The following is a 53,101-nucleotide window of genomic DNA, read 5'->3' as shown; positions in this document are numbered from 1 at the left end:
CCTACTTCTACCTACCCTATAAACTCTCGAAAGTGGGGGGAGAGTGAAAAACTACATCCCAGTGATGATTGGTTTCTTAAAAATGCAGATATAGAAACTTTAAAAAAAGTGTTTTATTTTCTCCCTAATAAAGAGCTAAAAAGCAAAGCTATAGAAGAATTAATCAACGATTTAGAATCATGATAAATCTGTATTTGTGTTTGAAAATAAATTAATCACAAGCTAACTTCATAAAAGTCCTTTAATCCTGATAGCGAAGTGTGGCGAAAGCCATAAATCCTGATTCAGACAGTTAACAAATAGCTGCATTCACAAACTGAATCACATCTCCTAAACCAACTTGAGTTTTCAGATTTGTAAAAATAAAAGGTTTATCACCGCGCATTTTTTTCGCGTCTCTTTCCATGACATTCAAATCAGCACCGACATAGGGAGCAAGATCGGTTTTATTAATCACTAATAAATCAGATTTAGTAATGCCTGGTCCACCTTTACGGGGAATTTTATCACCAGCAGCCACATCAATGACATAAATTGTTAAATCTACTAATTCAGGACTAAAAGTAGCAGCTAAATTATCTCCACCACTTTCTAAAAAGACTAAATCTAAATTGGTAAATTTTTCTTCTAATTGTTCAATTGCGGCTAAATTCATGGAAGCATCTTCACGGATAGCAGTATGGGGACAACCTCCTGTTTCTACGCCTAAAATGCGATCGCTTGACAAAGCCTGAGAACGCACTAAAAACTGAGCATCCTCTTGAGTATATATATCATTTGTCACCACCGCTAACTGATATTTTTCCCGTAAACCCTTACACAAAGCATCTACCAAAGCCGTTTTCCCCGAACCCACAGGACCAGCAACTCCTACCCGTAAAGCCGTCATAATTCTTAACTCCTAAACAACCTAGTATATTGGGTTTCGTGCTGCATACTCGCTAAAGATAAACCCCAATTACAACATCCTAAATCATCATCTGCCATTATCAAAATTTCCCCCACAGTAGTAATTAATAAAGGTTGTAAACTCAGTAATAACTCCTGTCCCGCAGTTTGTCCCAGGGGAATAATTTTGATACCAGCAGTAATTAAATTATTCGCCCAACTGTGTAAATAGGCTAATAAAGCAGCTTGAATATTTATATCCCAATGAGCGCAAGCTATAGCAAAAGCGATCGCATAATTGCCAGGATAACCCACAGCATTGACAACAGGCAAAATATCCGGTTCTAGCTTCCCCAATAATTGCATCAGAGAACGTCCCATTTGCCAACTAGCAGCCCGTAATTCCTCTGTATCCCTCGCCGCTGACAACCATAAATTCCACCGCTTTAAAGCCTGGATATCATCGCTTTTAGCCGCATAAAAACCCCTCACCATTATCGCCCCATCTAGACGAATTGAGCCATAAATCAACTCAGATTTTAGCCAATCTTGGAGATTTTCAATATTAGAAATAGTCCCATTTTCCACCAACATTTCCAACCCTTCCGAATAGCCATAAGCACCAACAGGTAAAGCTGGACTTGCTAATTGTAAAATCGCCAAAAAATGGCTATGCGTGAGAGTGATTTCCATAAGCCCCTAATTCTGGTTGAAAAGGTACAACTTCCTCTTTAATTTCTAACCCCAATTGTGTCAACATAGCAGCTAAAACCGGATCTGGAGATAAACGTAAATAAGTAGAAGTAATTTCCACAGGAATATGACGATTTCCTAAATGATACGCAGCCCTCAATAATAAAGGAATTTCTGCTAATATAGTTAAAACAGCTTCAGGTTTAGCAATAATTCTCATATAAATACTTTCAGTTTCATCTGTGAGAATATCGCCATCTTTTAACACCGTACCTCTAACTAAACGCAAAAAAACCTCCTGACCATCTGCTAATATAAATTTATGGCGGCTACGAGTTCGTTCTTCCGCAGTTAGTGGAAGAGTGAAAGTAACTATAGTATCATCATTAGGTGGGTGACGTTGAGTAAAAGTCAGCATAATTCCCGAAATTAACTTTAATAGAGGTTACGTAAGTGTCACACTAAAAATCTGTTGTAGGGTGCGTCAGACTGCATAAATCTTGCAAATAAACACATCGTTGATATCTGACGCACCCTACCAATGTGCCAGTTGCGTAAGTTTTGTTTAATTTTGATGATTTCTTACCTATAATAATTCATTTTCAATGTTTAGTAAACAAAAAAAATACCCGACTTCTTAGAGAAATCGAGTATTTTTAAATATTCCCCTTGCAAATATCTTTTAACTAAGCAAGTGAGATAGTAAATAATTCCTCATAATCATGAGAGAAATAGTTATAAAATTTGCGAAAATTTTCTGGAGAAACCGCAAGTTGGACAACAGCAAAAACAGCCCGCACGTGAATAGCAGCTATCGTGGGTTCTACCTGTTCTTTATCACTGATACATTCAATAAATTCTTGTAAATTCAAAGATTGAATAGGTTCTGTTTCACCTCCATGTAAATATTCTCTCAATTCCTGGGGTATTTGTGCTGCTAATTCTTTTCTTTCATCACTAGGAATAATTTTTTTAATAATTTCCAAGGTAGCACGAGTAGCAACTTCTGCTTCTTCACGAAATTCCGATTGAGCTAAACTTTGTACATGGGTTATAAACTCGGTATATTCCATTTTTTTATCTCCAGTATTCAAAACAATAACAGAATAATTATGCGTAAATAGTTTAAAACCTGAGTATCCTAATTCAGAAAATGGTAAATTTACTCTAGTCTAGACTTTAACCACTAACTTAACTTCATGCTAAAGAAATAGATAGAGATATATCTAAAGTGAGATTTCAGATCCCCGACTTCTCAAAGAAGTCGGGGATCTATTTTTTTTGATGTTTTCTATTACTAACGTATCGCTTGATATCGTCCTAAAGCCATTAAAGGAAAATACTGTTGATAAAGGTGATACTTCAAATAAAAATGGCAAGGAAAACCCGTCCCAGTAAAGTAAATCTCATCCCAAGTACCATCATATTTTTGTGTTTCTAATAGGTAATTAATTCCCTTTTCAATAGTATCAAGAGCTAATTTACCCGTTGCTTCACCTGCTGCTATTAACCCAATTAAAGCCCATGCTGTTTGGGATGCTGTACTGTCACCTTTTCCTTTTAAATTAGGGTCATTGTAACTAAAACAAGTTTCCCCCCAACCACCATCAGAATTTTGGACTTTCACTAACCAATTGACACCTTGATTAATATTTACAGCATATTTTACAGGATTAATTAAAGCCAAAGCTGATAAAACGCCGCTAGTTCCATAAATGTAATTTACACCCCACCGTCCAAACCAACAACCTGCTGTTTCTTGTTCTTTCACAAGATAATCTAAAGACCTTTGTAAATTATTTGGTTGAATTGATAAATTACAAGCCCCCAACATTTCTAATACTCTAGCTGAGACATCAGCCGTATTGGGATCAATCATGGCTTTCAAATCACCATAGGGGACAGCATTAAGCCATTCTTGATCATTATCAATATCAAAAGCCGCCCAACCTCCTGGTTTACATTGCATCGTCGCAATCCAATTTAAAGCCCTATCAATAGCTTGTTTTTTCAGTTCCTCATTTGGTAATTTTGCTTGATGTAAAGCCATGACAACCACAGCAGAATCATCCACATCTGGATAAAAACGATTTTCAAATTCAAACGCCCAAGCACCGGGTTTCCCTTGCTTGTTTTTGACATTCCAATCACCATAATCGAGAATTTGCTTATCTATTAACCATTCTCCAGCTTTAACAATAGCCGGATCATTTGGGGCAAAACCTGAATCTATTAAAGCCCGAATCGCCCAAGCAGTATCCCATACAGGAGAAACACAAGGTTGGACACAGTAACTATTTTCTGTTTCAATGGCAAAATTATCAACTGCTTTTAAACCCCGTTCGATAATTGGATCGTTAGCATCATAATCTAAACACTTTAACGCTAACAGAGAATTTAACATAGCGGGAATAATTCCCCCCCAATCACCTGTAACTTCTTGACGTTCTAAAATCCATTTTTCTGCGGCTTTAATTCCTTCATTTCTAAAAGGAACAAAATTGAGACTTTCTGCTAATTTAAACCCATCATCAAGGATGTTAAATATATCTGACCAATCACCATTTTTTGGTAATTGCCAAACTACATTTTCTACACCTTCAGCATATAATTCATCTAAATTAATTGGCTGATCAATTTTAAAGACTGGTTTCTGATCAAAGACAATTAATAATGGGACAGTGCTAGAACGCGCCCAACTCGAAAGTTCATAAATATTGAAGAAAAAATTATCGGGTAGTAACATTACCCAAGGTGGCAAAGAAGGAAGCCCGCGCCAATTATAACAGCCAATTAAAGCTAGATGTAACTTGGTAAAAATCCGAGTTTTGCTAATACCACCTTTAGCTAAAATCAGGGATTTCGCTTTTACCATTGCGGGATCTGTAGCGGGTACACCTAACAACCTCAAAGCCATATAAGCCTCTACAGTTGTACTTAAATCTCCACCATCACCATAAAATAATTCCCAACCTCCATGTTCTCGCTGTTGAGAACGGAGATAATTTTCAGCTTTATGTAAAGGTCTGATTTTGTCAGTTCCCCAAATCTTATGCAGTAAAACAGCTTCCGAAGTGATGGTAACATTAGATTCTAACTCCGCCCACCAATAACCATCGGGATTTTGAATAGAAAGGAGATGTTTTTGACTGGCGGCGATCGCATCAATAACTTGCTTGACTTTTGTTCTATCTTGTGTTTGCATCAAATACCTACCTCAGCACCAAAATAATATTTAAATAACATAACCGAATTACGAGAAAATTCTTCCCCAAAATCAGCAGACATTGTATTCTATCCAAGTCAGTGATAATTAAATTTGTTTTTAAGTTTTAAATGGGAGTCCAGCGACAATTATGGCAACAATTATATTGACTTTGACCCTTCTATCCTTAGTCATTTGGTTATTTTTAATCTTATTTTGGGGGCAATTTTGGCAAATTAATCACCAATTAGAAGCAATGCCAGACAAAGATATTGATAAAAACACCTTACCGACAGTGTGCGTAATCATTCCCGCCCGCAATGAAGCCGATGTCATTCCCATTAGCTTGCGATCGCTCCTCCTGCAAGACTATCCTGGTAACTTCACCATCTTCTTAGTAGACGATCAAAGTAGCGACGGTACAGCCAACTTTGCCCAAGGAGTAGCCTACGCCCTCGACAAAACCCAGCAATTGCATATTGTCTCCAGCCCCCCATTACCTCCGGGTTGGACAGGCAAATTATGGGCAATGGAACAAGGTATACAAACAGCCAGCCAATTAAAACCCGACTATTTTTTACTTACCGACGCAGATATAGAACATCATCCCAGTAACCTCCGCCGCCTAGTTGCCAAAGCCGAAGCCCAGAAATTAGACCTCGTATCCATCATGGTACGATTACGCTGTCAAAGCTTTTGGGAACAACTATTAATACCCGCCTTCGTCTTCTTCTTCCAAAAACTCTATCCATTTTCCTGGGTAAATAATCCCAAAAAAGCGATCGCCGCCGCAGCCGGAGGTTGTATTCTCATTCAACAAGAAGCCCTAAATAGAATTGGTGGACTGCAAATAATTCGTCAAGCCCTAATTGATGACTGTTCCCTAGCCAAAGCAGTCAAATCAACCAACGGAAAAATCTGGTTAGGACTCAGCACCTTAACCTATAGCTTACGCCCCTACGATTCCCTCAAAACAATCTGGGATATGGTCGCCAGAAGTGCTTACACACAACTAAATTACTCCCCTTTTCTCCTCATCGGTAGCCTCTTAGGAATGACCTTAGTTTACATAATCCCACCCATAGGAATTATTTTAGGACTGGTATTCGGGAATTGGACCATTACCCTCACCTCTTTCATCGGATACCTGCTAATGACTTTTGCCTACTTCCCAATTACTCGCTTTTACAAATGTCCCCCCGCTTTCGCTTTTACTTTACCTATTATTGCCTTTATGTATACTTGTATGACGCTAGATTCAGCATTGCAACATTGGCAAGGTCGTGGAGGTGCATGGAAAGGTAGAGTATATGCCAAATAACAAAGCATGAGAAGCAAAAGCAGCAGAGAAAGAAATTTTCCTCTTCTTCCTTCTCCTTCTCCTTCTCCTTCTCCTTCTCCTTCTCCTTCTCCTTCTCCTTCTCCTTCTCCTTCTCCTTCTCCTTCTCCTTCTTCCTTCTCCTGACTCCTGACTCCTGACTCCTGACTCCTTCTCCTGACTCCTGACTCCTGACTCCTGACTCCTTCTCCCAGAGTTTACCCCCTTGACAACCAGTAGCAGACATTTTTTCCTAAAATTCCCATTTTTACCCATTAAACACCAGCCCCAGCATTAACCACACATTAGGATTACTGGTAAAGACAGTAGATCAAAAGTAGTCAGAATATTTAAAAGAAGTCCGGATTGGACATTAACAATTAGGGATTAAGTTATAGGAAGCGGGACTTGAGAACAGGGAAGAGAAATTTTTCCCATTGACATCAAGTATCATACCGCAGACTAAATCTGATTATGATGTTTACAGCCAATGATAAAAGCCAAACTCAGAAATGTGCGTGTTATTGACCTCAAGTTCACAAAAACTTCACAACTAATAGCACAATATCCAGGCTATACTGTTTTCGGGCAATCAAAGTAAACTTTCTCGTTAGTGAAAAGCTAAAAGTCCTTAAATCAAATCAGGCATAAACTTCAGCATCTTTCTTCCTTTGGGTGTCGTCGGCAAAAACCCAAGTCTTAAATAGACCTGGATTTGATCATAAGAGGTGAAAACTTTTGTATATGAGTATGGATATAGTGAAGGTTTAATCTCGCATAGAACTTAACCTCATCTGACCATCTCGAAAAAATTATCTATACCAACTCTGGCCACTCAACTACAGTCCAGAGAAGATTCAACATACCAGGGCATTAACTACTATTCCCCTATTTCCATCCTCAGTTACTCTAACTACTCAAATTTAGAGACAAACACGCATATTTCCCCCTGGGGTATGAAATTCTATCCATTATTATCATGAACAGCAACTCTAGCAACTCAACTACAGCCTAGAGCTATTTCTTAACGCAGATTTATAGCAAATATTTGTGTAACTAACGCAAGAACGACCTATTACACCGACTTTGCTGTAACCGAAATTTATCAAACATTGAAAAAAACCAATAACACTAAACCATCATGGAACCAGATATTAACGTCACTACACTCGAAGATACCACTCTCATTGAAGACACCACTCCCATTGAAGATATCAGTTCCACTGTAGACACTACTTCCACAGAAGATACCGCTCCCCTTGAAAATACCACTTCCACTGTAGACACCACCGACACACAAGATATTAGTTCTAATGTAACCACCACCTCCACTGGAACTCCCACACCTATTGAAACCTCATTTCTCACCATTATAGATCCTGTAACTGGCGAAACTAGCCTTGTAGATCCTCTAACTGGCCAAATTACACCCACACCCAACAATGATGGTTTTGTCATCAGCGGTGCAAGTGATGATCAATTAGGCTACTCAGTTAGCAATGCCGGTGATATTAACGGTGATGGAATTGGGGATGTAGTCATTGGCTCACCTTTTAGTGATGCTAATGATAGATTTAGCTCTGGAAAAACCTATGTGGTCTTTGGCAGCAAAGAGAACTTTAAACAAGTTATAGACCCTACCACTCTCAATGGGACTACAGGCTTTGTGATTAATGGGGCAGGAGAAGGTGATGACTCAGGCCATTCCGTTAGCAATATTGGGGATATTAACGGTGATGGAGTTGATGATCTAGCCATTGGCGCACCCTTTTCGGACATCAATGGAAATAATTCCGGGGCTGGTTATGTCATCTTTGGTAGCAAAGAGTCCAACTATTTTAGTAATCCCATCGAACTCTCCAACCTTGAATCTAGCCAGGGTTTTAGCATCCAAGGTATTCAATCTGATTATCTTGCAGGTTGGGCTGTTAGCAGTGCCGGCGACTTTAATGATGATGGCATCAAAGACCTATTAATTGGTGCCACAAATCTTCATGATGACGGAACTCCTGGTAAAGGAGAAGCCTATGTTATCTTTGGCAAAAAAGATGGTTTTGATTCCAGCTTAAACCTTGCCAATATTGGCGGCTTAGGTTTAAAAATCATCAGTGATGAAACTGACCTAAATAACCTGGGATATTCCCTGAGTGACGCTGGCGATATCAACGGTGATGGAATTGATGACATCATTTTTGGTGCGCCTTCTGCTAACACCAATGGCGATAATTCTGGAAGAAGTTTTGTTATTTATGGACGGAAGACTGACCCCCAAAATCCCCCTACTTCCAATATTATCAACGTCTCCAACCTCAGTATTAGCAGTGGTTTGATCATCAACGGACAAGCAGGTGAGCAATCAGGCTTCTCTGTTAGCAAAGCTGGAGATATCAACGGTGACGGCATCGGTGACCTAATTATAGGTGCAAGAAATGGCAATCCCAATAACAAAGAACTGGCTGGCAGAAGCTATGTAGTCTTTGGTAACAAAAACGGTTTTAGTTCTAGCATCAATCTTGCTAACCTTAATGGCAGCAATGGCTTTACCATCAACGGTATTGCCCCCTTTGACAACTCCGGCTGGTCTGTCAGTGGTTTAGGAGATTTTAACGATGATGGTATTGATGACATCATCATTGGGGCAAAGAAAGCTACTAATAATGCTGGACAAGCCTATGTCATTTATGGTAGCAAGCAAGGCTTTGGCTCTACCTTTGAACTCTCAATTTTCGATACACCTGAGTACGATGGTGAAAAAGGCTTTATCATTGACGGTCTTGAAAATAGTAACTTAGGTCAGTCAGTCAGTGGTGCTGGAGATGTCAATGGTGATGGTGTTAATGATTTGATTATTGGCGCTCCCTTGGCTAATTCTCAAGCAGGTGAAGCCTATGTGATCTTCGGAACTCCTGCTGCCACATCTGCTGGTACACCTGATGTTAATCCAACTTCCACTGGCACCGGCACTGTTAGCGATTTCCTAACGCTAGTTAGTGATAATGTCTTCAATATCAAAGGCAACAACGGCAAAGCAACACTGGAAGTAAAATTAACAGGACCAAATTCCGGTCGCAATGAAATTGGAGTATTTACTGTTGATGATGCGTCTGGTAAAGTTGATGGTATTGCCCCCGATGAAGCGGGTTATGCAGAAAAAGCATTAGCAAAAGGTCAGGTAGTTTTCTCTACCCTTACTAATCTTCCTGCTGGATTTGATCCTACTAGCCTGGACAGGTTATTAAGATTTAACTCCAATGACAATTTGAGATTCTACTTGGTTAAAGACGGTTCAACCGATTCTGTACTGAGTAATAACACCTCTATTGGCAATGTCCTGTTTGCCAACCCTGCTAATCTCAAGATTACAGATTTGGGATCTGATCAGTATTCCCTAGATTGGGAAGATGGTTCTGGTAATCCTAGCGGCTTTGAGGATTTTCCGTTAACAATTCAGGCAAGTGATCGCGCTACAGCTTTGGGGACATCTCTGCAAAATAAACCACAAGGTGAATCTCTAGATTTACGGGGTATTACTGGTGCAGTAACCGCTAGTTTTACGGTTAACCGAGAAGCAAGTTACAACAATTTCATTGGTTTTTATCGCGTAGTTGATGAGAACGGCGGTATTGATACCAATGGAGATGGTACGGCTGATATTCTCCCAGGACAAAATGGCTATGTTCAAGCAGCTATTAATGGTCGTGTTTCTGACATTAATTTAGCTGTGAACAACGGTGGAACGGCAAATTTCAATAATACGCTTCAAGGTGGCTCTATATATGTACCATTTCTTGTTGTGAATGGTACACCTGATGCCCTACTTGATAGTAATCCTAATAATAATCCAGATATTTACTTTACCTTCTTGGGTGCGAACTCAGATGGTGTAGATCATGTGCGGATGTTAGGTGATAATACCTTTGGTTTTGAGGATTTACGTGGTGGTGGTGATAAAGATTTTAATGATGTGATTGTTAAAGTCAATTTGGCTCAAGCGTAAAAGATATTTCTCAGGTTTGAGAATATTCATCAGAATCAGATCCCCGACTTCTTAGAGAAGTCGGGGATCTTGTTAGGAGTAAATAATAATTGTGTGACTGCTGTTAAAGTTTTGAGTCCTTTTAGTGAACCTGTAATTAATCGAGTCGCTGCTAGGGGTTGACGGATGAATTCCCAAGCTAAGGGTAAAGGTTGTAATGAACCGTCTGCACCAATGGCTGATGTGATATTGGGGATGTCATGATGAGCATCATCGCTAACTACTCGCAGGATGGCTATTTGTACCTGTGGAGAAACTGGTTGCTGGAAAAATTCTAGAAAAGCGTATCCTTCCATATCTACAACGTCAGCACCGGATTGTTCATATAACTGGCGTTTTTCTGTGGCTTTATATAAGAGGCGATCGCTCGTTAACCCTTTGACTAAAGATACACGATCACCAAGTTGATTATGTATATCTGCGGTGAAGGAATTATTGCCCTCTTGCAGATTTCCTTGATAAAGACAATTTTGATATAAAACAATATCTCCAATTTGATATTTTTGGCTCAAGCTACCGCACAAACCCATCATCAGCATCCGATTTGCTTGACCATGGGTGAATTGTTGTAAATATTTCCGCACTGGTTCGATTCCCATTGGTATCGCTAATACCTTGGCTTGGGAACTGGGGACGCGACTTAATCCGCGACAGACGGCTTGATATTCTGCTCCCTGGGGGACTAAGATCAAAGTTGACATGAGAATGAGAAATTTAGAAACTATTTTCCTTTGACTACAAATAGTATAGAATACTAAGATCCAAGAATTTAATGTTATCCGTGTCTGCCAAAGATATTTTTCATGAATCAGTAAAAAAAGCTTTAGAAAAAGAACAGTGGGTGATTACAGATGATCCACTAAAATTTAAATTTGGTGATGTTAATTTTCAGATTGATTTAGCTGCCCAGAAATTACTTGCTGCCGAAAAAGCAGGTGAGAAAATAGCTGTAGAAATCAAAAGTTTTCTCAATCCTTCGGCAATTACAGACTTTTACGCTGCGTTAGGTCAGTTCCTTAGTTATCGTCTAGCATTGGAAACTATTGAACCAAATCGTATACTGTACTTAGCGATTCCCTTAGATGCTTATGAAATATTTTTCCAACTTGAATTTACTCAAATTGCGCTACAAAGATATCAAGTACCATTAGTAGTCTATGAACCCAGGAAAGAGGTAATTTTTAAATGGATAAAATAGCTAAATATCGAGAATATATTCAAACTTTGTTAACTAGTTACGCCAAAGATGATGATGATGATGAACTACAACTGATTTTTGATACCCAAAGGGATCATTACCAATGGATGAATGTCGGTTGGCAAGAACTACATCGAGTTTATCGTAGTGTCATGCACTTTGATATTAAAGATGGCAAAATTTGGTTACAACAGAATTTGACAGACCAAAATCCTGCTGAGGAGTTAGTAAAAATGGGTGTTCCTAAAGAAGATATTGTGTTGGGGTTGCATCCACCATATAAGCGTCCATATACAGATTATGGTGTTGCTTAGAATCCTTTGAACAAGGAACGAGAAGATTAAGGATTTACAATGACTAAAGCTCTACAACCATTTTCACCCTAGAAGTTCTATACTAACCTGTCAGTTGTCAGTGATCAAAAGACCGATGACTAATGACTAATGACTAAGATAATAATTTTATCAGATGGTAAAGACTAATAACTCAGAATCTGCCCGCGAAAGCTTCAATATTTCCAAATTAGCGATTAAGTTTTCTTGGTTGACGGTGTGTTTTTGGATAGGTATAGCGGTAGCTGGTGTCCTGGCCTTGAGTTCCCTCAAATATGCTTTATTTCCAGATATCACCTTTCCGGTAGTGGTGGTAAATGTCCAAGCACCTTTAACATCAGCCCTAGATACGGAAGAAAAACTCACTAAACCACTGGAGGAAAGTCTCAAATCACTGGTGGGACTTGAGGATATTCGTTCATCAACTTATCCTGGTCAAACTGCTGTAGTTTCCTCTTTTGTGGTGGGTACAAATTTAGAAACTGCGACTAATAAAATTTCTCAGATCGTTAATCAATTAAATCTACCTAAGAATGCCACTAAAAAAATCATCCCTTTGAATCTGAACGAATCAGCGGCTGTTAGCTATGCCATTGAAAGTTCTTCTGGGAAGATTGATAATTTACAGCAACTGGTAAAAGATAAAATTGTCCCTAGTATAGCTAAATTACCAGGAGTTCTGAAAGTCTCTCTGTTAGGGGAAGTGAGTACGAATGCACCACCACCAACAGCAACCAATGGATTACCCCCAGCCGGTACTTTAATCAGGTTCAATGGTAAACAGGCTTTAGCCTTTCAGGTCATTAAAAAAGGTGATGCTAATACCTTAGAAGTAGTTAATCGGGTAGAAAAAGAAGTACAACAGCTAAGGTCTGGCTTAAAAGATGTTACTCTCACTTTAGCTGCTACCCAAGCTGAATATATCCGCAACGCCACCCATTCCACCATAGATGCCCTGATCGAAGCGATAATTTTATCAATTGTCGTCATCTTTCCCTTTTTATGGAATTGGCAAGCTACCCTAATTTCTGCCTTAGCTATTCCCATATCTTTGCTAGGGACATTTATCGTTATGGCGATATATGGCTTTAACCTAGAAACCATCACCCTGTTAGCCTTAGCTTTAGTCATTGGCTCGATAGTAGATGATGCCATAGTTGATGTAGAAAATATCATGCGGCATATCGAAGAAGGCAAAACCCCCCGCGAAGCCGCTTTGATAGCCACTAATGAAATTGGTTTAACTGTCACCGCAGCCACTTTGACAGCGGTAGCAGTATTTTTGCCTATTGGTTTAATGGGTGGTGTCATTGGTCAGTTTTTTAAACCCTTTGGGATTACCGTTTCTGCTGCCATGCTGACATCTTTGTTAGTAGCCCGAACCTTATCACCAGTCTTAGCTATTTATTGGCTTAAAGCTAAACCATCCAGTTCTCCTCAGAAGCAAAGTAAAATTTGGCTAGAATTTGATCAAGCTTATCGGAACTTGTTAGCCTGGTCTTTGCAGCACCGCTTGATAGTTGTTGGGTTAGCTATAAGTAGTTTAATTGCTGGTCTTGCCCTGATTCCCCTAATTCCCAAAGGATTTATTCCTAAACTTGACCGAGGAGAATTTAATATTGTCTATACTGCGACCTTACCTAGTCTTCCTGGGGATCTTGCACAAGGGGTGCAAGGAGGACTAGGACAACCAGGAGGACAAGCAGGACAACTGGGACAAATGGGACAAAAAGATAAATTAGGAAATTCGTCTTTATCTGCTGCGGCTTTGGCTGCTTCATCATCTTCTATTCCTTTTGCTATTCCTTTAAACGATTCTTTGGATATTGCTAAGAAACTGGAAGAAGTAGTGAGAAGGTTCCCCGCAGTGGCAACGGTATTTACTACTGTGGGTTCTCGTGAAGGTGAACCAAACAAGGGGACGCTATACGTTAAGCTCAAAGCAGAGCGAGAAGTGAAAACGGCAGAAGTACAAGACCAACTCCGTGCCGCTTTGCCAAAGTTGGCTGGTGTAACCACAAGTGTAGAGGATATTCAATTTGTAGACACCGGTGGACAAAAACCTCTGCAAATAGCTTTGCAAGGTAATGATATCAAAGCTTTGACGACAGCAGCTAAAGCGGTAAAAGCTCGAATTGAGAAAATATCTGGTTTTGCTGATGTGACTATTACAGGTGCGTCTCATCAACAAGATGGGATTTTGCAAATTGAAAGGTTGAATAATCAGCGAGTAGTTTATATCGGTGCTAACCTGGGTCAAAATTTAACTTTAGGTAATGCAACTGATCAAGTCGTAGCTGAAGCTAAAGCTGTGATGCCGGCTGGTGTGTCTTTGAATTTAGGGGGAGATTCTGCCCGTCAAAATGAGGTTTTTGGGAGTTTTGGCACAACTTTGGGATTATCGGCACTTTGTATTATTGTGGTGCTAATTTGGTTGTTTAAAAGTTGGGTAGATCCCATAGTTATTGGTCTTTCTTTACCTTTAGCAGTGGTTGGGGCGTTGCTGGCACTGCTATTTACAAAAAGTGATTTTGGGATGATATCTCTGATTGGTTTTGTGTTTCTGCTGGGGATTACTAACAAAAATGCGATTTTAATCGTAGATTACATTAATCAGTTACGGGATTCTGGACTAGAACGGACTGAGGCAATTCTTAAAGCTGGACCTGTACGTTTACGTCCCATTATGATGACAACCGCGGCAACAATTTTGGGGATGGTTCCTATTGCTTTGGGTTTAGGTGCGGGTTCGGAATTGCGATCGCCTATGGCTGTATCTATAGCCGGTGGTCTGGTCAGTTCGACTATTCTCAGCCTAGTTGTTGTCCCAGTATTCTACGCCATTTTAGATGATTGGTTTCCTAGAAAGAAGATAAAACAATAACAACTCGTAGGGTGCGTCAAAAGTTAATCTAATAATTAGATCGATGAATTAACAAGTTTGACGCACCATTTCAGTAGAAAACAATAGGTTTGGATGAGTAAAAAATATCAAAATATTGCGTTAGTTTGAAGCAAGTATCCATGATGTAGAAATATGTGTACAGTCGTGCGGGGTATTTTACTCAAAGGAGTTGGTTTAGATGTGTTGTGGATTCATGTTTTAGCATTACTTAGTTTTGCTGTGGTGTTGTTGAGTATTAGTGTGAGTAAGTTTCGTAATCAGTTGAGTTAAGTAGAGGGATTTGATATTTGAGATGGTGTATTACATTATAAATTATGCTATAATATGGTAAATATGTACTAAACAGCTACTCCTACCAAAAAATGTTTCCAGAAGTGCAGCAAGAATGTCATTATATAAATGCTGTGTCGAATTAAGGTCTGGAGTCAGTTGATAGTCAGCGGAGGGATTGTATGAGTCAAACACTGGAAATGCCAACGCTATATGCTCGTTTGTTAAAAATGGGTTTTCCACCAACATTCATCCAAGAGAAGGCTTTACCTGAGTGGTGGAATAGTGATATGGAAAAAAATCCTGTTGCTGTAATGGAAGCAGCCGGTTATATTTCCAAGCGTCTAGGGTTAGATATAGCATCAGTGTTTAATCCCAATGTTCCCATAGAATTTAAAAAAGTTAATAGTTCTAAGTTTAAAAAAAGGCAAAATACTGATGAGCAGAGCCTATTAGTTGCTCAAAGGTTAGCAACACGAATAGCTGAAATGGCTGGATATGCTTCTAAATCGCCTTTTAAAGGAGTTGTCGCGGATGCTTCTGAAATTCGGAGAATTATTCTCCAAAATAATCCTTGGGTAGACCTTGATGGTCTTGTTAACTTTTGTTGGTCTTGTGGCATTCCAGTTATACATTTTTCGGATTTCCCTCCAAAAACCCCTAAAATGGATGGAATGGCCGCACATTTAAATGGTCGCCCAATAATTGTAATTAGTTCAGGCTGGAAATTTTCTGCTCGTTTAGTTTTTGTTATTGCTCATGAACTGGGACATATTGTTTTTGGTCATGTTCAAGATGGAGTGTTAATTGATGAAAATATACTAGAGGAGATTACAGACCAAGAAGAGAAAGAAGCTAATGATTTTGCTGTGAAACTGCTTTTTGGAGACAATCAGTATAGTTGGGGGCAAATGTCAAGTGCTGTAGACCTAGCACGCACCGCACGCAAACTTGGTAATCAAGATCAAGTAGACCCCGGCGTAGTAGCTTTAAACTATGCTTGGCAAAAATCAAATTGGCCTATTGGAATGGGTGCATTAAAAATTATTGAACCTAAAGCCAATGCTTCTGCAAAAATCAATAAATTTCTTTCTGATAATTTAGACTGGGACGAATTGGACTCAGATAGCGAAGAATATCTTAGACTGGTAACAGGGTGTAATTTTGTCTAAGATAGGAGTGTATTCTTGTTAGTCTATTTAGTTGATAATGATGTCATTTTAGAACTGGCATCATACAATCTCTTTTGGGATATGATTACCAGTTTAAATACATCTCAGAAAGATATCAGAGTTCTACCTACAGCTTCAGATTTTTTTGGTGGCTCGTCTAGGTTAAGAAGAAAATATAAAGAGCAAAGTATTCAAAGTGCTAAATCCATAGCTGATAAATGCCAAAAAATTGATCAGGGATCAATTGATATTTCAGAATTACCATGCTTATCTGTAGAAGGAATTGACTCTGGAGAAGCCTTGCTTGTTGCTGCAACAAAAGAGGAAGCTAATTTTTACATATTAACTAGTGACAAAAGATTTTTAAAAGCTCTATCAAATTCTAATTTAGCTAATATTAATCAACGGCTCTGTCAAAGGATAATTTGTTTAGAGCAATTGTTGATAAACTTGATTAGTAATGATAATGATTTTGATAAAATACGGCGCAGAATTATTTCATCTGATTTATGTAATCAAAATATTGCTGAAGTTTTTGCAGATGGTAAGCTGACAAAAAAAGAAAGAGCCTTAGTAATTCTTGAAGATCGTGTAAAAGAGCTACGCTCTCTAACGGGAGATTTACTAATTGAAAGTTTACCTCCACCACCTATTTAGATCAAAAACCTAGATCCTTAATCGAAAAATCCTATTCACATAATACAGTCACTTGTTTGTTTTCAGATAATATTCGAGGAGAAATAGTTGCTTGAATTTCTTCACCCTTTTTTTGTTCTGCGATTCCTACAGAGCGCTTACGCTATTAGACTTTACTTTTAGTCAATTCGATACTAATTTTGCCGCTAAAATCAGGAATAGGTGCAGCGGGTTTACTGAGAATAACTTGTACTTGATTAATCCCCTCCTGATCCTCTAAAATACCATCAGCGATCGCTCCAGCTAGTCTTTCCACCAATGCAAACTTTGAGGTTTTCAGCAAATTTTGCACTAAGCTAATTATCTGCCGATAATCTATAGTATCCTCAATATTATCTGTTTTAGCAGGTTTGGAAAGATCCACCCATAATTTCACATCTACCTCAAACCATTGTCCTAATGTTTGTTCTTCTGGTAAAAATCCAGTATAACCATAGCCACGAATTCCTGTTAAATGAATACAGTCCATAATCTCTAATCAATGCAACTTACTTTTAATAATCTTAATCTCCTTTGGTCTTATGTATTAACAGAAACCCTCAAACGCTTGGGTTTAAAATGCGCTGTTATCTGTCCTGGTTCTCGTTCTACACCATTAACGGTGGCTTTTGTTCAACAAATACCAGATATTGAAGCTATTCCCATTTTAGATGAACGTTCAGCGGCTTTTTTTGCGTTGGGACAAGCTAAGGCAACGGAAAAACCTGTAGTATTAGTTTGTACTTCGGGAACTGCGGGGGCAAATTTTTATCCAGCGGTCATTGAAGCTAGGGAAAGTCGCGTCCCTTTGTTAATATTAACCACTGATAGACCGGCAGAATTGCGAAATTGTCATTCTGGACAAACTATTGATCAGGTGAAATTATACGGTAATTATCCCAATTGGCAAGGGGAATTAACTATACCTTCTCCAGATATGGGAATGTTAGATTATCTCCGACAAACGGTAATTCACGCTTGGGAACGTTGTCAATTTCCCAATTCTGGCGCAGTACATTTAAATATACCTTTTCGTGACCCTCTCGCGCCCATTCCCGACGGTACAGAGTTTACCTTAGATGTGGAAGATTTTTTTGGGGGAATAGTTTCCACCCCATTACCAATTACCAATTACCAATTACCAGTTACCAATTGTCAAAAAGGCATTATCATCGCTGGTGTAGCCCAACCACAAGCCCCGGAGGAGTATTGTAGAGCGATCGCCCACCTTTGTCAAACTCTCCAATGGCCTGTTTTAGCTGAAGGACTTTCCCCCGTTAGAAATTACGCAGACTTAAATCCCTATTTAATTTCTACCTATGATATTATTCTCAGAAATCAACAACTTGCCCAAGAATTAACACCAGAAATAGTTATTCAAATTGGCGAAATGCCCACAAGTAAAGAATTACGTAATTTCTTAACTAGTGCTAAACCACAACGTTTTGTCATTGATAATTGTGATCAAAACTTAGACCCTTTACATGGAAAAACCACCCATTTAAGAATTTCAGTCACAGAAATTAGTAAATTAGAAATTGAAAATTTGGGAGAAAGTGAGTATTTACAAAAATGGTGTACAGCAGAAAAGCAAGTCAGAAAAAATATTGATGATGATTTGGAAAATGTAGATGAATTAATCGAGAGTAAAGTTGCTTGGTTAATTTCCCAAATCCTGCCACCAGAAACACCCATATTTATTGCTAATAGTATGCCAGTACGAGATGTGGAATTTTTCTGGAAACCCAATAATTTGAGAATTAAACCCTATTTTAATCGAGGCGCAAATGGCATTGATGGCACACTTTCCACTGCTTTAGGAATAGCACATCATCAGCAAAGTAGTGTGATGTTAACAGGAGATTTATCCTTATTGCATGACACCAATGGTTTTTTGATTAACAATAAATTTATTGGACATTTAACAATTATCTTAATTAATAACAACGGTGGAGGAATTTTTGAAATGTTACCTATTGCCAAATTTAATCCACCTTTTGAGGAATTTTTTGCCACACCCCAAAACATTGATTTCTCTCAGTTATGCGCGACTTACAATGTGCAACATGAATTAATTACTTCTTGGGAAGAATTAGAAAATAGATTAAAGTATTTACCAAAGACAGGAATTAGAGTTTTAGAAGTCAAGACAAACAGGAAAAGAGACGTGATGTGGAGAAAAGAAAATTTAGTGAAATTCGGTAATTGGTAATTGGTAATTGGTAATTGCTAAATAAGGAGAATATTTTTGCTTCTTTCTTCTTTCTTCTTTCTTTCTTCTCCTGACTGCTGACTCCTGACTCCTGACTTCTCAAAAAATAGATAATTTTTCCCCAAGTGCCACAGATAAAGATTAAACTAAAAAGTCTTGTACAGCAAACCCTGTCAACCAAAATCAAGTAATTATGTCCAAGGTTCTTGTCTCAGATCCAATAGATCAAGTTGGTATTGATATTCTTTCCCAAGTAGCTACAGTTGATGTCAAAACCAGCCTCAAACCAGATGAACTAAAAGCCATCATTGGCGAGTATGACGCGCTGATGATCCGGTCTGGAACTCGCGTTACTCAAGAAATTATAGAAGCCGGTACAAAATTAAAAATTATTGGCCGTGCTGGTGTGGGTGTGGACAACGTTGATGTTCCCGCAGCTACCCGCAAAGGGATTGTCGTCGTCAATTCCCCAGAAGGTAATACCATTGCCGCAGCCGAACACGCTTTAGCCATGATGTTGTCCTTATCTCGTCATATTCCTGATGCTAATGCTTCAGTAAAACGTGGTGAATGGGACCGTAAAAGTTATGTTGGTTCGGAAGTATACAAAAAAACCCTCGGCGTTGTCGGGTTAGGAAAAATTGGTTCTCATGTTGCTAGTGTCGCTAAGGCTATGGGGATGAAACTCCTAGCCTATGATCCATTTATCTCCACAGAACGAGCCGAACAACTGGGATGTCAACTGGTAGACTTAAATTTGTTATTCCAGCAAGCCGACTATATCACCTTACACATTCCCAAAACCACAGAAACCGCTAACTTAATCAACGCTAAAACTTTGGCGTTAATGAAACCCACTACCCGGATTATTAACTGCGCTCGTGGTGGCATTATTGATGAAGCGGCTTTAGCAGTGGCAATCAGAGATGGTGTAATTGCTGGGGCGGCGTTAGATGTGTTCGATTCCGAACCATTAGGTGAATCAGAATTGCGATCGCTCGGTAAAGATGTTATTCTTACACCTCACCTCGGTGCTTCCACTGCTGAAGCCCAAGTTAACGTCGCCATAGATGTGGCTGAACAAATTCGGGATGTGTTATTAGGACTACCCGCCCGTTCCGCTGTGAATATTCCTGGACTTGGCCCTGATATTCTGGAAGAACTCAAGCCTTACATGGAATTAGCAGAAACCTTGGGGAACTTAGTTGGTCAACTCACCGGCGGCAGAGTTGAGACACTTAATGTTACACTGCAAGGAGAACTGGCAACTAATAAAAGTCAACCTTTGGTCATAGCTGCCCTCAAAGGACTTCTTTACCAAGCCCTGCGGGAACGGGTAAATTATGTCAACGCCACCATAGAAGCCAAAGAACGAGGAATTAGGGTTATTGAAACCAGGGACGCTTCGGCACGGGATTATGCTGGTTCGTTGCATCTTCAAGCCACAGGGACTCTAGGTACACATTCTGTTACAGGTGCTTTGTTGGGTGATAAGGAAATCCACTTAACGGATGTTGACGGTTTCCCCATTAACGTTCCTCCCAGCAAATATATGCTGTTTACCCGACACCGTGATATGCCCGGTATTATTGGTAAACTGGGTTCTCTACTAGGTAGCTTTAATGTCAATATTGCCAGTATGCAGGTAGGTCGGAAAATCGTTCGTGGCGATGCTGTGATGGCTCTGAGTATTGATGATCCTTTACCCGATGGCATTTTAGCGGAAATTAAAAAAGTGGAAGGTATTCGAGACGCTTATACAGTCACACTTTAATTCTGGACTACGATTTTTGTGATTGATTTGATGGGGATGATGTCTGAACTGTGATTTTTGTGATTGATTTGATGAAGATGATTCAATCATTGGATTGTCTTTGATAATCATCACAATCATAGTTTAGTTTGATATTTATACAAATCATCTTAATCACAAAAATCATCGTTTATTTTACACCATTACCAATCACCAATCACCAATCACCAATTACCCATTACCAATAATCTAAAATTCTATGGCAAATACCTGGTGGGAATTAAATATTTTATCTGAACCAGATTTAGAAGAAACTATATTTTGGCGGTTAGAAAATTTTGGCTGTCGTGGTACAGCAGTAGAAATTAAGGGTAATATCTCTTTTGTTAAGGCTTATTTACCCACCTTTAAAGTACAACTGCTAGATTTGGCTGCTTTATCGCTCTGGCTGCGTCAAGATGCCCTGTGTGTAGGACTCACCGCACCTTTGTTGAATTGGGGCTTAATTGATGAGGAAGACTGGTCTAGTAGCTGGAAACAACACTGGCAACCGGAAGAAATAGGCGATCGCTTTCTCATTAATCCCGCTTGGCTACCGTTACCTGAATCCCTAGACAGATTGGTAATTCGTCTTGATCCAGGCGTAGCCTTTGGTACAGGTAATCATGCCACCACTCAACTCTGTTTAGAATCCCTAGAAATGCGCTTCGGTGAAATTCCCCCATCTTTCCTAGACACAGAAGAACCAAAAAAACCTTTAATCATTGCCGATATCGGTTGTGGTTCAGGTATTCTAGGGGTTGGGGCAATATTATTAGGTGCTGGTAAAGTCTATGCTGTTGATAACGATCCTTTAGCCGTAAAATCTACTTTTAGTAATCGCACTCTTAATGAAATTCGTCCAGATTCTTTAATCCCCCTTGAGGGTAGTGTAGACACGGTACGGAAAGTAATTGATCAACCTGTAGACGGGATTGTTTGCAATATTTTAGCAGATGTAATTATCGAATTACTCCCAGAAATGACCGCCATTACCAAACCTAGCACTTGGGGTATATTCAGTGGTATTTTATTAGAACAATCCAAAGCCGTTGCTGATGCTTTAGAACAAAATGGTTGGATTGTAGCTACTCTCTGGAAAAGAAAAGAATGGTGTTGTTTAAATACCCGTCGTTCTTAATCATATTCACAAAAAAGCCTATATCAAGTTTTAACAATCATTTCACAATCCTCAATCTTATGGTATTAGATTATCAACATACATTGAACCCTCAAGAAATCTATGATGTAGTTATAGTTGGTGCTGGGCCAATTGGTTTAGCCACAGCTATTGGTTTATACAAACGCGGTATCGAAAATATATTAGTCATTGATCAAACTCGTGCCTTTCGGCAAATTGGCAGAGGATTGGATCTTCTCCCTAATGGCTTAAAAGCACTCAAATCTTTAGATATTAATGCCTATACAGCCGTAACCCAACCCACATTATCTAATCAGCAAAATTCCCCCACAACTTCTTCAGCATGGTCTGTTAAAAATCTCCAAGGACAATTAATTCGGTCAATCCCCCTCAGTTTTGATTACTGGTTTCAAAAATATGGTGAAGGTCGAGTTTCCATCGCTTGGTATGAATTACAAACCATCCTCAGAAATCTTCTCCCCCCAGAACTAGTAAAACCTAATCATCGCTGTATTCATGTCATAGATGAGCCACAACTTAACTGTGTACGGATAGATTGCACCTCTGATACCAGCATTGCAGCTAATCCCTATGCTAATTGGGAAGAAAATCAAACCTCTGAGGAAAATTCACAACCAAATCTAGATAATATTTCTCCTACATTAGCCACAACATCTTTCCGCGCTAAATTAATTATTGGTGCCGATGGAATTAACTCTAAAGTTCGACAAATAATTTACCAAAATACTCCTAATACAGCTTTTGCTAAACCTAAATACTCTGGATTTGCAGCCATATCTTGTCGCGGCATAACTGACATTCCCCAGGAAATACAAACAGAAATAGAATCCAATTTTTTAAAAAATTCAGCAGTTGTCACCATCAACAATGATCAAACATCTGTAAATCCTGATTGTTATGATAATGTGAGGATGATTTTATTTTGCAGAAATGGTCAATTTGCATATATTCTCCATTTACCTGTACCTCTAGAATCCTTACAAACAAAAACCGAGACTGAGTTACTAAATTTAGCTCGACAAGAAATAGAAAAAGCTGGTTTTCCTGATTCCCTCAAACAATTAGTCAGTCTCTCTCCTCCTGCCAATATGGAGCAGCGTCCTTACTACATTCATCCTGTTATTAATAAATTTAACGACACCACCATTCAACCAACCTGGCATCAACAGCGAGTTGTCTTAATTGGTGATGCTGCTCATGGAATGCCCCCTTTCATGGCTCAAGGAGCAAATCAAGGCTTAGAAGACGCATTCACAATTGCCAACCTCATCGCTAAAATTGCAAAAAATAATGATTGGGACAATCTACAAGTTATAGCTGAATCTTTTGCAAACTACGAACATTTGCGTCGGCCATTTATGGAATATATCCAATCAGCAACATTAACCGGATTTCCTAACTCATCACCTCAACAATGGCAAGATTATAACCAAAAAGTCTATACTCGTAATTTTATAGATTCGTAATTTACTTTTCTCCAACACCTACTTAATCAATGAATAACCTACTACAACAATACAATCCCAACAGCGTAGCCGAAAAAAATGGCAACTTCATGGGATTACCATTTAATTACGACTCAGCCAATTTAATTATCTTCCCTATACCTTGGGAAGTCACCGTTTCCTATCGTGCCGGAACGGCCAACGGTCCACAGCAAATTTTAGATGCCTCATTGCAAATAGATTTATTTGATTTTGATCATCCTGATGGTTGGAAGCAGGGAATATTTATGGTAGAAATTCCCCAGGAAATGATCGAAAAAAATAACTATTATCGTCAACAAGCAGCCATAATTATTGAACGTCAAGCCCAAGGTAAATGCCTGACAGATTCACCAGATTTAACTCCTGTTCTAGAAGCAATTAACCAAGCTGGGGAACAGGTAAATCATTGGTTATTTACCCAATCGCAAGCAGCAATGAATCAAGGTAAACGAGTTGCTGTCATTGGTGGTGATCACAGTTCACCATTAGGTTATTTTCAAGCTTTAGCTAATCAATATGATAATTGGGGAATTTTACATATTGATGCCCATGCAGACCTACGTAATGCCTATGAGGAATTTGAATTTTCTCATGCGTCCATTATGTTTAACGCCATAAAAATACCGCAAATTTCTAAATTGGTGCAAGTAGGTGTCCGAGATATTTGCCATGATGAAGTTCAAATAATTAATCAGTCAAATAATCGCATTATTGGTTATTATGATTCAGTAATTAAACAACAACTATATTCTGGTAAGACTTGGTTGGATTTATGTCGAGAAATTATCAATCATTTACCAGAAAAAGTTTATATTAGCTGCGACATTGATGGTTTAGACCCCAAACTTTGTCCCAATACAGGTACTCCTGTCCCCGGAGGACTGGAATTAGAACAAGTTTATTGTCTATTCCGCGAACTGGTAAATAGTGGTAGAGAAATTATTGGTTTTGATGTTTGTGAAGTTGGTGATGCTGAATGGGATGGTAATGTCGGTGCGCGAACAGTTTATAAGTTAGCCAACTTATTAGATTTATCTCAGAAAGAGGTAATAGGTAATAGGTAATAGAAGTAATAATAAAATAACTTTCCTATTACAACTGACCAATGACCAATGACCAATGACCAACGACCAATGACCAATGACCAATGACCAATGACCAATGACCAATGACCAATGATTTCCTATCAGGTTTTATGACATTTGCATACATACTATAGGAAGATGCTGAAAATAGATCATATAGGTTAAATTGATTCGGGATGTTGTTATGCACTGGATTTAAGTCAAGGTTTGGTTGACAACCAAACCTTTTTTATTGACCCTTTTGTCCCAGTTGATGATTTGATCAAAAATATACCTATTCAACAAACAAGATCCCTGACTTCTTTGAGAAGTCAGGGATCTTCAGCAAGTCGGGGATTTTAGTGAAGTTTTAAGTTTTACCCTAGTACACTGGCGAAATTGCACTAAGTTTGTCAGAATTTATCATGGATGATTTTCAGGACTTACGCAACTGGCACATTGGTAGGGTGCGTCAGACTGCATAAATGCTACAAATAAACAAATTGTTGATATCTGACGCACCCTACAACAGATGTTTAGACACTTGCGTAAGTCCTAATTTTGAACAACATCAAACTACCAGTGCTAGTCATAGTCAGATGATCAATAAACCCCGCAAACGCAGACCAAAAGCTGCTGGGCTGAATCAGCCTCCTCAAGGTATTACGAAAAAGAATGTTAAAAAATTACCCAAACGTTCCCAACGTTATAGTTGGTTATGGTCTACGTTGGCAATGGGTCTGTTGTTAAGCAGCACTGGTGTAATTATTGGTGTTGGTTGGATTAGTGTGCTATTTATTTTAAATCCTGCCCAGATTAGCTGGGTGAATGATTTTTTACCAAAATGGGCAAAAATATCTACGGGTAAACGAGAACTACCGGAAACACTTACAGCTATTGAACTTGGTTTAACTCAAAAACAACGTCTATTTGGCGAAATTATGCCTTTAGATGGTAAGTCAGAGGCATCTTTTTTATTACCAATTTTCCAAAAACGCAAGAATTGTCGATCTCATTGTCAAGAATTGGTAGAACTGAGAATTTATAAACTTTCCCAGGATTTGGAATATAAATTTCAGTCAGAAAAATACTACTATTTAATTACCAAATTACCTGTTATTGGTCTATCAAAAAGTTTTATAGAATCCTCTTCAGGTGCAACTATTTCTGAATCAGACAATCAAGAAACAAAGATCCGTTTACCTCTAACTAAGGTAAAAGCTTTTGCAGATCCTCAACTGTTTCCAGGATTTTGGTTTTATTTGCGGGGTGAACACAAAAATAACGATGATAATATTACCTATGGTCAAATTGTCTATTACAATCCTCCTCTAAAAAGTTTACAAAAAATGTTATCTTGGAAAACCCGCAATGGACAGTTACCTAAATGGCAACAGATAACGGGTAATGATTCCAAAGAATTAATTATTAATCAAACGATAAATGTAGAACCAAATTTGCAAGTTTATCAAGTTAAACCGAGTAAGTTAGTGGCTAATTCTATTTATTTGGAAGCAATTAATTTCCAAAAACCTGCCGTTGATGAATTTGCTTTTCAACAGTCTCTGTTATTAGCTAGAAATGGACTTTGGACTCCTGCTTTTACATGGTTGAAATCTTTAGAAAAACAGCGTAAGCAGCCTTTTTCAGCGGCAGCACGGGCGCAAATAGATGTGATCCGGTTACATTCGGAATTTACAAGAATGCAAGCTGAGAAAAATTGGGCAAGTCCTCATCAACAAGTTACAGCAGATATTATTGATGGTCGTTGGGAAAAGGCTTTGCAGGTATTGGAAAATTCCCCTAATAATGGTCAAGACATTACTAATTTATTACAAACTGATAGGGGGAGGATTTGGAATCGGTCTGCGGTAGCGTTGCGACTTAATCCTAATCGTCGTGCAGTTTTAGCTTGGGTAGCGTTAATTTTTAAGGTGCAACGGGGGGAAGAAAGAGCTAATGATTGGTTGCAAGCACAACCGAATATTAATGGGGAAACACTTAACTATATTCAAGATATTTTAACTAAGCTTGATGATGATAAAATCAATGCCCATAAAAGTCGAATTATCGGCACTGTGAAACAAGTTAGTCGTATTAATGAGGAGGATTGGTTGCCAATATCTCTGCAAACTGATTTGAAAATTACTAATAATCAAGTTTGGTATCAGGTGGATGTTAGTGCTTTTCATGATGGTACAAGTTGGTTACGTTATCCGTTTGCTAATTTTGACCAACTGGAAAATCAACCTCGAAAATTTTGGCGTAAACTTTTGGGGATTAGTTCTGACCCCAGTATGCAGGTTATTGTCTGGAAACCTAATGGAGAACAGGAGGTTTCTCAAACTACGATTAAGGCTGTACAAGTGAGGGGGCAGGGTTTACGGTTGTTAATGTTGGGTTCTGCGTTGCCTGAGAGTCAGGTTGATGGTTTCCAACCTCGACCGTTAGCTCTGACTGTGGATGCGTTAACATGGGTACAACCGTCTCCGGTAACTGTGAAGGATTTATATCCACAAAAACCTCAGTTGGTAGAGTCTGTGCTGCCGGTTGTATGGCGAAAATTACAACAGTCGGGTGATCTAACTGCTGGTGTGATTCCTGATGTTCAGGAAATGCGGGAAAAAATGGCTGATTGGCCTGTTCAATTGGCTGATTTGACGAATGATCAACAGGAGGAGATTGTGCTGACTATTTCTGATGATGCGATCGCTGCTTTAAATCAGTTGGATGGTAATAATTCTAAACCGGCAGATAGTCAAAAACGCCCCCGGACTCTGATCTTGTCGGCGGATAGTAATGTTATTTATAGTGATTTTGCCCGCGCAAACCAGCAAACGCTAATAGCGATCGCTCAACTTACCGATGATCAATCTCTAGCGTTACTGGTAGAAAATAGGCAGGGATATAGTTTGAAACGTTGGTCACAAACTAATCAGCGATTTAAGTAGTTACCACAACTGGTAATTTACTCTTCGTCGCTGGGAGCTTCCACTTGTTCGCTTTTGAGATTTTGCAATTGCTCTAAAAGGGAATCCACCTCTGCTTGCAAGTTAATAAATTTAACTTGCTGATCGTCTCGATAGTACGCCTTCGTTAACTTCTTGACCAAGTTAGCGTGGGATTCACATTCGGAAACACTGGATGACATAGTAGACATAGTTGTTGGCATTAGAAATTTAACTCACACCATTTGTAGATAGTATAATATACTTATCTTAATCTTTGTTAAGACATTATATAGTTTTTATCACAAAGATATCCGGTAAGTGAAAAACAAGCGTGGCTTTAGCCCTGAGAGGGAAGCGACATGGGTGGTTAAAACCGCCTTGAATATTTTTTCATTATTACGGTGTTCCGCAACTAACATATAGACTTGAAAAGTGGGATACTTATCCAAAAGCATTCCCAATTGCAAATCCTTAAATTAAGAAATTTTTAATCCTGTGACTTTGAGCCTGTCTGCTGCTAAATCTCATTGCCAACCGTGGCCAGGGCTGATAGAAGCCTATCGTCAATACTTGCCTGTCAGCGAAAAAACCCCGGTGGTGACTTTGCTAGAGGGTAACACGCCTTTGATTCCCGTGCCAGCGATCGCCGAACGTATTGGCAGACAGGTGAAGGTGTATGTTAAATATGATGGACTTAACCCCACTGGTAGCTTCAAAGACCGGGGGATGACAATGGCAATTTCTAAAGCAGCAGAAGCAGGTGCTAAGGCTGTGATTTGTGCCAGCACTGGTAATACTTCTGCCGCTGCCGCTGCCTATGCTAGACGGGGGGGAATGAAACCCTTTGTGCTGATTCCCGATGGCTATGTGGCTTTAGGTAAGTTGGCACAGGCGCTACTGTATGGCGCGGAGGTATTAGCTATTAAGGGCAATTTTGACCGCGCTTTGGAAATTGTCCGGGAAGTGGCAGATAGTTATCCCATTACCTTGGTAAATTCCGTCAATCCCTACCGCTTAGAAGGGCAAAAAACCGGGGCTTTTGAAGTTGTTGATGCCTTGGGTGATGCCCCCGATTGGTTATGTATTCCGGTGGGGAATGCGGGGAATATCACAGCATATTGGATGGGTTTTTGTCAATATCATCAAGATGGTAAATGCGATCGCTTACCGAAAATGATGGGTTTTCAAGCCGCTGGCGCTGCACCTTTGGTAAATGGTCAACCGGTAGCACATCCTGAAACCATCGCCACAGCCATTAGAATTGGTAATCCCGCCAGTTGGGATAAAGCCATTGCGGCGCAAACAGCTAGTCAGGGAAGATTCCGGTCGGTTACAGATGAGGAAATTCTCGACGCTTACCGACTTTTAGCATCATCGGAAGGGATTTTCTGTGAACCGGCTAGTGCGGCTTCTGTAGCTGGTTTGTTACAGGTGAAGGACGAAGTTCCCACGGGGGCAACGGTGGTTTGTGTCTTAACTGGTAATGGTTTGAAAGATCCAGATACGGCTATTAAACACAGTCATGCTCAATTCAAACAGGGCATTGATGCTGATATTAAGGCTGTGGCAGCGGCCATGGGATTTGAGTAGGTAGTTCTAGATCAAGGGTGATTTTAGGCGATATTTCATCTATTTTAACCCCTTTAGCAGCGAAACCTGCCAGGGAATAAATTCCCTGTCTAAAAGCTAAAGTGCGTTAAAACGCACTCTGGTTATACTCAATACAGCTTAATTATTTGATTTAAGCGAGGGTTTAGCAGTGCTAAACCCCTACAAATCAAGGTTTTTCGTGATTTTACAAAAGTCCATGCCCTAAGCGTTTTGAGTATAATTCAAAATCAAAAATTATCCTATTTATGCCAAAACAGTCGGTTTTAACCGACTTTAGCTTTTAGACAGGGAATTTATTCCCTGGCTGGCTGGTGGACTTGAAGGGACATCAATTTACGTTAAGTTTTAGTCCCCTTGCGGGGATTATGCAAATTGAAACAAATCCTATTTCTCGATTTAGATGGTACAGTTCGGAAGTTTCAGTCCCCTTGCGGGGATTATGCAAATTGAAACTCATGCGACGCTGCATAATTCTTGATATTCACAATTAACGTTTCAGTCCCCTTGCGGGGATTATGCAAATTGAAACAAATATTTTTTTATTCTAGGGGTTGACAAATCCTTGTTTCAGTCCCCTTGCGGGGATTATGCAAATTGAAACTAGCAAGAATGGAAGAAGTGGTAGACCACTGCTTAAAGTTTCAGTCCCCTTACGGGGATTATGCAAATTGAAACATCACAAATGGCGTTGGGTGTTTGGGATGTTAGCGTTTCAGTCCCCTTGCGGGGATTATGCAAATTGAAACCAAAGTTACCTATTATCATTTAGGGGCTTTATTAAGTGTTTCAGTCCCCTTGCGGGGATTATGCAAATTGAAACCGTCGTTATTAATTATGACGTTGTTATCACATCACCCAGGTTTCAGTCCCCTTGCGGGGATTATGCAAATTGAAACAGATTGAGTTAGATGGTGATGGATGCAGATGGGGCGTTTCAGTCCCCTTGCGGGGATTATGCAAATTGAAACACAAAGAGCCAGTTTACATGACCCGCGCCCCAAGATGTTTCAGTCCCCTTGCGGGGATTATGCAAATTGAAACTTGTGAGAAAGTTTAGTATTTTCTCCTTAGAATAGTTTCAGTCCCCTTGCGGGGATTATGCAAATTGAAACCTAGAAGGAATTTTAATTTATAAACTTTTGGAAGAAAATGTTTCAGTCCCCTTGCGGGGATTATGCAAATTGAAACTTGATTACGGCGTTCCACTTGAAGGGACGATGGAGTTTCAGTCCCCTTGCGGGGATTATGCAAATTGAAACTACGCTTAACGCCTGTCTCAAAATCCGATAACCTTAGTTTCAGTCCCCTTGCGGGGATTATGCAAATTGAAACGCTAGTCCAGCAGCTAATCCAGCAAAAATTACATTGTTTCAGTCCCCTTGCGGGGATTATGCAAATTGAAACGAGGAGCAGCACAGGCTGTCACTGGGGAATTACGTTTCAGTCCCCTTGCGGGGATTATGCAAATTGAAACATCATTTGCATCAAGGTTCTGTGATTCGATATTATTGTTTCAGTCCCCTTGCGGGGATTATGCAAATTGAAACTGGGTCTGGATTTGGAATAGTAATAGGAGTACCAGTGGGGTTTCAGTCCCCTTGCGGGGATTATGCAAATTGAAACCGAATCCCAAGAAGGTTCTTGGTGTTGATTTTATCGTGTTTCAGTCCCCTTGCGGGGATTATGCAAATTGAAACCCCGCCCTCTGAAACATAGTCTGAGAACAGACTATAGACGGGATTTTGGCGGACCTCATTTAAAACCTCATTTCAGGCTTCGGGTCAACAGCCAAATTGAACTGATGAAGTGCTGAAAGTATTTAATTATCAAGGTTCTGGCGATTTGGCGGACCCCCAGGGTTTTTGACCCCGCTCTAGGTTTGCCAAAAATCGGGCTAATGTGTTCATCATATAATAATTGCTTTTTTCTGTCTACGTAAAAAATAGTTAGCCATACAAAACTTAACTAAGGCTGAGAAAGTCCGAAAACACGCCATTTTTCCCGACTGAGAAAAAAGCCAATCCCATTTTTATTAGTACAAGTTAAACCAGTTTTTTGGGAAACACACTTAAAACCGCCATGATTCCAAGTCTGTCCATAGGCTAAAACAGTTTTATTCTTATCAGCGATAGTATCAGTAATACACAAAATCTCCGGTCTAGCATCAGCAGGTAACAAAAAACCCCTTCCCCAATCAAACCCGCAATATCCAGAATAAGGTTGAGACGGTTTGGGTTTCAGTGAAGAATTGATTTCACATCTTAAACTGTTTATTTCCCCCGGCATTAGCTCACAAAACATATTACCACTAGGGGACTGAAAACCCTTTGGTGCAGCAATACTCACCTGTGGCAAGATTGTTACTATGCTGGTAACGATAAAGATAATTGGTTTAATCAATTGTTTGTACATAATTTGCTTGATAATACTTGAAACGATAATCAATACTGTAGCCAAAATAAGAGTCTTGATAATTTTTGGCAAAACTGGCAAAAATAAGCATACATAAGCGTCTCCATAAAAATGTAGTTGGTCATCTGAAACCCTTATCTTGCTGTTAATACGTTAAAAAAACCTAGTGGGAAACCTTAAAGGACTTTTTAGGACTGATTATTGTTGCCAAGCCTCAGATAATTGGGAGTTAATGGTTAAAGCATCATCATCTCACCCTCGTAAATTGGCTACAGTATTGGTTAATGATTAATTTTGTATTTTAAATATCATTGTTTCTTCCATGCGAAATATTAGTAAAACTTTACTCAAGTCACTACTGTAATTAATAAATCGAGTTCTGACTGACAAATTTACTGTGCAGTTTTAGTCATGCGGCTACAGTAGATGTCTTTGATCCTGTCTCTAACATACCTCTAAGATACAAAGCTATCGCTTGACAATTAAGACAGTCGCTACAGAAAATGGATAAGGTATTGAGATATACAAGGCATTCTTCGTCCTTTTGCCGAAGTGGCAGCTAGTATCTTAAGGGATTTATTTAGGAGATAATTATATTGCGATGGCACAACAATTGAAGAAATCAGATGAGGAGATACTTGCAGAAGTAATGGCAGTCACGCTGTCATCTTTTGAGTTTAAAGTAAAAGAAATTTCGCTAAAAGATGAGCAGACAGAAAAGTTACAACCCTTTAATTTTGAAGTAGTAACTGTTGACGCTCATGGGCAATTTGTTAACAGAGAAACACAACAAGCATTTTCTTTTGTAGAGTTGTTAGTTGAAGGAATAGAAAATTATTCAGGCAATGATAAGCAAATAGAACAACAGCAGCAGTTATTTTACTTATCAAACGAGAAAAATAATTTATCAGAAGAAAAAAAGAGCCTACAGAATAATTTGATATATGTAAATTCTCCTGCTGAACAGGCTAAATTGCAGCAAAACTTTGAACTACCACTGCAACAAACACAATTAAGATTCATAGGACTAGAAATGGTGGCAATTCCTCGTGGTACTTTCATCATGGGTTCGCCACCAGAAGAATTGAAACGCCAAAAGGATGAAAGTCCCCAGCATTCTGTCACAGTGCGACCCTTCTTTATGGGTAAATATCAAATAACGCAAGCACAATGGCGATTTGTAGCTCAGTTACCCCAAGTAACCCGTGAGCTAAAACCAGATCCATCTAGATTTAAGGGTGATAATCGCCCTGTAGAGTCTGTTTCCTGGAAAGATACAGTTGAGTTTTGCGATCGCCTCTCAAATCATACTAAAAGACAATATCGTTTACCCAGTGAAGCTGAATGGGAATATGCCTGTCGAGCGGGGACAACCACGCCATTTCACTTTGGAGAGACGATTACAACGGATTTAGCTAACTATCATGGTGACTACACTTATGGCGATGGGATTAAAGGAATTAATCAAAAAGAAACAACAGAAGTAGACAGTTTTGGACTGGCTAATAATTTTGGATTATATGATATGCACGGCAACGTTCGAGAGTGGTGTCAAGATGTTTGGCATAGTAACTATAAAGGTGCGCGGACAGAGGGTAGCGCATGGTTAAGCGATAAACACGAAAAAGGTCTTAATAGCAGAGTGCTACGCGGTGGTTCGTGGTACGACTATCCTGGAAATTGCCGTTCTGCTTCTCGCTGCAAGATCCACTTCGACTACCCCCTCGATATTATTGGTTTTCGGGTTGTATGTAGTGGTACGGCCAGGACTAAAATTATTATTCATGAGTATGAAAAAACAGCACAGTATTTTATTGAAGATTTAGGTAATGGTATTCCATTAGAAATGGTGATGATTCCAGGTGGCACTTTTATGATGGGTTCACCACAAATAGAGAAAGGTAGCAGAAAATATGAATATTCCCAGCACCAAGTTACCATCAAAGCCTTTTGTCTGGGTAAGTATCAAGTCACACAAGCACAATGGAGGGCTGTAGCTGCATTTCCACAAGTGAACCATAAGCTAAAACCAGATCCGTCTAGATTTAAGGGTGATAATCGCCCTGTAGAACCTGTTTCTTGGGAAGATGCGGTTGAGTTTTGCGATCGCCTCTCAAATCATACTAAAAGACAATATCGTTTACCCAGTGAAGCTGAATGGGAATATGCCTGTCGAGCGGGGACAACCACGCCATTTCATTTTGGAGAGACGATTACAACGGATTTAGCAAATTATCGGGGTACAGATAATGAAGAATATAATATATGGTCAGGTTCTGATGACGATAGACCAAAGGCAGTTTATAGAAAAGAAACAACAGAAGTAGGCAGCTTTGGAATAGCTAATAACTTTGGATTATACGATATGCACGGCAATGTATACGAATGGTGTCAAGACCATTGGCATGATAACTATGAAGGTGCGCCAACAGATGCAAGTGCATGGCTATATGATGAAGAAAACAATAGGGAAAGATTGGTGCGGGGTGGTTCGTGGCGCAACGGTCCTATTCTTTGCCGTTCTGCTTATCGCGACGGCGAGAACCCGAAACCTGACAACACCTACAACGCTATTGGTTTTCGGGTTGTTTGTGGTGGTGCGCCGAGGACTTAGTAGCACTATGCGCCTTTGCCCCAATCCTAGCATTCATGCCTACTCACTTAGCTTAGTTAGAAGCAATGCTAAGATTATTTCTAGAAGCTCAAGGAAAACCTTTACCACATTGCATTTCTCTGAACTCTTGTGACTTACTGGGACATTTTGCAGTAAAATTATTCCTTTGATATAAAGGAAGACAAAAAATGACCCGTGTGATCATTGTGCGTCATGGTCAAAGTACCTACAATATAGAAAAACGTATTCAAGGGCGGACTGATGCCTCATCATTAACCGCAAAAGGTGAAAATGATGCCAGTCAAACAGGTAAAGCCCTCAGTAGTATTTCCTTTCAAGCTATTTATAGTAGTCCCCTTCAGCGAGCAAAATCAACAGCCGAAATTATCCGCAGTCAATTAGCTACACAATCTTCCGTCATTCAAATTGATGAACAGTTGGTAGAAGTTGATTTACCCTTATGGGTAGGAATGACCACAAGTCAAGTCCAAGAAAAGTTTACTGAAGATTACCGCACCTGGAAAGAACGTCCCCAGGAGTTTCGCATGGTTTTAGATGAACCTTCAGGAACTAGAGAACATTTCGGCTCCGCTCAATACGAGCATTTCCCAGTTCTGGCTTTATACGCCCAAGCCAAGGAATTTTGGCAAGAGATTCTCCCCCAACACCAAGGCGAAACTATCCTGATTGTGGGTCATAATGGCATCAATCGCGCCTTAATTAGCACAGCTTTGGGAATTTCTCCCAGTCGTTACCATTGCTTACAACAATCTAACTGCGGCATTAGTATCTTGAATTTTAGCGGTGGTTTAGGTGAACCCGTGCAGTTAGAATCCATGAATCAAACGCAACATTTGGGAGAAACTTTCCCTTCTCTGCGTCCTGGTCATAAAGGTGTAAGATTATTATTAGTCCGTCATGGCGAAACCGAATGGAATCGTCAAGGCAAATTTCAAGGACAAATTGATATTCCCCTTAATGATAATGGTAGAAACCAAGCCGCAAAAGCCGCAGAATTTCTCAAAGACGTAAATATTGATTTTGCTGTTAGCAGCACTATGTCCCGTCCCAAGGAAACAGCGGAAATTATCTTAAAATATCATACCAATTTGAAATTAGAACTATTTGCTGGTTTAAGAGAAATTAGTCACGGACTTTGGGAAGGCAAATTTGAATCAGAAATTGAGCAAGAATTTCCAGGAGAATTAGAAAGTTGGCGCACAATTCCTGCTAATGTGCAAATGCCAGAAGGGGAAAATTTATCACAGGTAAAGGAACGCAGTGTTGCTGATTGGAATACTATAGTCGAAAATGCCCAAAATCAGCAATTACAACTAGGATTAGTAGTTGCCCATGATGCCACTAATAAGACCTTATTATGCCATATTCTGGGTTTATCTAACGAAAATTTCTGGAACTTCCGTCAAGGTAATGGTGCTGTGAGTGTGATTGATTATCCTGATGGTATTCAAGGTTATCCGGTTCTGCAAGCGATGAATATTACTGGGCATTTAAGTAATAGTGTTCTCGATAAAACTGCGGCTGGTGCATTGTAATTGAGGAAGGGGGAAATAATAGCAAGAGGGCGGGGAGACCCCGCCCCTACGGGTTTTATAATTAATTGTTAAATAAAATTGTTACAATCTAATTCAGAAAGTGTCTAATATCGGAGATAGATGGTACAAGATATGGTACAAACGATAGACTTATTAAATTAAACACACTGATATTCTAAAATCATGAAAGCATCTGCTAAGTTCGACTTTGAAGACGAAAAATTTAACGCCCCACCGTCCCAAGTGATTCCCTGGGGTTTAATGATCAATCCTCGCTATGGTACAGATGGTTTACAAAGCTATGGTTTAGCGATTAGCCGCGATAATGCTCAATCTGTGGGATTTCAGCCGGATGATAATTGGCAACAGGTGGAACATGAATTTAGTTCTGGAGAAGTAGAAACAATATTTATTACTACTACTCCTAAATTGGTGATTGTGCGTCGTGGTCCGTTATCGGTGCAAGATCGGGAAACCAAGGCTAGATTAGGTACATACAAAGATTACAAAGAAGAGTTTTTAGCTGATAAACTTAAATTTAAAATTTATACTCGCCATTTGATTTTTTTAGTTGGTGAGGATAAAAAGTTTTTGCATCAATCACCTCTGCAATTAACTCTGAGTGGTTCACCCGGCGCTAGTTTTGGGAAAAATTACGCTGAATATCAACAAGGGCGAATTACTGGCGGTTTTGCTGGGGAATTGGAAAAAGCTTATGCTGGTTTTCAAAAGAAACCACTAACTCCTAAAGGGCCTTTGTTCCATGCTCATGGGATATTTTGTCCTATCATTGAACCGGAGGAAAGAGGTATAGAACCAAATATTGCTTTGGTGGCTTCAACTGTGGATTATAAACATCCCACAATTTCAACTTTAACCGATTATATGATTGCCTCAGATTCTCCTGAGTCGGAAATTATTTGTAAGGCTTTTGAAGAATACAAAGAATTTGGTAAGGAAGTGATTAAACCAGAAGCTTCTAAGGTAGAAACATCTGGTGTTACCAATTCTTATGTATATGCGGACGACGATGAATTTGGTTATCCACCGTATTAAAGCAGGGGGGCAGGGAGGCAGAGGGGCAGAGGGAATTTTCTTCTTTTCTCTCTTCTTCCTTCTTTCTTTATCCTGACTCCTGACTCCTGACTCCTGACTCCTTCTTCTATTCTTTTAGAAATAAATAGAATAGTGAACCATTGCCGCCGGTAATACCAGCGCGATCGCCTGCTAATTGACCAGAACCCATGAAATAATCAACTCTTCCCGGTCCTTTAATCGCACTACCTGTATCCTGATCTAAAACAAACCGGTTAACTAGACGAGATTCCAGTTTGCCACGACTAGTAGGATAGGGAAAGGAATTGATAATCAATGCCAGTGCGCCCGGTGGCATCAGAGACTTATCTGTAGCAATGGAACGTTCCGCAGTGACAGGAACAAGAATACTACCTGTTGCTGGCGTACCGTTAGTTTCTGCAAAGAAAACAAATCTTTCCCAACGTGGTAAATAATTACTTAACTCCTTGGGATTTTGGCGGAAATAAGCAATTAACTTAGGCATGGTTAAACCACTCAGAGGCAGTTTCCCATCCTTTGCTAGTTCTCTACCAATAGAAGTCCAAGCATAATCAGTTCCTCCAGCAAAACCAACGGATGTTCTGCGTCCATTAGTTAATCTAATTTGGGCAGAACCTTGGATATGAACCATGTATGCGTCTAGACGATTACGAAACCAGAGAAGTTCTAAACCTCGCAACCTGCTTTTATCCCCCAGCAACCCATTCTTGCCTTCCAAATCAACCCGTTTAGGATGAGGTTTTGGCCATTTCTGGAAATCCGGTGGCAGACGATAAAGAGGATACTTGTATACAGAAGTCCTAACTCGGCTGGCAGTATAGACAGGCTCATAATAAGCAGTAAACTTAACAGTCCCCTTACCATCGTTGCCTACAGACTGGTAAAAGACAAACTCCCGTCGCACAGCAGCTTGTAGTTCAGCCGCTGACCGAGAACTCACAACCAGTTGCCGAAAGCGTACCAAACTCCGTCGTACCCGACTGAGAGTAATTTCCTTAATGGGGTAATTTTGATAGGCTGTAACAGCTTTACTGGTTGCCAAATAGCGCAAACTGTTATCTATGGAGGTCAGCAATGCTTGTTTATCCCGCCGTTTACCCCAAAGTTGTTCATCTAAACCTAAGCAATTTTGGGGGGTGCAAACAGTTTCTAAATCAATCGGTTGGAGGGCTGGTACTACAGGTGGTATTTCCGGGGTAACTGGTATCGTGACTGGCTGTGAATTAGGAGCTTGAGCTATAACTGCGGAAAGTGGATTTATAAAAGCAATTCCCAGGCTTAAGGCAAGCAAAGTAAGGTTTTTTCTCATGTTTATCTTTCAATACTAGAATTAAAAACTGGTTCTACCCGAATTCCTGCAATCTTTGACGGACGCACCACTAGATATTCGCCTTGAATATTCTTAATCGGTACGTTAATAAACTCATTTGAATCATGCTTTGGAGTTAACACGCCGCTATACCATTTTTGAAATTCTGGAAAAGTAGAAAAACGCACTTCTTCACGATGTCCATTGTCTAACAGCAAAAAGACAGCATATTCGTTAGGAGTTCTAGGCATAAATTTACACTACTAAAAATACATCTTCTCTATTGTTAACCACGTCGCACCATTATGAAAAGAATTATCTAGAAGTCACCGAGTCAGGAGTCAGGAGTCAGAATTTAGGAGGTAGGGGCGCAGGGCCTGCGCCCAGTTAGGAGTCACTGAGTCAGGATTAAAACTGGATTGCTGTCTGGCTTTGAATTTAGATTCTGTACCTCATTAATCTGCAATTTGCTGTATCTAGGACTTATCTAAAATAATTTGAATTTAGCCAACTGGTTTTCAATCATTCCTGTCAGCATTTCCTTGAGTTCTGCACCGGTTTCAAATTGCAAAACCTGCTGGGTGGGTAAATCAAAAGGAAATTTCCCTGCCAAGTCTGGACGTTGCATTTGTACCAGTAAGATTTGTTCAGTTCGTTTACTGTGGATAGCATACCCCATTTCCACACAGACATTAGGACTGGGAATTAATTGATTTGTTTCCTGACTGTCAATGCTAGTAATGGCAGTGGTATCCGCAATAAATAATAAACTCTTACGGATTTTTCTCATGTGGGTGCGACTTAAACGCAAACAAGCATTCTTCGGACGAGGTGATTCTACTAAGGTTAGGGGAAAATGCGATTTTTCATTTATAGTTTTTAAAGTGGTCAGCAGTTCTTCTCTGAGGAGATCATTAGCTGTCCCATATTCGGTTTGATAACAGAAATATATTGTCGGATCTAATTGGGCTAATACAGCCTGTTTAGTAAAATAAATTTCATGACTAATCAAGTCAATGTTAGCTACAGAATATCCACCGCTGCCTTCAATATAAAACTCAATATTTTCTCCTTCTAAATATTGCCTAAACCAAGTTGATGTTTTTACTGCGTCGCTATCCTCTAAAAAGTCTGCTCGCAATCCTGATTTTAATAAGCTTTTTTTACTCAGCCGAATATCTGGAGGACGTTTCTCCAGTTCTGTAATCGGTTCGTAATCCGGTAGATACCACGCTCTGAGCGCAATAATTGACATAAGGCGCTATTTTCAATGTCTCTTTCTATTTAATTCTAGTACAAAATTACAAACAACAACACCCAAACATCTACTAGCCTGTTGATCTCCTCTTCTTGTTGATCCTAGCCAGGGATGCACTACCTTCCACCAACTTGACAAACAAGTGATGAAAACCAGTCACAGCGCCCTCTGATCTTCAGTTATTTGAGGAAATATCAGCTTTCGCGTTGGGTGTTGTTGCTTGTTGACGAGACAGATGTAAATTAAACAGCGCTTTTACCTCTTATCTAACTTGTGATTTTTCTCTTCTTTCTCTCTAGCTGTTGTATCTGCCAGGGAAGCTATACCTGCTTCAACTATTAGAATAACAGCTTTAAATTCCATAGGATATTTTTGCAATTAAACTTTACTAATTCCCAAAGATATATTTGATAAAAACCTATATTCTTAATGATTAAAAACAACTTTCGGAAAATAATTTTATTTCTATTCAACTGAGTACGTACTCACTATTTTTTAAGTTTTGAAACAAATGGAGAAAATATGGAGGAAATAAAGCTTTAATTAGAAATTCACTGAATTTAACTCAGTCTATCTGTCAACTATACTCAATTTCAGGGGAATCTCAATCCAAAATTCTGTTCCTTTCCCTAGTTCTGAGATACATTCCATTAATCCACCGTGTTTTTCAACTACTATCTGATAGCTAATTGCTAGTCCGAGTCCCGTACCTTTGCCTACTGGTTTGGTTGTAAAAAATGGTTCAAAAATCCGCTGTTTAACTTCTTCACTGATTCCTGGTCCATTATCAGCAATACTAACTAGTATATGAGTATTATTTGTAGAAACTCGGCTAGAAATGCGAATGGTGGGGGGGTGGTCAATATTTTCTTTTGACTCATGGGTGAGGACATCAATGGCATTATTGATCACGTTCATAAATACTTGATTCATTTGTCCCGCATAGCATTCTATTTTTGGTAATTGGCCATAGTCTTTGATGATCTCAATTCCCGAAAAACTGCTATGTGGTCTGAGACGATGTTGAAGAATTAGTAAGGTGTTATCAATACCTTCATGTAAGTCAACGCTTTTGTTTTCTGCTTCATCAAGGCGGGAAAAATTACGTAATGATAGAACTATGGAGCGAATCCGATTTGTTCCTACTTGCATAGATGACATGATTTTTGGTAAGTCTTCTACTACAAAATCAAAGTCTATGGATTCTAAAATCTCCTGGATTTTACCTTCCGGTTGGGGGTATTGGGATTGATAAAGTCGGAGAATTTCTAGAAGTTGTTCTGTGTAGTCACTAGCATGACTTAAGTTACCGTAGATAAAGTTAACAGGATTGTTGATTTCATGGGCTATACCTGCTACTAGTTGTCCTAGACCCGACATTTTTTCACTATGAATTAATTTTGTCTGGGTTTCTTGAAGTTGATGCAGGGTTTGTTCTAGTTGTGCTGCTTTGGCAGTTGATTGGGCTTCGGATACACAGCTTTGTTCGTAGAGTTGTGCTTGCTGAATTGCTACGGCGGCTTGGTCTGCTAACTGTTGTAGGAGTTCGATTTCTGTTTCTTGCCAGGTTCTTGGTGCTGCACACTGGTGGGCAATGAGTAATCCCCACAATTGGGTATCAATGTTGATAGGAACGATGAGGTCAGCTTGGATTTGTAGACTTTGGAGAAATTCTCGATGACAATCAGTTAAGGAGTCTGTGGATACATTGTTAATGCTCCTGATTCTACCTTGTAAGTAAAGATGGACGGATTCTTCAGGAAAGCATCCTGCTGGTTGTTGCGTTCCCAGGACTGATGGCCAATTACTGTTAATATCTTCGACGATTACATTACCTTCAAATTGACTGAGAAATTTATAAATTACTACTCGGTCAGAATTAAGAAGAGAACGCACTTCTCTAACGATGGTTTGCAAGGTGATGTTCAAGTCCAGTGTGCCACGCATTTGATCTGTGACTTGTTTAAGTGCTTTGGTCAGAGATAATGATTGTTCTAGTTTAGCGGTTTTGTCTTTGACTCTTTGTTCTAGTTGGTTATTGAGGATATGTAGTTGTTGGTATGTTTGCTGTTGTTGAATGGCCATTGAGAAGTTATGGCATAAGCCTGTTGCTAGGGAAATATCTTCTGGTTTCCATTCTGGGGCTTGTCCTTTTTTGGTTTCTTTCCATAATTCAAAGGAAAGCTGAGGTAGTAGTTGGGATTGGTTTGGTTCACGCTGTCCGGCCCAAAGAATTTCTGTGTCAAATTCTGGACGAAAAATGCTGAATGTCCCCAGGAAGGTTTCCCGATAATGAAGGGGTATGATCATGATGCCCCGAATTGATGAGGATTTAAAGGCTGGGACTAATACTCGCAGAGATGGTTCTTGATAAAGGTCAGAAATTGCGTGAATTTGTCCTAGTTTGAATTTTGCTATCCATTGCTGCCAAACGGGATGACATTCGATGATATTATTTGCTGATTCTCTGGTGATTTGGGGTTGTTGACCCCATGTATGTAGTTCTTGGGTTGATTCGATATAAAGTCTGCCGCCGATGCCGTTAAAAGCAGCTATGGTTTCTTCCACTGCTGTTTGTATCTGCATGGTGGGGAGTTGATGTAGGAGGGTGCTAATCCGGTTGATTATGGTTTCTCGCCTTTGCTGGGCAAGGCTTTCGCGCAGGATGTTACTTTGGGAGATGGCGATCGCTACTTGGTCCGCTATTTGTTGGACTATTTTTATTTCTCGTCCTAAAATCGTTCTCGGCTGACTGTGATGTGATACTAATAATCCCCATAATTGTGGATGTGATACTGCTTCTATGAGGTCATAGTTTAAAATTGGCACTATGAAGGAAGACTCTACACCCATTGCCTGTAGATACTGGATGTGACATGGATCAACTTGGCGATAGTAAATATTTTCAGACAGTAAGTTCTCGCCAGTTTCTAGGGATATAAGTGGTGACAGTCCGATTTGTCCGCGACTAACATCAATAATTGAACGCTGTTGTGCTAGTAAAAACATTTCCCTGGATTCTAGGGGAATATCACTAGACGGGAAGTGAAGACCCATTAAGGATGGTAGCCTTTGTTCGTGTATAGATTCGGCAATGACTTCACCGCTATGATCAGGATCAAATTTGTATATTTTTACCCGATCTGTATTTAAGAATGCACGAACTTCATTAACAGTTGTTGTTAATATTTCTTGAAGATCGAGCGATCGCCTAATTTGTTTTATCATCCGGTGCAGCAAACTTTCTTCTTCTAAGTTCTGCTGCAATCGGTTTGGTTGATCGGGAAATATCATTGCTTTATCTTCACCTAAACACAAATATAAATTTTTATTAAATACTCTCTAATAAAAGTTTATAGCTTACAAATTGTTAATCTTAAGGGTTTTTAATAAAACGTTATACTAATTTTATACTAATCAAGTTGATCATTTTTTATTTAAGTTCATTAATTATCATCAAAACTCTTCTTCGTTTCGCTTATTTCCATCTGTTTTTATGTCAAAAATACCTATCAAGCAAATGAATTACGTATTTCTGTTCGCACACTCATGAGTATTTTGCCTAAATGATTATCTCCTGTCTTATTTGCACCACATCCCCAGAAATAATCTGTAGGTGAATTTTCGATGAGTATTTCATCACCTGTCATTAATAATATTTCTTGAATCTCAGGATGAGTTATAAATTTCTTGAATACTGCCCTTCGCATTACTTGAGTTTTAACTACTTCCCAATCTAGACGGAGACGACGAGTTTGACAACGCCCCAAAGCAGCAGCTTGTTCAGGAGTAGCAGCAGTGTGGATTAAAGGTATAATCGGGGCATCTGGACTACCAACAAACTTTTGTCCTTGATAATAATGTTCAACAGTTGGCCAATAAGTACCTTCGATATCAATACCGTGAGGAGAAAAATTGGAAAAACACCCGTATGGCTGGGAAACTTTGTAAAAGTAAATAGTCATGCTGTTGGAGGAGTCAGGAGTCAGGAGTCAGGAGTCAGGAGTCAGGAGTCAGGAGTCAGGAAAAAGAAGGAAGAGGGAAGGGAGAAGGGAGAAGGAAAGAAAAGGATTGCTGTAAGGCTTTTGAATTAATTTTTGTACTTCATTCAAGTACATACCGCTATAACATTGGCAAAATCAGTAATGGTAATGATAAATAAATAATAGGTTGAGTCCTGCTGTTTTATGACTACAGATGCTTTTGAACAAACAAATTGGGTGTGGAAGTTTTCCTTATTCCAACAACAGGTAGGGGAATGGGTAGAATACCAATTTTCCAGATTTCAAAACACCTTACCAGATTTGCCTCCTGGCTGGTCAATCAGTCCTTGGTTAAATGAATTACTAACAATCCTATTTTGGTCAGGATTAGGTTTATTCTTGGTATGGGTAGGTTGGCGCTTATGGCAAGAATTTAATCCTTATATCTATACTTGGCTAAATGCGGTGAATAATGCTAGGGGTTCTAGAAGCAAGACTAATTCCAGAGAAACATCCATTACCCTGTTATTAAGCCAAGCTCAGGAATTTCAACGGCAGTACAATTATAGGGAAGCCTGTCGCTGTGTTTATTTAGCAATGTTACAACGATTACATGAACAAGCGATCGCTCACCAACAACCCAGCCGCACAGACGGAGAATATTTACAATTACTCACATCCTCCGTTACCCTCCTCCAGCCATATCAAACATTAATAACCACCCATGAACAACTGTGCTTTAGTGAGCAGGACATTCTAGCAGAAAATTATCAACAGTGTTGGCAAGCTTATCAGAAAATTCAGGAATCACTAGTCGGTAATCGGGAGTAAAAGTCTTGCTTATAGAACATAATTTATCTGCTACTTATACAGAATTCATTCTAACTCCTGACTCCTGTTCAATAATTTCCATATTAATTCAGATAAATTATGAAACGCAATCAGCGCGTTGCTTGGTTAGGTGCGATAGTCTTAGCCGTGATTATTTTACTGACCACTATAGCAGCCCCCAATACCAAACTAACTAGTGGTTCTACTTATAATCGCGCCCCTGATGGCTATGGTGCGTGGTATGCCTTTATGCAAGATCAAAATATCAGTATTCAACGTTGGCAAAAACCATTTACTGATTTACCAACCACAAAAAACCCTATCACCTTATTACAAGTTAATAGCGCCCTTCAAGAAATAGAAATATATTCAGAACAAGAAGAATGGGTAAAAAAAGGAAACAACCTAGTAATCTTAGGAATTAAAAAACCAGTAACAGCAGCAGCATTTAGTACACAGCAGCAATCAACCTTCGGAAACATAAAGATTGATACCCGTCGCCGATATAGTATCTCAAAAGGCGAACAAGTCATATTAGGAGACGAATTTGCAGCCATAATTTGGCAGAAAAAACTCGGTAAAGGCAAAGTAATTTTAGCAACAACACCATATTTAGCTGCTAATGCCTATCAAGACAATGATAGTAATTTTAAATTATTAGCAGATTTAGTCACTAAAAATAGTCAAGAAGTATTTGTAGACGAATATATACATGGCTATAAAGACAAAGATATTCAGAAAAAAGTAGGAGAAGATAGTATATTCAATTACTTTGCTAAAACTCCCCTATTACCAGCCTTTATCCAGCTAATTATCCTAATATTGGCATTAATTTGGGCAGAAAATCGCCGCTTTGGTAAACCAGTAAAATTAGAAGCACCCACCATAAATAATAGTTATGCTTACATTCAAGCTTTGGCGGGAGTTCTTCACAAAGCAGAATCTACCGATTTTGTCGTAGAAATGCTGGGGAAGGAAGAACAAATACAACTGCAAAAAGCTTTGGGTTTGAGTCAAATTCCTTTAGAAAATCAGGTTTTACTAAAAATCTGGGAAGAACAAACAGGGAATAATACAGAAAAACTCCATGCAGTATTAAAACTACCATTGCAAAAACGCCGAATAAGTGAACGAGAACTGATAAGCTGGTTAAGTATATGGCGTAATTTACGAAAATAATTAAACGCAGATGAACGCAAATAAACGCAGATAAATACGGATGATGATGATTCTGTACAGCCTCACATAAAGTTGGTATCAGTCTTTTGATAAACATGACATTTCTCGAAATCTCTTTCTATGCTTTTTTTGTGTGTGAGTGATTGATAAATATGAGTGAAACTAATAATTCGGTTTTAATAAACCTGGGAAAAGCAATTAATCAAATAGTTGTTGGACAACCTGCTTTGATTAAACAAACATTAATTGCCTTATTAGCAGGTGGACATATTATTTTAGAAGGAGTTCCTGGAACAGGAAAAACATTGTTAGTTAAAGTATTGGCACAATTAATTCAATCTGATTTTCGTCGTATTCAACTAACTCCAGATGTTCTTCCGTCAGATATTACAGGTACAAATATTTTTGACTTAAATACCCGCGATTTCACCTTAAAAAAAGGTCCCGTTTTTACAGAAATACTTTTAGCCGATGAAATTAACCGCACTCCTCCAAAAACCCAAGCTGCACTCTTGGAAGCAATGGAAGAAATGCAAGTTACTCTCGACGGTGAAAGTTTACCATTGCCTGATTTATTTTGGGTAATTGCCACCCAAAACCCCTTAGAATTTGAAGGAACTTATCCTTTACCAGAAGCACAATTAGATCGGTTTTTGTTTAAGTTAATCGTAGATTATCCAGAACAAGCAGCCGAAAAACAAATGTTATTAAATCGTCAATCTGGATTTACTGCGAAACGTGCAGATATTGCTAACTTAAAACCTATCACTACAGTAATTGATATTTTGCAAGCTAGACAAGCTGTCAAACAAGTTCAAGTATCAGAAACGATAGTTGATTATTTATTAGAAATTGTCCGAAAATCCCGCCAATATCCTGATTTAGCTTTAGGTGCATCTCCTCGTGCTGCGGGTGCTTGGTTACAAACTTCTCAAGCCGCAGCTTGGTTATCAGGTAGGAACTTTGTCACCCCAGATGATGTAAAATCAGTGGCTTCACCCTTATTGCGTCACCGCTTATTATTGAAACCAGAAGCAATGCTAGATGGTTTACAAATTGACGCGGTAGTTGCAGCAGTAATCAATCAAGTTCCAGTTCCTAGATAATAGAATATAGCAGGAGTCAGGAGTCAGGAGTCAGGAGTAAAAACCTGTTGTGGACGGAGTTTCAGGAATACCTACGGTACGTTGACACGAACAATTTATGTCCTAACCACCTTGACTGTTACTATACCCGTCTTCTTTGCGCGAAACAAAAACTATGATACCATCGAAAAAAGTTTATTTTTTATTAATTGCGGGAATATTTATGTCCCCAATTTTATCTATGATTTTGGGAATTTATCAAACCATAATCATAACTTTTTTATTTGATATTACCGTTTTTACCTTTATGGTAATTGATGGTTGGGGAATGAAAGCAAACCGCGTAGAAATTACCCGCGAATTACCATCACGTTTATCTATTGGTAGAGATAATCCAGTCATATTAAAAGTCCAATCTGGGAAAATTGATGCAGTTATTAAAATTCGTGATTATTATCCCCAAGAATTTGCTGTTTCTACAACCACAGTTACAGCTAATATTAATGCTAATCAAAGCCAAGAATTAACTTACACAGTTTACCCAAATCAAAGAGGAGAGTTTTCTTGGGGAAATATGCAAGTACGACAGTTGGGAATGTGGGGGTTAGTGTGGCATGATTGGCAAATTCCCCAGAGTACACAGGTAAAAGTATATCCTGATTTGGTGGGATTGCGATCGCTCACCATTCGTCTGACATTACAATCATCAGGTTCTATCCGCAAAACTCGACAAATGGGAATAGGGACAGAATTTGCCGAACTGCGAAGCTATCGTAGCGGTGACGATTTACGCTTCATTGATTGGAAAGCCACCGCTAGACGTAGTTATGGTAACACCGGTCCCCTCGTCAGAGTTTTAGAACCAGAACAAGAACAAACATTATTGATATTATTAGATCGTGGCAGATTAATGACAGCACAAGTCCAAGGTTTGCAACGATTTGACTGGGGTTTAAATACCACATTATCCCTAGCATTGGCAGGATTGCACAGAGGCGATCGCGTTGGCGTTGGTATATTTGACAACAAAATACATACATGGATACCCCCAGAACGCGGACAAAATCATCTCAACCAACTCATTGATAAACTCACCCCCATTCAACCAGAATTAATCGAATCTGATTATTTAGGTGCAGTTACCCACGTCGTCAAACAACAAACCCGCAGGGCTTTAGTAGTCATCATTACGGACTTAGTTGATATCACCGCTTCCTCTGAACTCCTCGTAGCCCTTACCAGACTCGCACCCCGTTATTTACCCTTTTGTGTCACCCTGCGAGATCCTCAAGTTGACAATTTAGCACATACCTTTACCGAAGATGCCACACAATCTTATATTCGCGCAGTTTCCCTAGACTTATTAGCACAAAGACAACTAGCATTTGCCCAACTAAAACAAAAAGGAGTATTAGTTCTCGACGCACCAGCAAATCAAATTTCCGAACAATTAGTTGATAGATATTTACAACTCAAAGCCAGAAATCAACTTTGAAATAGGGCAGGAATTAATAAAGGTAGGGGCGCAGGGCCTGCGCCCAGGATTCATTGATAAAACACTACAATTTCTTCCTTTGCGCCTTTGCGTGAGACCTTTATATTGTCTTCTTCCGACCACAATACCTCACCAAAACCACAAACAAACCCATCCCCACCAAATACTTAATTGGATCTGGAATAATCGGATTTGGTGACAAAAAACCCTCAATTAAACCAGCAACAATCAACATCGGCACAATCCCGAAAACCAATTGTACCGCCAAAGAACCATAAAACTTCAACGCATCCCAACGGCGATATTTACCAGGAAATAAAATTGCCCTTGCCAGCAACAAACCTGAACCACCAGCAAAAAATATCGCAGGTAATTCCAAAGCACCATGAGGAAATACAAACGCCCAAAATGGATAAGCCAGATTATTTTGACCGACTAAAGCACCAATAGCACCAATTAACAACCCATTGAATACTAATATATAAGTTGTATATAAACCCGCCGTAATTCCCCCAGCCACAGCCCCAAAAGACACAGAAATATTATTCATCATAATATTACTAGAAGCTAACGGTTCAATCCCCACAATTGAACCCATCCATAATTCACCCTTATCTCGCACCAAAGAAATCAATCTTTCCGGTACTATCAACGACATAAAGCTAGGATCTTGCCAAGCATACCACCAAGCAATTAAACCACCTAAAATAAACATAGCGGTGGCTGTAACAATGTATAGGAAGGTTTGCTGCACCACTTCAGGAAAACCCCACAAGTAAAACTCCTTCGCTGCTTGCCATTCCTGTCGCCGCGAACCCTGATAAATTTGTGTATAGGCGCGAGTCGTCAAAGATTGTAAACTTTGAATTAATGTTTTACCTACTTGCTGGGTTCGCGCCCTAGCTAAATCCGCAGCCACAGAACGATATAAACTCGCTAATTCCCTAATTTCTTGAGAACCCAGAGACTTTAACCGTTTTTGTTCTACCTTCTTCAATAAAGCATCTAAACGCCGCCAATTAGTCTCTCGTCTTCCTATCCAACGTTGAATATTCATAAAATTTCTAAATACTTAGTACAGATTAGCTTAAGATAACTTCAGAGTAAGCGCCGTATTTTAGGAAAAAATTAACACCATGTCTGGAAATTTTAATTCTCCTCACCCTATTCAACCGTTGAGTGTAGGTAGTGTTGTCAGTGCAGGAATGCGATTGTACCGTTCTCATCTAAAAGAATATTTTTTTATAGCCTTTAAAGCTTATGCTTGGTTACTAGTTCCTATTTACGGTTGGGTAAAATTTTATGCCCTTTCAGCCCTGATTTCTCGGTTGGCTTTTGGCGAATTAGTTAACCAACCGGAAAGTGTTTCATCCGGTGAACGATTTGTTAATTCCCGCTTATGGGACTTTTTTATCAATATGATCCTCATGCTTGTCATTAGTCTAGGAATTACATTTGCATCTATGCTTACTGGTGGTTTACTAATAGGTATACCAGCAGCATTACTAGGAGGATTACAAGATGGAAATACAGCTAATGTAGTTATTCTCATCTTAATAGTGCTTGTAGTTATGATAATCATATTCACAGGCATTGTCTGGATAGGAACTAGATTTTACTTAGTAGATGTTCCCCTAGCTATTGAGGATGATGTTAACGGTAGTTCCACGATTAATCGTAGCTGGGAACTGACTAAAGGAAATATCGGCAGAATAGTTTTAATCTCTCTAGTTGGTGCTTTAATAACTATTCCCATTCAATTTATTATACAAATCATCACTAGCATTATTCAGTTGATTTTCACACCTTTACTAAAAGACGGAAATGTTGGTTTCTCAATAATTTTTTCCTTGTTAATTCTTGGACTGACTCTTGCTGGTTTAGCATTAATCGCACCTTTTTGGCAAACAGTCAAAGCCGTTATTTATTATGACCTCAGAAGTCGTCGAGAAGGTTTGGGTTTACAATTACGTGATCACGATATTTAAATATAAAAAATGCACCTTTTTAATCGTATTAAATTTACTACACCCGAAAGTGTAGAAATAGAATTTACCCTCGCTGGAATTGGTAGTCGGGCTTTAGCATTAATGATTGACTACCTAATTTTAGCTTTTATTTTAGCAATAATGGCGTTAATATGGTCGTTTATTTTTCAGCAAGTAACTGATATTGGAGTTGGCATTTTTGGCTCTAATTTTGGACTGTGGTTGATAGCCATATCTCTATTAAGTTTTTTCTTTATTTATACGGGTTATTTTGTCATTTTTGAAACTCTTTGGCAAGGACAAACACCCGGTAAAAGTATTGCTAAAATTCGTGTTGTCCGAGATGATGGTAGACCTGTAGGTTTACAACAAACTACATTACGAGCCTTATTCCGTCCTCTTGATGAATCTTTATTTATTGGTGCTTTTTTAATTACTTTTAGTAATCGAGAAAAGCGTATTGGTGATTTAGCCGCTGGGACAATTGTAATTCAAGCAGAAACAGTTGTGAAATCATCAAATTTAGCCATTTCTGAAGCAGCTAAATCTTTTCATATTCAGTTACAAGAAATGGCAGATTTATCACCTTTATTACCCGATGATTTTGCTATTATTCGAGAATATTTACTCCGACGTAGTGGAATGTCAGAAAAAGCTAGGACAGCACTTTCTTTAAAACTCACCCAACAAGTTCAATCTATTATTAATTTAGAAATTCTCCCAGGAAATATTGCTTCAGATGTATTTTTAGAAGCTGTTTATCTTGCTTATCAAAACCCTGAATTTTAGCGTCTCACCACCACTTCCGAATCACTACCAATGATTTTATAGTTCTTTCACCCGTTATTTTTTTTCAAAAACTTTTGCTGCATCTTCATTACAAACATATTCACTTCGGGAATATTCATTCTGGAGGCAATTATCGCAAATACTCCAATTCCCACAAAGGCAGATATGGATAATTCTATGAGTAAACTAATTAAATCTTGTTTACTTAACACCTGTCGGGAAGCAACCAAAGTTCCATAACTAGCTACACCTGCAATTATACTCCCAACTGTTAAACCCAAAATTGGTACACACCATTCTTGCCAAGGTAAACCATTAAGTTTGCGATTGAGCAAAAATAATAACATCAACATCGAACTACAATTAACTCCAACTGTAGCTAAAACTAATCCAGGCGCACCAAACGGTTTAACTAATATTAAATCTAATACAGCATTAAGAACAATATTAAATATACTAATTTTAAAAGGTGTTTGTCCATCACCTAAAGCATAAAATACTCTCACTAAAACATCACGCCCTAAATAGACAAACATTCCAATTCCATAGGCAATTAATAGGGAAGATACTAACTGAGTTGCTTCTTGTTTAAATGCTCCCCGTTGATAAACCATCTGGACAATTGGCACAGATAGAGATACCATTAATGCCCCTAAAGGTAACATGGTAACGGCAGTCAGTAAAAGTCCTTGCCGAATGCGTAATTTTAGTTCTTGCCAATTATCTGGGTGAGAAAGTTTAGCAAATGTTGGTAATAAAGGCAGTAAAATAATATTAGAAATAATCCCTAATGGAGTTTGAACTAAAAGATTAGCATAGTTAAAAGCTGCGGCTGCACCAGCAATAGGACTCGCAAAATAAAGATCAGTAGCGACATTAATCGGCATCATTCCTGATGATATTGTCGCTGGAGTCATGATTTTAATTACTTCTTGAACACCAGGAGATTTAAAATCAAATCTTAGGCGTAATGTCCCTAGTCCTAACCGCCATTGGACAATTAACTGGACTAACCATTGCAAAATTCCTCCGGCTAAAGTCCCCCAAGCTAATACCATGCCACCGATTAAAGCATATTCGGGATTAATAATTTCTTTACCATATTGCCCTGCTAAAATAGCAATACCGATGATAACGGTAATACTGGATAATAAAGGACTAATAGAGAGTAACCAATATTGATTAGCTGCATTTAAAGTTCCAAATCCAATGCCAATTAAGCCGGCAAATAAAGCCAAGGGTGACATAATTTGGATTTGACGGATAGCGATCGCTCTTGTAGTTACTTCTAATCCATGACCAACAAAATCTACAATATACTCAGCACAGAAAATCTGAGCAAATGTCACCAGTATCAACAACCCACCGACAAGAGTTGTGATGGTTTCTACTATCGGTGCGGCTTCTTCTTTTTTGTGTTTAGCTAAAACACTGACAATGGCACTATGTAAAGGACCATTGACACCACCAAGTAAAATTAACAGAAAACCAGGGATAATATAAGCATAACTATAAGCTGTAGCTGCCGCACCCACACCAAAAGCCGCAGCGATTATTTGCTGCCTAATCAAACCAAACACTTTACTAATTAAAGTTGCTGCGGCAACGATACCAGCAATACCAGCGAAAGAAGGAGCAGGTTTTTGATCTTGTTGTGTCACGAATAATACCTAGAAACCCTTGCAGAGTAAATATTTGAGCATATTTAACCGACAGATTGTAACATCTATCGGGTAATTGCATAAAAAATGGCATCAAAACTGCGCTACGCTATCAGCAAACCCTGAATATACAATATTTGAAAGTTTTGAGACTGAATGTATATTATTAAGATTTGTTAAAAAAGTTCTCATAATGTTATAGTTATAATAAAATTTGATAATTAATTTGCGTTATTTACTGAATACTGTTTTAGACAAAAAAAACCTACAAATACTTACCAGTAGTCATTATAGGCTTTTAATCAGCAAACAGTAAGTCTAATAATTGACCGCAAATAACGTAATCAAATGTAATATTACACCGTAATTTTTAACAATTTCGGTAACGTTCCCAACTATTCAAACCAGGAGCATCTTTTATGGGTTTTATCAAAAATATCATTGCGGGTATTGTGGGTTTTATTACTGGATTGTTTAACAAAAATGGTAATAGCTACTACCTAGAACTAAAGGAAGAAGGTAATGTTACTCAATCTCCAGCAACAGTAGCAGCACAACCTACACCAAAAATTGAACCAAAAGTTACACCAGCAGCAGTAAAAGTTACTAAGCCTGAACCAGTTAAAATATCAGTCCCCGCTGAAGCCAATTTTGCTACCAAATATCTCATTTCTACTAATAGTCCTCGTCGTCGTCCCGGCGTAAATATGAATGTCTTTTTAGATATGGCACGTCAAGTTAAAACTTCCGTATAAGTATCAAAGAGTCAAAGTCCCCCTTATTAAGGGGGATTTAGGGGGATCTAAAGATTATGGATACATGACCAAGACTTTTAAAAGTAACTGTTCACACTCCCCCACTAAAAAGGAATTAGGAAGTAACAGGGATAGGAG

The 53,101-nt window shown here is 39.0% G+C and carries 42 protein-coding genes, 1 pseudogene and 1 CRISPR repeat array; of the genes and pseudogenes, 26 read left to right on the top strand and 17 right to left on the bottom strand.

Annotated elements, in window-relative coordinates; translation table 11 throughout:
- Positions 1–183 (top strand): annotated as a pseudogene (locus FJR05_RS26830) (hypothetical protein); the annotation flags it as partial.
- Between the two features lie 109 nt (positions 184–292).
- Here FJR05_RS26830 and ureG read toward each other — a convergent pair.
- From ureG to shc, 5 genes are all read right to left on the bottom strand, one after another.
- Positions 293–889: an urease accessory protein UreG gene (ureG, locus tag FJR05_RS06345; protein ID WP_168643335.1), complete on the bottom strand. Its 597-nt coding sequence runs from the start codon at positions 887–889 to the stop codon at positions 293–295.
- A 5-nt stretch (positions 890–894) separates the two neighbouring features.
- Positions 895–1,581 carry an urease accessory protein UreF gene (locus tag FJR05_RS06340; RefSeq protein ID WP_168643334.1) on the bottom strand — a complete coding sequence of 229 codons (687 nt, stop codon included), beginning with the start codon at positions 1,579–1,581 and terminating at the stop codon, positions 895–897.
- The gene (ureE, locus tag FJR05_RS06335) at positions 1,559–1,999 is read right to left on the bottom strand and encodes an urease accessory protein UreE (protein WP_168643333.1); all 441 of its coding nucleotides are present in this window, start codon (positions 1,997–1,999) and stop codon (positions 1,559–1,561) included. The genes FJR05_RS06340 and ureE overlap by 23 nt, the downstream gene beginning before the upstream one ends.
- A 268-nt stretch (positions 2,000–2,267) precedes the next feature.
- Positions 2,268–2,654 carry a DUF2267 domain-containing protein gene (locus FJR05_RS06330; RefSeq protein ID WP_168643332.1) on the bottom strand — a complete coding sequence of 129 codons (387 nt, stop codon included), beginning with the start codon at positions 2,652–2,654 and terminating at the stop codon, positions 2,268–2,270.
- Between the two features lie 224 nt (positions 2,655–2,878).
- On the bottom strand, positions 2,879–4,786 hold the full coding sequence (gene shc, locus FJR05_RS06325) for a squalene--hopene cyclase (RefSeq protein ID WP_168643331.1): 1,908 nt from the start codon (positions 4,784–4,786) through the stop codon (positions 2,879–2,881).
- 151 nt (positions 4,787–4,937) lie between these two features.
- Between shc and FJR05_RS06320 the strand changes: the two genes are divergently transcribed.
- Complete coding sequence (locus FJR05_RS06320) at positions 4,938–6,107, top strand: glycosyltransferase (RefSeq protein WP_168643330.1); 1,170 nt, start codon at positions 4,938–4,940, stop codon at positions 6,105–6,107.
- On the opposite strand, the gene FJR05_RS26670 is transcribed toward FJR05_RS06320, so the two are convergent.
- Positions 6,019–6,351: a hypothetical protein gene (locus FJR05_RS26670; protein ID WP_174783599.1), complete on the bottom strand. Its 333-nt coding sequence runs from the start codon at positions 6,349–6,351 to the stop codon at positions 6,019–6,021. The two genes, FJR05_RS06320 and FJR05_RS26670, sit on opposite strands and share 89 nt — an antisense overlap.
- Before the next feature lie 894 nt (positions 6,352–7,245).
- On the opposite strand from FJR05_RS26670, the gene FJR05_RS06310 reads away from it, so the two are divergent.
- Positions 7,246–10,101: a DUF4114 domain-containing protein gene (locus FJR05_RS06310; protein ID WP_168643329.1), complete on the top strand. Its 2,856-nt coding sequence runs from the start codon at positions 7,246–7,248 to the stop codon at positions 10,099–10,101.
- Between the two features lie 35 nt (positions 10,102–10,136).
- Here FJR05_RS06310 and FJR05_RS06305 read toward each other — a convergent pair whose 3' ends face one another.
- A complete protein-coding gene (locus FJR05_RS06305; protein ID WP_148766266.1) occupies positions 10,137–10,841 on the bottom strand; it encodes a phosphorylase in 705 nt (234 codons plus the stop codon).
- 80 nt (positions 10,842–10,921) lie between these two features.
- Here FJR05_RS06305 and FJR05_RS06300 point away from each other — a divergent pair, with 80 nt between their 5' ends.
- From FJR05_RS06300 to FJR05_RS06275, 6 genes are all read left to right on the top strand, one after another.
- A complete protein-coding gene (locus FJR05_RS06300) occupies positions 10,922–11,338 on the top strand; it encodes a XisH family protein (protein ID WP_148766268.1) in 417 nt (138 codons plus the stop codon).
- Positions 11,326–11,652 (top strand): XisI protein, encoded by a 327-nt coding sequence (locus FJR05_RS06295; protein WP_148766270.1) that lies wholly within the window; start codon positions 11,326–11,328, stop codon positions 11,650–11,652. Before FJR05_RS06300 ends, FJR05_RS06295 begins: the two co-directional genes overlap by 13 nt.
- A 154-nt stretch (positions 11,653–11,806) precedes the next feature.
- Positions 11,807–14,554, top strand: a complete 2,748-nt coding sequence (locus FJR05_RS06290) for an efflux RND transporter permease subunit (RefSeq protein ID WP_168643328.1) — start codon at positions 11,807–11,809, stop codon at positions 14,552–14,554.
- 153 nt (positions 14,555–14,707) lie between these two features.
- Positions 14,708–14,845, top strand: a complete 138-nt coding sequence (locus tag FJR05_RS06285) for a hypothetical protein (protein WP_371416835.1) — start codon at positions 14,708–14,710, stop codon at positions 14,843–14,845.
- Positions 14,846–15,027: 182 nt separating this feature from the next.
- Entirely contained in the window at positions 15,028–16,017 is a 990-nt protein-coding gene (locus FJR05_RS06280; RefSeq protein WP_168643327.1) for an ImmA/IrrE family metallo-endopeptidase, read from the top strand.
- Between the two features lie 15 nt (positions 16,018–16,032).
- A complete protein-coding gene (locus tag FJR05_RS06275; protein WP_168643326.1) occupies positions 16,033–16,674 on the top strand; it encodes a hypothetical protein in 642 nt (213 codons plus the stop codon).
- Positions 16,675–16,819: 145 nt separating this feature from the next.
- On the opposite strand, the gene folB is transcribed toward FJR05_RS06275, so the two are convergent.
- Complete coding sequence (gene folB / locus FJR05_RS06270) at positions 16,820–17,182, bottom strand: dihydroneopterin aldolase (protein ID WP_168643325.1); 363 nt, start codon at positions 17,180–17,182, stop codon at positions 16,820–16,822.
- A gap of 12 nt (positions 17,183–17,194) precedes the next feature.
- Between folB and menD the strand changes: the two genes are divergently transcribed.
- The 6 genes from menD (at position 17,195) to FJR05_RS06240 (ending at position 27,360) form a co-directional block, all read left to right on the top strand.
- On the top strand, positions 17,195–18,904 hold the full coding sequence (menD, locus tag FJR05_RS06265; RefSeq protein ID WP_168643324.1) for a 2-succinyl-5-enolpyruvyl-6-hydroxy-3-cyclohexene-1-carboxylic-acid synthase: 1,710 nt from the start codon (positions 17,195–17,197) through the stop codon (positions 18,902–18,904).
- Between the two features lie 193 nt (positions 18,905–19,097).
- Complete coding sequence (gene serA, locus FJR05_RS06260) at positions 19,098–20,678, top strand: phosphoglycerate dehydrogenase (RefSeq protein WP_168643323.1); 1,581 nt, start codon at positions 19,098–19,100, stop codon at positions 20,676–20,678.
- A gap of 238 nt (positions 20,679–20,916) precedes the next feature.
- Complete coding sequence (gene prmA / locus FJR05_RS06255; protein ID WP_168643322.1) at positions 20,917–21,837, top strand: 50S ribosomal protein L11 methyltransferase; 921 nt, start codon at positions 20,917–20,919, stop codon at positions 21,835–21,837.
- 59 nt (positions 21,838–21,896) lie between these two features.
- Positions 21,897–23,324 (top strand): NAD(P)/FAD-dependent oxidoreductase, encoded by a 1,428-nt coding sequence (locus tag FJR05_RS06250; RefSeq protein WP_168643321.1) that lies wholly within the window; start codon positions 21,897–21,899, stop codon positions 23,322–23,324.
- Positions 23,325–23,353: 29 nt separating this feature from the next.
- The gene (locus FJR05_RS06245; protein ID WP_168643320.1) at positions 23,354–24,409 is read left to right on the top strand and encodes an agmatinase family protein; all 1,056 of its coding nucleotides are present in this window, start codon (positions 23,354–23,356) and stop codon (positions 24,407–24,409) included.
- Positions 24,410–24,894: 485 nt separating this feature from the next.
- Positions 24,895–27,360, top strand: a complete 2,466-nt coding sequence (locus FJR05_RS06240; RefSeq protein ID WP_371416832.1) for a hypothetical protein — start codon at positions 24,895–24,897, stop codon at positions 27,358–27,360.
- Positions 27,361–27,377: 17 nt separating this feature from the next.
- Here FJR05_RS06240 and FJR05_RS06235 read toward each other — a convergent pair whose 3' ends face one another.
- Positions 27,378–27,581: a hypothetical protein gene (locus tag FJR05_RS06235; RefSeq protein WP_254446774.1), complete on the bottom strand. Its 204-nt coding sequence runs from the start codon at positions 27,579–27,581 to the stop codon at positions 27,378–27,380.
- 274 nt (positions 27,582–27,855) lie between these two features.
- Between FJR05_RS06235 and thrC the strand changes: the two genes are divergently transcribed.
- On the top strand, positions 27,856–28,950 hold the full coding sequence (gene thrC / locus FJR05_RS06230; protein ID WP_096666846.1) for a threonine synthase: 1,095 nt from the start codon (positions 27,856–27,858) through the stop codon (positions 28,948–28,950).
- Between the two features lie 363 nt (positions 28,951–29,313).
- Positions 29,314–30,668: direct repeats of the CRISPR family, unit length 37 nt; unit sequence GTTTCAGTCCCCTTGCGGGGATTATGCAAATTGAAAC.
- Positions 30,669–30,936: 268 nt separating this feature from the next.
- Here the strand turns inward: thrC and FJR05_RS06225 are convergent.
- Positions 30,937–31,383: a DUF6636 domain-containing protein gene (locus FJR05_RS06225; RefSeq protein WP_168643319.1), complete on the bottom strand. Its 447-nt coding sequence runs from the start codon at positions 31,381–31,383 to the stop codon at positions 30,937–30,939.
- A gap of 601 nt (positions 31,384–31,984) precedes the next feature.
- On the opposite strand from FJR05_RS06225, the gene FJR05_RS27175 reads away from it, so the two are divergent.
- The 3 genes from FJR05_RS27175 (at position 31,985) to FJR05_RS06210 (ending at position 36,609) form a co-directional block, all read left to right on the top strand.
- Positions 31,985–33,997, top strand: a complete 2,013-nt coding sequence (locus FJR05_RS27175; protein WP_168643318.1) for a formylglycine-generating enzyme family protein — start codon at positions 31,985–31,987, stop codon at positions 33,995–33,997.
- Positions 33,998–34,185: 188 nt separating this feature from the next.
- On the top strand, positions 34,186–35,553 hold the full coding sequence (locus FJR05_RS06215; RefSeq protein ID WP_168643317.1) for a histidine phosphatase family protein: 1,368 nt from the start codon (positions 34,186–34,188) through the stop codon (positions 35,551–35,553).
- Between the two features lie 183 nt (positions 35,554–35,736).
- Complete coding sequence (locus FJR05_RS06210; RefSeq protein WP_168643316.1) at positions 35,737–36,609, top strand: DUF5895 domain-containing protein; 873 nt, start codon at positions 35,737–35,739, stop codon at positions 36,607–36,609.
- Between the two features lie 106 nt (positions 36,610–36,715).
- Here FJR05_RS06210 and FJR05_RS06205 read toward each other — a convergent pair whose 3' ends face one another.
- From FJR05_RS06205 to FJR05_RS06185, 5 genes are all read right to left on the bottom strand, one after another.
- Positions 36,716–37,939 (bottom strand): murein transglycosylase A, encoded by a 1,224-nt coding sequence (locus FJR05_RS06205; protein WP_168643315.1) that lies wholly within the window; start codon positions 37,937–37,939, stop codon positions 36,716–36,718.
- 2 nt (positions 37,940–37,941) lie between these two features.
- The gene (locus FJR05_RS06200; protein ID WP_168643314.1) at positions 37,942–38,190 is read right to left on the bottom strand and encodes a hypothetical protein; all 249 of its coding nucleotides are present in this window, start codon (positions 38,188–38,190) and stop codon (positions 37,942–37,944) included.
- A 236-nt stretch (positions 38,191–38,426) separates the two neighbouring features.
- A complete protein-coding gene (locus tag FJR05_RS06195; RefSeq protein ID WP_168643313.1) occupies positions 38,427–39,194 on the bottom strand; it encodes a hypothetical protein in 768 nt (255 codons plus the stop codon).
- A 573-nt stretch (positions 39,195–39,767) separates the two neighbouring features.
- A complete protein-coding gene (locus FJR05_RS06190; RefSeq protein ID WP_168643312.1) occupies positions 39,768–42,491 on the bottom strand; it encodes a GAF domain-containing protein in 2,724 nt (907 codons plus the stop codon).
- A gap of 218 nt (positions 42,492–42,709) precedes the next feature.
- Positions 42,710–43,162: an NADAR family protein gene (locus FJR05_RS06185; RefSeq protein ID WP_168643311.1), complete on the bottom strand. Its 453-nt coding sequence runs from the start codon at positions 43,160–43,162 to the stop codon at positions 42,710–42,712.
- Positions 43,163–43,384: 222 nt separating this feature from the next.
- On the opposite strand from FJR05_RS06185, the gene FJR05_RS06180 reads away from it, so the two are divergent.
- The 4 genes from FJR05_RS06180 to FJR05_RS06165 all read left to right on the top strand — a co-directional run bounded on the left by FJR05_RS06180 (position 43,385) and on the right by FJR05_RS06165 (position 47,770).
- A complete protein-coding gene (locus FJR05_RS06180) occupies positions 43,385–44,011 on the top strand; it encodes a DUF4129 domain-containing protein (RefSeq protein ID WP_168643310.1) in 627 nt (208 codons plus the stop codon).
- Positions 44,012–44,110: 99 nt separating this feature from the next.
- The gene (locus FJR05_RS06175; RefSeq protein ID WP_168643309.1) at positions 44,111–45,190 is read left to right on the top strand and encodes a DUF4350 domain-containing protein; all 1,080 of its coding nucleotides are present in this window, start codon (positions 44,111–44,113) and stop codon (positions 45,188–45,190) included.
- Between the two features lie 152 nt (positions 45,191–45,342).
- Complete coding sequence (locus FJR05_RS06170) at positions 45,343–46,296, top strand: MoxR family ATPase (RefSeq protein WP_168643308.1); 954 nt, start codon at positions 45,343–45,345, stop codon at positions 46,294–46,296.
- 154 nt (positions 46,297–46,450) lie between these two features.
- Positions 46,451–47,770: a DUF58 domain-containing protein gene (locus FJR05_RS06165; RefSeq protein ID WP_168643307.1), complete on the top strand. Its 1,320-nt coding sequence runs from the start codon at positions 46,451–46,453 to the stop codon at positions 47,768–47,770.
- Between the two features lie 100 nt (positions 47,771–47,870).
- Here the strand turns inward: FJR05_RS06165 and FJR05_RS06160 are convergent, their stop codons facing one another.
- Positions 47,871–48,827 carry a stage II sporulation protein M gene (locus tag FJR05_RS06160; RefSeq protein ID WP_168643306.1) on the bottom strand — a complete coding sequence of 319 codons (957 nt, stop codon included), beginning with the start codon at positions 48,825–48,827 and terminating at the stop codon, positions 47,871–47,873.
- A 79-nt stretch (positions 48,828–48,906) separates the two neighbouring features.
- Between FJR05_RS06160 and FJR05_RS06155 the strand changes: the two genes are divergently transcribed.
- Both FJR05_RS06155 and FJR05_RS06150 read left to right on the top strand, forming a co-directional pair.
- Positions 48,907–49,758: a DUF975 domain-containing protein gene (locus FJR05_RS06155; RefSeq protein ID WP_168643305.1), complete on the top strand. Its 852-nt coding sequence runs from the start codon at positions 48,907–48,909 to the stop codon at positions 49,756–49,758.
- 9 nt (positions 49,759–49,767) lie between these two features.
- Entirely contained in the window at positions 49,768–50,547 is a 780-nt protein-coding gene (locus FJR05_RS06150) for an RDD family protein (RefSeq protein WP_168643304.1), read from the top strand.
- Between the two features lie 47 nt (positions 50,548–50,594).
- Here the strand turns inward: FJR05_RS06150 and murJ are convergent, their stop codons facing one another.
- Positions 50,595–52,208: a murein biosynthesis integral membrane protein MurJ gene (gene murJ / locus FJR05_RS06145; protein WP_168643303.1), complete on the bottom strand. Its 1,614-nt coding sequence runs from the start codon at positions 52,206–52,208 to the stop codon at positions 50,595–50,597.
- A gap of 419 nt (positions 52,209–52,627) precedes the next feature.
- Here murJ and FJR05_RS06140 point away from each other — a divergent pair, with 419 nt between their 5' ends.
- Entirely contained in the window at positions 52,628–52,963 is a 336-nt protein-coding gene (locus tag FJR05_RS06140; protein ID WP_168643302.1) for a hypothetical protein, read from the top strand.
- The last annotated feature ends 138 nt before the right edge of the window (positions 52,964–53,101 follow it).

Source organism: Dolichospermum sp. UHCC 0259 (assembly GCF_009711935.1).
Taxonomy (GTDB): domain Bacteria; phylum Cyanobacteriota; class Cyanobacteriia; order Cyanobacteriales; family Nostocaceae; genus Dolichospermum.
Note: the sequence above shows the minus strand (reverse complement) of the source record. Positions and strands in the feature narration are given on the sequence as shown.

Excerpts from the sequence above, each read along its gene's own strand:
- FJR05_RS06305 (WP_148766266.1), bottom strand. The coding sequence starts at position 10,841 with ATGTCAACTTTGATCTTAGTCCCCCAGGGAGCAGAATATCAAGCCGTC.
- FJR05_RS06170 (WP_168643308.1), top strand. The coding sequence starts at position 45,343 with ATGAGTGAAACTAATAATTCGGTTTTAATAAACCTGGGAAAAGCAATT.
- FJR05_RS06320 (WP_168643330.1), top strand. The coding sequence starts at position 4,938 with ATGGCAACAATTATATTGACTTTGACCCTTCTATCCTTAGTCATTTGG.
- prmA (WP_168643322.1), top strand. The coding sequence starts at position 20,917 with ATGGCAAATACCTGGTGGGAATTAAATATTTTATCTGAACCAGATTTA.
- FJR05_RS06295 (WP_148766270.1), top strand. The coding sequence starts at position 11,326 with ATGGATAAAATAGCTAAATATCGAGAATATATTCAAACTTTGTTAACT.
- FJR05_RS06160 (WP_168643306.1), bottom strand. The coding sequence starts at position 48,827 with ATGAATATTCAACGTTGGATAGGAAGACGAGAGACTAATTGGCGGCGT.
- FJR05_RS26670 (WP_174783599.1), bottom strand. The coding sequence starts at position 6,351 with ATGTCTGCTACTGGTTGTCAAGGGGGTAAACTCTGGGAGAAGGAGTCA.
- FJR05_RS06235 (WP_254446774.1), bottom strand. The coding sequence starts at position 27,581 with ATGCCAACAACTATGTCTACTATGTCATCCAGTGTTTCCGAATGTGAA.
- FJR05_RS06165 (WP_168643307.1), top strand. The coding sequence starts at position 46,451 with ATGATACCATCGAAAAAAGTTTATTTTTTATTAATTGCGGGAATATTT.
- FJR05_RS27175 (WP_168643318.1), top strand. The coding sequence starts at position 31,985 with ATGGCACAACAATTGAAGAAATCAGATGAGGAGATACTTGCAGAAGTA.
- FJR05_RS06280 (WP_168643327.1), top strand. The coding sequence starts at position 15,028 with ATGAGTCAAACACTGGAAATGCCAACGCTATATGCTCGTTTGTTAAAA.
- FJR05_RS06340 (WP_168643334.1), bottom strand. The coding sequence starts at position 1,581 with ATGGAAATCACTCTCACGCATAGCCATTTTTTGGCGATTTTACAATTA.
- FJR05_RS06205 (WP_168643315.1), bottom strand. The coding sequence starts at position 37,939 with ATGAGAAAAAACCTTACTTTGCTTGCCTTAAGCCTGGGAATTGCTTTT.
- FJR05_RS06240 (WP_371416832.1), top strand. The coding sequence starts at position 24,895 with ATGCTACAAATAAACAAATTGTTGATATCTGACGCACCCTACAACAGA.
- shc (WP_168643331.1), bottom strand. The coding sequence starts at position 4,786 with ATGCAAACACAAGATAGAACAAAAGTCAAGCAAGTTATTGATGCGATC.
- FJR05_RS06155 (WP_168643305.1), top strand. The coding sequence starts at position 48,907 with ATGTCTGGAAATTTTAATTCTCCTCACCCTATTCAACCGTTGAGTGTA.
- FJR05_RS06180 (WP_168643310.1), top strand. The coding sequence starts at position 43,385 with ATGACTACAGATGCTTTTGAACAAACAAATTGGGTGTGGAAGTTTTCC.
- FJR05_RS06215 (WP_168643317.1), top strand. The coding sequence starts at position 34,186 with ATGACCCGTGTGATCATTGTGCGTCATGGTCAAAGTACCTACAATATA.
- ureG (WP_168643335.1), bottom strand. The coding sequence starts at position 889 with ATGACGGCTTTACGGGTAGGAGTTGCTGGTCCTGTGGGTTCGGGGAAA.
- FJR05_RS06330 (WP_168643332.1), bottom strand. The coding sequence starts at position 2,654 with ATGGAATATACCGAGTTTATAACCCATGTACAAAGTTTAGCTCAATCG.
- FJR05_RS06245 (WP_168643320.1), top strand. The coding sequence starts at position 23,354 with ATGAATAACCTACTACAACAATACAATCCCAACAGCGTAGCCGAAAAA.
- folB (WP_168643325.1), bottom strand. The coding sequence starts at position 17,182 with ATGGACTGTATTCATTTAACAGGAATTCGTGGCTATGGTTATACTGGA.
- FJR05_RS06225 (WP_168643319.1), bottom strand. The coding sequence starts at position 31,383 with ATGTACAAACAATTGATTAAACCAATTATCTTTATCGTTACCAGCATA.
- FJR05_RS06210 (WP_168643316.1), top strand. The coding sequence starts at position 35,737 with ATGAAAGCATCTGCTAAGTTCGACTTTGAAGACGAAAAATTTAACGCC.
- FJR05_RS06290 (WP_168643328.1), top strand. The coding sequence starts at position 11,807 with ATGGTAAAGACTAATAACTCAGAATCTGCCCGCGAAAGCTTCAATATT.
- FJR05_RS06150 (WP_168643304.1), top strand. The coding sequence starts at position 49,768 with ATGCACCTTTTTAATCGTATTAAATTTACTACACCCGAAAGTGTAGAA.
- menD (WP_168643324.1), top strand. The coding sequence starts at position 17,195 with ATGCAACTTACTTTTAATAATCTTAATCTCCTTTGGTCTTATGTATTA.
- FJR05_RS06285 (WP_371416835.1), top strand. The coding sequence starts at position 14,708 with ATGTGTACAGTCGTGCGGGGTATTTTACTCAAAGGAGTTGGTTTAGAT.
- FJR05_RS06140 (WP_168643302.1), top strand. The coding sequence starts at position 52,628 with ATGGGTTTTATCAAAAATATCATTGCGGGTATTGTGGGTTTTATTACT.
- FJR05_RS06190 (WP_168643312.1), bottom strand. The coding sequence starts at position 42,491 with ATGATATTTCCCGATCAACCAAACCGATTGCAGCAGAACTTAGAAGAA.
- FJR05_RS06250 (WP_168643321.1), top strand. The coding sequence starts at position 21,897 with ATGGTATTAGATTATCAACATACATTGAACCCTCAAGAAATCTATGAT.
- FJR05_RS06185 (WP_168643311.1), bottom strand. The coding sequence starts at position 43,162 with ATGACTATTTACTTTTACAAAGTTTCCCAGCCATACGGGTGTTTTTCC.
- FJR05_RS06200 (WP_168643314.1), bottom strand. The coding sequence starts at position 38,190 with ATGCCTAGAACTCCTAACGAATATGCTGTCTTTTTGCTGTTAGACAAT.
- serA (WP_168643323.1), top strand. The coding sequence starts at position 19,098 with ATGTCCAAGGTTCTTGTCTCAGATCCAATAGATCAAGTTGGTATTGAT.
- FJR05_RS06310 (WP_168643329.1), top strand. The coding sequence starts at position 7,246 with ATGGAACCAGATATTAACGTCACTACACTCGAAGATACCACTCTCATT.
- FJR05_RS06175 (WP_168643309.1), top strand. The coding sequence starts at position 44,111 with ATGAAACGCAATCAGCGCGTTGCTTGGTTAGGTGCGATAGTCTTAGCC.
- FJR05_RS06195 (WP_168643313.1), bottom strand. The coding sequence starts at position 39,194 with ATGTCAATTATTGCGCTCAGAGCGTGGTATCTACCGGATTACGAACCG.
- ureE (WP_168643333.1), bottom strand. The coding sequence starts at position 1,999 with ATGCTGACTTTTACTCAACGTCACCCACCTAATGATGATACTATAGTT.